The sequence below is a fragment of the Rhodobacter sp. Har01 genome (assembly GCF_020564565.1).
Taxonomy (GTDB): domain Bacteria; phylum Pseudomonadota; class Alphaproteobacteria; order Rhodobacterales; family Rhodobacteraceae; genus Pseudogemmobacter.
In genome coordinates, this window is sequence record NZ_JAJCTD010000010.1 from 1 (window position 1) to 53,140 (window position 53,140).

Here is a 53,140-nt window from a genome sequence, read left to right on the forward strand (position 1 = left end):
TCCAAGACCGCAACACCTACAAGCAGGCCCGCGCCGCCGCTCTCGCCGAGTGGCGCGGCCTTCTCGCCGCTTAAAGGACAGTCATCCTGCCCTTGTAGAGACGAGTTCGCATTTGTCTGACAGCACCACGGTTCCTTAAGCCATGCATAGAAGCCGCTGAAGTGAACCCGCAGCACCCGGCACATTGCCCGGACACCGAACTCGGTCTGATGCGCCCGGATGAACGCGTACTTCATTGGGACTCGCGCGCGAAGTACGCAGTTGCCTTTCTTGGGATATCGCGCTCCTCAGTCACCCGCGCCAGTTCCCGCTTCAGCCGTCGGTTCTCGGACTCGAGGTCCACGCTGGGCACCTTCGGGGCTGGGTCCGCGAAAAGCTTCATCCACTTGTAGAGCGAGTGCGAACTCACCCCCAAACGCCGGGAAACCTCCCGAACCGGATAGCCCCGAACCGTGATCTGCTGCACCGCATCCCGCTTGAACTCATCGCTGTAGTTGCTCGTCCCCATGTCGGCCTCCTAGCCTCAAAGTTGGGGGGCAAAGCGTCTACAAATCTAGGGGCACCTCACTTCTCGCCGCTTAAAGGACAGTCATCCTGCCCTTGTAGAGACGAGTTCGCATTTGTCTGACAGCACCCCTGCCCGCGATCTGCATCGATGCCCGTCATGCCAAGTCGGCACTCGACATGGCGCCGAACAAGACCGACGCAAACGATGCCGACGGTTTGGCACATCTGGCCGAGATAGGTTTCTTCCGAGAAGTGAGGGTGAAAGGCTTTGACAGCATGCTGGCTCGGACCCTGATCGCCGCCAGGAACCGGCTGGTCAGGATCACGGTCGATCTTTCCAATCATATCAGAGGCTTCATGAAAACCTTCGGACTTCTCATTCCTGCCGGGAAGGGAAGTACGTTCGAGGCACATGTACGTCGACTGCTCTCCGATCGGCCGAAGGTGTCAGAAATCCTGCTGCCGATGCTCGACGCTTGGTGCGCAACCCGGCTTCAGGCTGCCCGACTCGCGCGCCAGATTGCCGCAGAAGCCCGACAGAATGATGGCTGCCGGATCCTGATGTCGATCCCCGGAGTGGGCGCGATCACCGCGACTTCGTTTGTCACCGCGATCGAAAGCCCTGACAACTTCCGGAAGTCCCGATCCGTCGGCGCCTGGGTCGGCCTGACGACCCGGCGGTATCAATCCGGTGAAATCGACTACAAGGGCCACATCTCCCGCCGGGGAGATCATCACCTCCGCGGCCTGCTCTACGAGGCAGCATCCGTCATTCTGACCCGCAGTTCGGCTGAAAGTGATCTGAGGACCTGGGGGCTGAAGCTCAGGGAACGCATCGGCTTCAAACGCGCGGCCGTCGCATTGGCAAGGAAGTTGGCGGTCACGATGCATGCGATGCTCCGGGACGGCACCCTGTTCGAGCGGGGTATGAAGGCATCTGCATGATCACACAGGAATAGCGCTTGAGCATTGAGCGCGCCGAAGCGTCCCTGCCGGGACGTAGGTAGGGCCTTTCGTGCAGGGGGATGCACCGCTGGCACCTCAGCTGAGTGCGGATCAGACATAGGAAGGCCCACCCGCGAACACCAATCATGCGGCGACCGACGTGTCGACCGCGAAGACGACCCTGCTCCGGCAAACGTACCTTGGCACGTCTCGACGAACACTTGCGCTGATCACCGATGACTTTCTGCCCCAAACCGAAAGAAAGGGCTTGCAAGATGTGATGCGATTAGACGACCCCGCCTCGGCGATACCCGCGGAAAGTGCGCACCGAGTCATCCTGCCGCAGCCCTTAACGGCTCACTCCACCGCTCCCGGAGCCCGTGCCTCGATGGCCCGGACCCGCCGCCAGTCGAGCCCGGCAAACAGCGCCTCGAACTGGGCGTGGTTCACCAGGATCAGCCCGTCCGTCACTGCGGGCCAGGAGAAGGTATGCTCCTCCAGCCGCTTGTAGGCCATCACCAGCCCGGTTCCGTCCCAGTAGAGCAGCTTGAGTCGATCCGCCTTACGCGCGCGGAAGACGAACACTGTGCCGGTGAACGGGTCCTTGCGCAACTCGTTCTTCACCATCGCGGCCAAGCTGTCGTGGCCCTTGCGGAAGTCGACGGGTTTGGTCGCCACCATGATCCGCACCCGGTTCGACGGGAAGATCATGGCCCCGCCGCCAGGGCGCGAACGATGGAAGCGATCCGTTCCGCCGACGCGCCCGGCTCCAGCCGGACCGTCACCGCACCAACCACGATCTGCGGGCCGGTCGTTTCTGGCGGTGGGAGGCCACTGTCTGATGGTGCCACGACCATCGCCGCAGACTCCACCGCGTCCTGCGGCGCGGGCAAAACCAGCTTGCCCTTCCGAGCCAAGGTCCGCCAAGACGACAGATGATTGGACCTCAGTTCGTGACGCCGCGCGACCTCGTCGACAGTCGCCCCAGGCCGCAATGTCTCCGCAACAATCCGCGCCTTCGCCTCATCCGTCCATCTCCGGCGGCTCCGGCGGTCGCTACCACCAATCGTGAGAATCTCCAAAGGAGCACTCATGGAGAACCTCCCACCCGTCACAGGAGGCTCCAATCCCAGATCAACACGCCGGGCAGAAGGTGGGGGCAGAACACCGCTTACAGCGCTTCGAAAGCCTGCAGCACGCGGCCAGCGCCATCGGCGACCGGATTGCCTTCCACAACCACCGACGCCTGCATCAGGCGCTGGACATGAAGACCCCCGCCGAGGCATTCGACCCAGCGGCTTAACCTGTGCAGAGTCCGCTGGGTCGATACAGAGCTTCACTACGCCGACCCAGGGGCGGGTCTGCTTCGCGGTGACCGGATCGCCGACGATCATCAGCACACGCACAACGGGCGAGGCGGCGGAATCGATCAGGGTCACAATCATAGGATCGATCGGTTCGAAGGTGATGGGAGCGACTCTGGCCGCGCGGACTCGCTATGAGTCTGACCGCGTCAGGACATCGTCGAAAGCGCTGATCAGGTGGTCGGCGTGATCCTGGGAGAAGACGAGCGGTGGACGAACCTTGAGCACGTTGGCGGCCCTGCCGCAGCCCGAGACCAGCACCCTTGCGTCGCGCAGACCGTTGATCAGGCGGGTCGCCATGGCCGCGTCAGGTGCCTTGCAGGCACGTTCCGAGACGATCTCGAGTCCGAGGAACAAGCCCGCTCCTCGGACATCACCGACACAGGGGTGACGCAAGGCCAGGGTTTCGAGGCCAGCCTTCAGGTATGCCCCGACGGCGCGCGCGTTTTCGAGCAGGCCTTCGCCCTCGATCACGTCAAGGACGGCGGAGGCGGCCTCGACTGCCACCGGGTTGCCGCCGAAGGTGTTGAAATAGCGCGCCTTGGCGCCGAATTCGGCCAGCACCTCGGGGCGTGCGGCAACGCCGGCGACGGGAAAGCCGTTGCCCATCGGCTTGCCCAGGGTGACGATGTCGGGGACGACCCCGTGGCGCTGGAAGCCCCATATCGCCTCTCCGGTGCGGCCGAAGCCCGACTGCACCTCGTCGGCGATGTAAAGCCCGCCCGCCTCGCGGATCGCGTCGACGGCGCCTTGCAGGAATCCGGCGGGCCCGTCCAGGACGCCGTCGCTGGAAAAGATGCCGTCGCAGATCAGCAGCGCAGGCTTGATGCCGTGGCGCCTGAGGTCGGCGATGGCTGCCCGTACGCCGGCGGCGAATTCGGCCCCGACATCGCCGGTGGCACTGCGATAGCGGTCGGGTGCCGGTACGGTGCGGACATGGACGCCGAGGTTCACGTTCTCGCCCAGCGAGGGCGAGAATTCGGCCACCGCCCGGGTGATGCCGTGATAGGCGGTTTCGGTGACGATGATGCCCGTGCCGCCGGTGTGGGATTGCGCGATCCGCACCGCGAGGTCGTTCGCGTCCGACCCGGTGCAGGTGTACATCAGATGCCCGATCTCGGCCGGCATCGTGGCCAGCAGCCGTTCGGCATAGCGCAGGATCGCCCCGTGCAGGTAGCGCGTGTTGGTCGCCAGCACGCCGACCTGCCGCTGGATCGCCTTGACCACGGTGGGGTGGCAATGGCCGACCGAGGTCACGTTGTTGTAGGCATCGAGATAGCGCTCGCCCTCGGGGGTATAGAGCCAGACGCCCTCGCCACGGACGAAATGCAGCGGGCGGGCATACATCAGCCGGTAGGCTGGCCCCAGCAGCGCCTTGCGCTGCGCGATCAGGACGGCGGTGTCGGGGTCAAGGTCGGCGGCGCCCTCGACATAGGCGTTGACCATCGCGGTGTCGGCTTTCACGGCGTGCTCTCCATCTGGCAGGCGGCAAGCAGGGCCGCAGTTGTGGTCTCTCGGGGCAGGCTGGCGAAGCGCGCCATTCCGATGCGGGCGGGACCGTTGTTGCGCAGGATGTAGGCGGCATTCTGCGGGTAGCGCGCGGCGCGCCATTCGGTGATGACGATCGAAGTCATCAGCCGCGCCACGATCAGGTCGCGCAGAAGCGCGACTTCGCGCCGTTCCAGCGGCCGGACGCCATGGTAGGCGCCGACGATTTCGCAGGCCGAGGCGAGAGCGTCGTCGCCAAGGTGGGTCTGGTAGGACGCGGCAACCGCCAGGTCGATGACGAGGGGGGTCTTGACCATGTCGCCGAAGTCGAGGACGCCGGTCACCCGGTCGGGATCGTCGGGGTTCAGCAAGACGTTGTGAAGGTTCAGGTCGTTGTGCACGACCTGCTGGCGCAGGCCGGGCAGCAGGGGCGCCACCTCGGCATCGAAATGGTCAAGCTCGGCCAAGAGCTGCGACTTGAGCGCGTCGCGCGGCAGCGAAGCCAAGAGTGGCCGCAGGCGTAAGGCGTGCTTGATGTCCCACAGGATCGCATGGGATGCCCCGGGATGGTCGAAATCGACCAAGGCCGCCCCCAGCCGGGCCAGCGTGCGCCCGAGGTCGCGGCGCAGGGCCGGCGAGACGCCGATGCGGGCCACCGGCACACCGTCAAGCCAGGTCAGCAGCCGGACCATGCTGCTGCGGCCGTCGGGCATTTCCAGCAGGAATTCGCTGCGGCCATCCAGCGCGGGCACGACCTTGGGCACCGGCAGGCCGGGGTCGCGCCGTTCAAGCCACAGCAGGGCCTGGTTCTGGAACTGGATGCTGACGGCAGGCTCGGCCGGGTTCGAGACCTTGAGGATGCAGCCCTTGCCCTGCGCGGGGACCATCTGGAAGTTGGCGTCCCGCTCGCAGGCCAATGGATGTGCCGCGGCCCGGATGCCATAGTGGCGCGAAACGATCCGTGCTGCCGCAGCGGCGTCGATCACGGGGGCGGGGCTGTGCAACATGTCGCCCAGGGCGGCGCGCGCGGATTCTTCGGCCGGGTCCGTGATGGTGATGTCAGACACGGGCGGGCACTCCGGGGTTGGTCACCTGGTCCAGCGCGGCGCGCAGCCGGCCGGCGTCGTCCCGGTCGATGCGGCGGAATTGCAGGATGTCGCCGGGCCGGGTCTGCGCCAGTTTCCAGAAGGCGGCGCTGGCGATGGTGAAGGGATTGATGAACCCTCCGGTGCTGGGCGAGTCGTTGACCAGGATGATCGGCGTCTGACCGGCAAGGTTCACCGCCCCCAGCGGATAGCCGTGGTCGATGATGTTCGACGGGTCCTGGCCATGGTCGCTGTTCTTGTGCAGGGCGCGATGGGCAAAGGAAAACTGCGGGCCGGTCAGGCGCAGGCCGGTGCGGCTGCTCTTGGCCTGCATCGTCCAGTCGGCGGCGAAGAACATCTCGACCGAGGCCGGGTCGAGCCAGTCGTCGTTCGGCCCGACCATGGCCTCGACCTGCCACCGCCGGTCGGTCGGGAACACCGGCCGCAACGGCGGCGGAATGGTCAGAAGGCCGGCTTCGGTGGGTGTGCCCAGCGGCACCACCTGATCGGCCACCAGCGCGTGGCCACCGACGCGGGCCATGTGGAACACCGCGCGCGAGCCAAGGACGGGCGGCGTGTCGATGCCGCCGGACAGGGCGACATAGGCCCGGGTGCCGGTCTGGGCGGCGCCCAGGTCCAGCACTTGGCCGGCCCGCACCGGCAGGCTTTGCCACATCTGCACGGGTTCGCCGTCCAGCCGGGGCCGCATGTCGGCGCCGGTCACCGCAACCATGGCGGGGCAGTCGAAGCGCAAGCTGGGGCCAAGGAACTGGCATTCCAGAGCGGCGGCATCGCGGTCGTTGCCGACCAGAAGGTTGGCCTGCCGGAAGGACCATTTGTCGAAGGGCCCCGAAACCGGGAAGCCCTGTTCGAGATATCCGATCCGGCCCGGCAATTCCTGCACGGTGGTTTCAAGTCCCGGTTTCAGGACGGTCAGGCTGCGCGGGTTCATGGCCGTGTCTCTTGCTGTGCGGCCCATGCCAGATACTGGTCGACCGAGAAGATCTGGTATTCGAGGATGTCGTGCCGATAGGTGCCCGCGGCCACTTCGGCGTCGATCCGGGCGCATTCCTCGGCCGGGACGGGCTGAAAGCGCACGCGGTCGCCTGCCTTGAGCAGGGCAAGGCTGTCGCGAAAGGCGGGCAGGCGCTGGTCGCGGTCGTAGATCGGCGCGGGGCAGCGTCCGATCAGCTGATAGCCCCCCGGCGTGCGGTCTGGGTAGATGCAGGACAGCGCGCCGCCAATACCGACGGCGCCCTTCGGTGTCCAGGTTCGCGGCGGGTTGTATTTCGGCGCGAAGATCCGCGCGCCGGGCCGCAGGGGCAGAAGCGAGCAGAGACCGGGCCAGAACCCCAGCGCGGCCACCCAGTATTCCGTGCCGGAATGCCGCCGGGCCAGCGCGGCGCGGTCCGGCAGGGCGTTCATCTCGGCCACGAGGTCGGGGTCGGGCCGCTTGTCGGGATAGGTCTTGCGATAGTCGTCGATGCAGGCGGTCGTCTCGGCCTCGAAGTAGCAGACCGGCATGGTGATCAGCCGGCTGGACAGCGACCCGGAGATGCCCTGGCCGATCCGGGCGTAGATGGCGGTGATCTCGGCGGTCAGGTCTTCATAGCGGATGCGGTCGGGGTCGTAGGTGATCTGGAACGAGGCAAGCTCGGGGATCAGGTCCTCGATGGCGGCGATCCGGGCTTCGCGCACTGCCGCCACCAGCCGGTGCACGGTGAAGTTCAGCGAGAAATCCATGCCGTCGCCCAGTTCCACCTCGATGGCGCGGTCGCCGCCCGGAAAGAACCTCAACGCGTCATGCAGCATGTCGCACCCCATTTCCCCGCCCGCCGAAACCCAAGCTTCAACGGGGTTTCGGCTGGATATTCTGAAGATTTCATATATGATATTTTATACGGTCGCAGAGGCGATTTCTGATGCAGAACAAGACACAAGGCCTTATTCCCATGCTTGGTGACAGGATTTCCGAGATGACCAAGATCGAGCATCAACCGCTGAGCGACCGCGCCTACCACGAGATCCTGAAGGGCATGACGAACGGCATCTTCGCGCCCATGCAGCCGCTGGTGATCCGCACCCTGGCCGAGACCTACGGGATTTCGGTCACGCCGATCCGCGAGGCCCTGCAGCGGCTGGTGGCCGAGCGCCTGCTGGTGGTGCTGCCGAACCGGTCGATCGTGGTGCCGCTGATGACGCAGGAGCGGTTCAACCAGCTGCTGCCGGTGCGGGTCGCGCTGGAGGGGATGGCGGCGGAGCTGGCCACGCCCAACCTTGGACCGCAGGATTTCGTTCGGCTGCACAAGCTCTTGGACCGCATCGCCGAGACGGCCGCAGGCTACGATTCGCGCACCTACCTGAAGCTGAACCGAGAGTTCCACTTCACGATCTACGAAAAGGCCCGCAATCCCGAGTTGATGCACGTGATCCTTGGGCTTTGGCTGCGGGTCGGGCCGGTGTTCACCGGTCTGTTCGACGACGACCACTATCGCCAGCACGCCAACGACGAGCATCGCCACATCGTCGCGGCGATGGAGCGGGGCGACCCCCGGGCGGCGCGCGACAGCATCGCGCGCGACCTGACGCTGGCAGCCCAGGCGCTGATGCCGCGGCTGCTGCGGACTGCTGCCGACTGAGGCGGGCGGGGGGGGCGTCATGCCGACTTGTCCAGCTTGACGAACAGCAGCCAGAACACGCCGCACAGCAGGGGCAGCGTCAGCAAGAGCATGATCGAGGCCAGCGAGAAGATGATCGGCACCTGGCTTTGCTGCGCTGCAGCCTGGATCCAGCTCCAGATCGGCATCGTCTCGACGGTGCCGCGCAGGAAGATCGAGCGCATCAGCTCGTTGAACGACATCAGGAAGCCGAACAGTGCCGCACCGACGATGCCGGGCATCAGGATCGGGAACTCGATGTCCCAGAACACCCGCCAGTTCGAGGCGCCAAGGTCGCGGCCGGCCTCGACCAGCCGGTGGTCGAAGCGGGTGGTGACGACCAGGATGATGAGCAGGGCAAAGGGGAAGGCCCAGACGAAATGGCCAAGGGCGACCGACCAGTAGCCCAGCTTGAGGTCCAGCATCGCGCGGGTGACGATGAACAGCGCGGCGCCCATCGACATGCCGGGCACGAACAGCGGCACGACGAACATCAGCAGCACCCGGCCGGGGCTGGACAGCGATGGCAGCGCGCGGCCGACAAGGGTTGCGACGACGGCGCAGATCAGCCCGATCACGGTGGCGATCACCAGACTGGCCAGCAGCGGCATGTGCCAGTCCGGATTGGCGAACAGGGCCCGGTAATGCTCGAACGAGAATTCGCCGGGAATGCCACCCAGAGGGTTGCGGCTGATCGACAGCAGGATCAGCCACAGCAGCGGGAAGTAGATCAGCGCGATCATCGCAAGGCCGCCCCATTTGGCCAGCTGCTTCCAGATCGGCGCGTAACTCAGTTCAAGACGGGCCGCGGGCTGCGTCGGGTCATTCGCCATGGTCACCCCCTGAGCACGCGGAACGAGGAAGCCGGGTCGCCAAAGCGGCGGGCGATCAGGTACATCGCGGCAAGAAGCACAAGCAGCAGCAGGATCACGAAGGCCGACAGCGCCGCCACCACCGGATAGCGCAGCGCGGAATAGGCGCTTTCGATCGAGTTCGAGATCAGGTTGACGAAGCCGCCGCCCAGCATCCCCGGTTCCACCCATGCGGCCAGGGCCGGGCCGAGGCAGAACACCACGCCGGCCATCACCCCGGGCAGCGACAGCGGCAGGATCACCCGCCGCAGCGTCTGCCAGGGCGAGGCGCCAAGATCCTTGCTGGCCTCGATCAGGGAGTCGTCGATCAGGTTGATCGCCATGTAGATCGGCAGGACCATGGGCGGGAACAGGCTGACCACCATGCCGAAATGCACCGCGACCTCGGAATAGAGCAGCCATTCCACGGGCGCATCAGTCAGCCCGGTGCCCATCAGGACGGTGTTGACCAGGCCCGACTGCCCAAGGATCGCCCGCCAGACGATGGTGCGCGACGACATGTCCAGGAAGAACGGGATGGTCAGCAAGGCCAGGCACACCGCTCGCCCGCCCTTGCTGACACCGCCCTTGGCCAGCCACAGCGCAAAGGGAAAGGCGCCGACAAGCTCGATCAGGGTCACGGTCACGGCGATGCGCAGGGTGCGCAGGGTCACTTCCCAGCGGCCGGATTCGAACAGGCCGATCCAGGTGTCGAGCGAGGGCTCGTAGACGGTGCGGAACTGGGCCGTCGAGAAGAAGCTGTAGACGAAGAGGATGATGATCGGAACGATGACAATGGCGAACCAGGCCACCAGGATGGCCGGAACCACCAGGTTGGTGGTGGACAGCCATTGGCCGATCCTTGGCAGAAGCCGGTCGTCCGCAGGGGCGCTGGCGCTGGTCTGCATCGTCCTTTTCCGTCGGGTTGAAGGGGGGGGCCGGGCGCGGGAGCAGGGCCGCGCGCCCGGTCGGTCAGCCGGTCAGGCGTTCATGAAGCGCTGCCATTCCTCTTCCATCGCGCCGGCATTGTCGGGCGTGGTGGTCGAGACGTAGGGCTTGGCGAATTTCTTCGCCACCTTGGCTTCGGTCGCCTTCAGGGCCTCGATTTCCTCGGCCGTCCAGCCGCTGGACTGGGCGTATTCGACGCCAAGGTCCATGTTGGGGCCGGCATAGCCGCGGTCGCGGGCCTGCAGGGCGCGATATTCGCCGGACAGGAAGTAGTTCAGCACCTTGTAGATCGCGTCCAGATTGCCGCGGTCCACGGCCTGCGCGGCGATGTAGGCGCCGTGGCCCCACTTGAAGTAGCCTTCCTTGGTATAGGCGTAGCGGGTCGCGTCCGGGCCAAGGACAAGGTTCGCCTCGCGCACGGCGGGTTCCCAGCAGTTGATGACGTCGACTTCCTTGTTGGTCAGCAGCTGGATCTGTTCCTCGAAGGCGCCGTAGAGGGTGCGGAACTGCCCGGCCTTCTTGCGCTCGATCAGGAAGTCGGCAACCAGCTTGGCCTCTTCGGCGGTCAGGTCGGCGATGTTGCCGAACTGGGCCGCGCCCTTGCCCTGCAGGTACAGCGCGGCGGGGCCCATCGAATAGGTATAGGCGTTGCCATAGGCGACGCGGCCGCGGGTTGCCTCGTCCTCGAACATCAGCGACCAGGACAGTTCCTCGGTGCTGTCGGGGGCGATGCCCACCTTTTCGGGGAAATAGCCGAAGCTGTCGGCGTTGCCGATCACCGGCACGCCCCATTGCTTGCCGTCGCGATCCTGCACCACGGCCGAGCGCTTCCAGTCGTCCGAGGTGCGTTCCCACAGCGTCAGTTCGGGATGCGCCTCGTCTAGCGTGGCGTACAGACCCTGCGGACCAAGGATGTCTTCGGTACCGGATTCGAAGATGAAGATGTCGGCGGTGTCGCCCATGTTGGCGCCCATCACGTCGCGCATGAAAACGCCCACATCGTTGCTGGCGCCGCTCAGCTCGCACCGCACGCCGATCGACTTTTCCATCGGCGCCCAATCCTTGAGCGCCGCGGTCGGCACGCCGTAGGCCTTGACGAGCGGCAGGTCCTGCGCCGCGGCGCGGCCGGGAAAGCCGCCCATGGCCGCCGTTCCCGCCAGTGCGCTCATCCCCAGAAGCAGGTTGCGGCGGGTCAGTTCGGCCTGGGAATAGGTGGAAAATCTGTCCTTCATGGCTACTTCTCCTGTTGGCGCTGGTTGTTTTCAGTCAGTCGACGGCGAAGATCACGGCGTCATTCGTGCTCCAACCGATCCTTCGGATTTCGCGGCTTTCGTCCTGCGCGCCATGCCAGCTGCGCATCCGCAGCGGCCCGGCGGGCGTATCCAGGGAAATGTCGGTGTACTTGCCGCGGTAGACGCGGCTGGTGATGCGGGCAGCGATGCCCTCGGGGGCATCCGGCGCCAGGGCCGAGATGCGCTCGGCGCGGATCGCCAGGTGGACCGGTGTGCCGGTGTCCAGGGCCGGGGCGGTGATCAGGCCCTGAAGGCGCAGGCCGCCGGGGAATTCGACCAGACCCAGATCGCCCTCGCGCCCGATCAGGCGGGCCTGCAGGATATTCTCGTAGCCCATGAAGCCGGCAGCGAAGCGGCTGTTCGGACGGTCGAACAGATCCAGCGGGCCGCCGCTTTGCACGATCCGGCCGTGGCTCATCAGCACCACGCGGTCGCTCATGGTCAGGGCCTCTTCCTGGCTGTGGGTGATGTAGATGAAGGTCATCCCCAGCGTGCGCTGCAGTTCCACCAGTTCGATCTGCATGTCCTCGCGCAGACGTTCGTCCAGTGCGCCAAGCGGTTCATCCAGCAGCAGGATCGACGGCTGCGTGACCACCGCGCGGGCCAGTGCGACCCGCTGGCGTTCGCCGCCGGACAGCTGGCTGATGCGGCGATCGGCCTTGGAGTCGAGCTGAACCATGCCCAGGGCGCGGTGCGCCTCGCGCAGCGCATCGGTCGAGTTCATCTTGCGGATGCGCAGGCCGTAGGCGACGTTCTCGATCACGTTCATGTGCGGGAACAGCGCGTAGCTCTGGAACACCGTCGTGCAGTTCCGCTTGGCCGCCGGCAGGTGGGCGACATCCACCCCCCCGATGCGCAACCGCCGCACCGATGTGGGCCGTTCCAGCCCCGAGATCACCCGCAGCATGGTGGTCTTGCCCGAACCGCTGGAGCCGAGGATGGTGAGAAATTCGCCCTTCAGCGCAGACAGCGAGACATGCGAAAGCGCCGTCACCGTGCCATAGCGGTGGACGACATCCTCGACTTCAAGCATCGGCACCGCAGTGCTGTCGGTCATCAGCGGTCTTTCTTTCAGGTCAGTGACGAAGCACCGCGCCGTGCAGCCCGACCAGCTGGCAGGCAAGCGAAAGCGCGACATCAAGAAGGTTGCGCGACAGCGCCGCCGGATCGGCAGTGGCGCAGGCGGTGAGCGGGCCGTCTGCGCCCGCATTGCGTCGCAGGCAGAGGCCGGGCGCGCGCAGGGCTGCGGTCAGCACGGCCAGGGCGGCCGCTTTTGCGGGGTCGCTGGCGGGCGGATGCTCCAGCCGCAGGGCAATCCGGTCGAGTCCCTTTCCGGCGCCTTCGATCACCCCATTGGCGCGTGCCGAGCGCAGCGCGGCGATCGACCGACGCGCGGCGGCGACGGAGGTCGTCGCCGCCGGGCTGCCGGCGATGCGCAGTTCGGCCCAGCGGCCGGCCAGCCGGGCATGCCGCCGCGCCGCATGTTCCCGGTCGAGCGGCAGGTATTTCCTGGCCTCGACCTCGGCGGCGATCCCGGCCAGACGCAGGGCAATCTGCCCGGCATCGCCGCTGGTGCCACCAAGCCGGATCACCTGACCCTCGCGGCGGAAGCTTTGCGCACGTCCCAGCATGGCCGGCTTCAGGGATTCGATCCGCACGCCGGTGTGGTCGGACACCAGCACCGCCCCGGTGGCAACGGCAAGGTCCTCAAGAATCTCGGCTGCCCGCGGCCCGGTGTCTTCCGGCACCAGCGCCGCCACGCGAAGCACGCCCTCGCGGCGGTTCCGCTCGATCAATTGCAATGCCTGGCCCTCGATTGCCCGGGCCACCACGACCAGCCCCTTGCCGCTGCGGGCAAAGCCTTCGACCACCGGGGTCAGGCTGCGGAAATCGTCGAGGCGTTCGTTGGCGACGATCAGGTGGACATCGTCCATCGCGGTCAGGTTTCCGGCGCCAACAGCCTTTGACTGGAAACTGAACCCGTCGTGCAGCGACAGGGCGGGTTCATCCTCGCGCCCTTCGGCCACCTCGACCAGGCCATCGTCACCCACGGCGCGATCGGCCTCAACGATCAGTTGCGCCAGATCGGCCGGCGCCCCGGCCGACAGCGCCACGGCAAACAGGTCTTCGGCCGCGGTCGCCTCGGCTGCAAAGGCCGCATCCAGGGCGGGCCGCAGCGCCAGCAGGGCATCCAGCAGGCGCGCCGGCGCCAGGCCCGAGGCCAGCGCCCGACGGCCTTCGGTCAGGGCGGCCCCGGCCATCACCGCAAGACGTGCCGTGCCGTCACCGAATTCGCGCTCGGCCTCGACCAGCGTCTCCTTGAAGAGGCGCGCGGCGAAATGGTCGGAACAGATCTGCCGGGCGATATCGCTGCCCGAATGCGCCACCTCGACGCGGTTGCCGACGGCAAACATCACATGCCGCCCCTCGGGGCCCAGCGAGGCCGCGATGGCGCGCACCGCCGGGGCAATCGCCTCGGCCATTTCGCGCTGCAAGGCCGCCCCCCCGGTCGCGCGCATGGCTACACCGCGTCCAGACGGCCAAGGCGGCGAAGCTTGTCATGCACGGCGCGCGCAACGGCGACGGCACCGGGTGTGTCGGAATGCACGCAGATCGACTCGGCGACCACCCGGACGTCCTTGCCGCTGACCGCCCGGGTCACGCCTTCGTCCAGCGCGCGTCGCACCTTTTCGGCCACCTGTTCGGGGCTGATCGGAGGGTGCTCGCGCGAAATGATCTGCCGCCCGTCATCGCCATAATCAAGGTCGACGTAGAATTCGCAGCTGAAGGGTATGCCGCGGCGGGCAAAGACTTCGGACATGCAGCAGTCCGAGAAGGCGATCACGGGCACGCCGAAGACCTCGGCCGCATCGGCAATGCCCTCGGCGACCTCGGGTTCGTTCTGGGCCATGCCGAACAGCGACCCATGCGGCTTGATGTGCGACAGTTCCAGCCCCTCGGCCCGAAGGAAACCGGCCAGGGCGCCGGTCTGGTAGACCGTCAGAGCTGCCACTTCCTCCCGGCTCATCCGCATCGGGCGGCGGCCAAAGCCTTCGCGGTCGGGCAAACCGGGATGCGAGCCGACACGGATGCCCGCCGACTTGGCCAGGCGCACCGTGCGGGCCATGACCACGGGATCCGAGGCGTGAAAGCCGCAGGCGACATTGGCATGGGTGACGAAGGGCATGCAGGCCGCGTCATCACCGAAGCGATAAATCCCGAAGGCCTCGCCCATATCGCAGTTGATCGTGACCATCTGTGCAATCCGCTTGGTATATGTTGTATCAGATATGATGTAACCTCGTTGTCAAGGAGGTTCTGGCCAGGAGTCCGCGCCAAGGTCGCCAGACTCTGACCGGTGCCCGGCAAATGCGCATCCCGCTTGTCAGAGCATCGGTCGTTCAGCTCAGGCGCGATCGGCGGTGGTGCTGATCGGGGAACCGTCGAGCCGCACATTCCGAAACTCGAGAAAGGCAACGGCTTGCCGGGCTTTCTCGAGCCATGGCTGATGGTCGCGAAGGCGCTGAAGCCCAGAAGCCAGGCCACGGTGCGATCGCCGAAGGGCGGCTCCGTCTCGATCGGGGTCTTGATCGGCTCGGCAAGACGCGGATCGACCGATCGTGCGGCCCTGGTCGGCTTGTGACAGACCGTCCGCCGCGGCACGCCGAACCACGCGCAGAGCTTGGGTCAGCGGCACCGCGATCCCGGCCGCCAGAAGGCCCTCATGGAGCGTCCGGATCAATTGCCGTCCTCCCGCTCCATGAGGGCCGGCCGCTTCTTTCGGGCGCGCCGCTCCAGCATGGCCTCGCCGCAAGCTTCCTGCAGGTCCTTCAGCTGCGTCTCGGACTGCTCTCGGATCGCCAGCGGGTTGCACAACGACCCGCGGTGCTTGAAGCGCTTCCAAGTCCTGCCCTTTCCCGGCTTCAGGTGCTTTGATCAGACAGGTGCAAGCGATTTGCGACGGTCGCTGACGTCCAGAGCCTTGCCAAAATAGGCGTTGACGGAATCGCATTGCGAAAGCAAAGCTGCGCAACATCACTCAACATTTTGGTGGAAATTTATAACAATCGTGCTCTTTCTCTCGGGCGGGTGTGGTGACTCGGTAAGACCTAGCAGACGACAGGCCGACATGGGGAGGGCGCGATGAGCCATCGGAAGAACGACGGGCTGCTTGGCGAGCCGTGGCGCGTCGGCGTGCTGTTCTCGAGGTCCGGCTTCATGGCGCTGATCGAAGAGACGCAGTACCGAGGCACGATGATCGCGATCGAAGAGATCAACGCGCGCGGCGGGGTGAACGGGCGCGAGATCGTTCCGGTGGTCTATGATCCGGCCTCGGACAACGCGCTGTTCCGCAGCCAGGCCCGCAGGATGCTGACCGAGGAAGGGCTGTCCACGATCTTTGGTTGCTACACGTCGTCCAGCCGCAAGTCGGTGCTGCCGGTGGTCGAGCGGCTGAACGGGCTGCTGTGGTATCCCACCCTGTACGAGGGTTTCGAGTTCTCGCCCAACATCATCTACACCGGGGCGGCGCCGAACCAGAACTCGATGGCGCTGTGCGAGTACCTGGTCGAGAACTACGGCAGCCGGTTCTATTTCGTCGGCTCGGATTACGTCTATCCGCGCGAGTCGAACCGCATCATGCGCGAACTGGTGGCCGAACGTGGCGGGCAGGTTGTGGGCGAACGCTATGTGCCACTGAACGCCCGCCGGCAGGATTTCTTTGCGGTGATGCACGACATCAAGCGTCAGATGCCCGACGTGATCTTCTCGACCGTGGTCGGGTCGGCGACCGTTCTGCTGTACCAGACCTACCACGACTTCGGGCTGAACCCGGCCAACATGCCGATCGCCAGCCTGACCACGACCGAGGCCGAGATCCGCGCCATGGGCTGTGACGTGGGCGAGGGGCACCTGACGGCGGCGCCGTATTTCCAGTCGATCTCGAACTCGCGCAACGACAATTTCGTGCGCCGCTACCGCGCCCGCTATGGCGAGGACGAGGCGACGAACATGTGCGTCGAAGCGGCCTATTTTCAGGTTCACATGTTTGCCCGCGCCCTGGAATGCGCCAACACGCTGGACACCGACGTGTTGCGCCCGATGGTTCTGGGGCAAAGCTTCGAGGCGCCGCAGGGCGAAGTCAGGATCGACCCGAAATGTTCGCACACCAACGTGTGGTCGCGCATCGGCAGGGCGACGCGGTCGGGCCAGTTCGAGATCCTGCGCCAGTCGCTGAGCCCGGTGCTGGCCGACCCCTATCTGATCGCTGCGAGGGCGGCGGTCTAGGGTGGGGCAGGGAATGAGCCGGACGGCAGGGCGCGAGGCCGACACGCGGAAGCGGCGTGTCGATCTGTCAGGCGCGCGCGTGGTGGTCTGCGCCGAGACGGACAGCCATTTCGAGACCTGGATGCGCGAGCTGCGCCGGCAGCGGGCCGAGGTCACGCTGATCTGGCCGCCGCCCCGTCGGTTTCAGGACGGCATGGACCTGCTGATCTGCGAATACTTCCCGAAGGTCGCCGAGGTGTTGCCCTGGGAACCCGGCGAGGCCGGGGCGGCGCTGGTGCTGCTGTTGCCGCAAAGCGGCCTGCACGACCCCGCCGAGATTGCCGCGGCGGCCCCGCATGGGGTTGTCAGCCGCCCGTTCACCGCGCCGGCCGTTGTTGCCGCCGCACAGGTGGCCTGGAGCCAGTTCCGCTATGAGCAGCGCCTGCGCGAGCGCATCGCCCAGCTGGACGAGAACCTTCGCTCGATCCGCTTTGTCGAGCGCGCCAAGCTGATCCTGATGGCCGAAAAGGGCATGACCGAACCCGCCGCCTATCGGCACCTGCGCGAGATGGCGATGCAGCAGCGGGTCAGTGTCGTCGAGGTCGCGGATGCGGTCATCAGGCGGTCGGAACTGACCCTGTAGACCGGTTCGGCGACGCCGAATCTGGCGGCCGGACTGCAAACCTGACTCAACCGAGGAGCGGTCCGGGGGCCTGTCCTTGACGACGGCCCGGCGGGGCGTATGGCGGCAATTTATTGATTTGAAACGAGTATCTCTGAAGCGTGGCCGCTTCTGAACAGTCTTGACTTTCGCCGGGATGGCCTTAACCATTAAGGCAGCTCGGCGAGAACGGGTCGCGGCAACAGCGCCGCAAAAATCTGATGGCATCGAAGCCTCCATTCGGGTCTGCGGACCTGGACGGGGGCTTTTTTCGTTTGCGCTAGGGAGGAGATGGAAATGGTTATGAAGCGTCGGGATTTCATCCGCGGCACGGCCGCACTTGGCGCGGTTTCGACTATCGCCGCGCCCCAACTGTGGTTCAAGAACTCGGGCCTGGCCCGAGCGCAGAACGGCGAGATCAAGGTCGGGGTGCTGTTTTCGCTGACGGGCACCACCGGGATCATCGAGGAATCGTTGAACAAGGCGACGATCCTGGCGATCGAAGAGATCAACGCCGCCGGGGGCATCAACGGCATGCAGATCGTGCCGGTGGTCGAGGACCCGGCCTCTGACCCCGCAACCTTTGCCGAAAAGGCGCGCAAGCTGGTGATGAGCGACGGCTGCGTTTCGGTGTTCGGGTCCTATACCTCGGCCAGCCGCAAGGCGGTGCTGCCGGTGTTCGAAAAGCGCGAAAACCTGTACTGGTATCCGACGCTTTACGAGGGCCGCGAATGCTCGAAGAACGTGATCTACACCGGCGCCGTGCCGAACCAGCAGCAGGACGAGTTCATTCCCTGGCTGGTGCAGAATTTCGGCAAGAAGTTCTTCCTGATCGGGTCGAACTACATCTACCCGCAGGAAGAGAACAACTATTGCAAGAAGCTGCTTGAAGGCCTGGGCGCCGAGGTGGTGAACGAGGAATACGTGCCGCTTGGCCATTCCGAATTCTCGTCGGTGATCAGCAAGATCAAGAGCACCGAGCCGAACGTGATCTTCTCGACCGTGGTCGGGGATTCGGTGGTGGCGCTGCACCGGCAGTATCTTGCGGCGGGCCTTGATCCGGCCAAGATGCCGATGGCCAGCCTGACCACGTCGGAAAACGAGGTGGCGGCGATGGGTGGCGAGGCCGCGGCCGGGCACTTCACCTCGGCGCCCTACTTCATGGTGCACAAGTCGCCGGAAAACGAGAAGTTCGTCTCGGCCTATCAGGCGCGCTGGGGTGCCGACAAGGTGACCCACTTCGTGTCCGAGCCGTCCTACTTCCAGGTCTACCTGTTCAAGCAGGCGGTCGAGAAGCTGGCGGCGTCGGACATCACGCCGCCCACCATCCGCGAGGCGGTGAAGGGTGCCGAGATGATCGCGCCGCAGGGCAAGATCCGGATCGAGAAGGACAACCTGCACACCTGGCTGTGGCCCAAGATCGCCGTGGCCAAGGCCGACGGCCAGTTCGAGGTGCTGGTCGACTCGAAAGAGTGGCTCGCCCCCGATCCCTATGCCGCCTACCCCGACCAGAAATGCGTCGAGGCCGGTCTGACCAACATCTAGACCCGTCCTTGAACGACCCGGGGCGCGACGGCCGGTGCCGTCGCCCCCTTCTGGAACGCCTTACCGCGGGGACGGACATGGATTTCCTGCTTCAGAACGTGCTGACCGGGCTTAGCATCGGCTCGATCCTGCTTCTCATCGCCCTGGGGCTGGCCATCATCTACGGCTCGATGGGGGTCATCAACATGGCCCATGGCGAGTTCGTGATGCTGGGCGCCTATGGCACCTGGGCGCTGAACGCCTTTTTCGGCATGGGCCTGCTGTCAAGCCTGGTGGTGGTGTTCTTCGGCGTGGGCCTGCTGGGGTGGCTGGTCGAACGCGGGGTGATCCAGTTCCTGTACCGAAGGCCGCTGGACACCATCCTGGCCACCTGGGGCATCGGCGTGATGCTGCAGCAGATCGTGCGGCTGACGGTCGGGGGCGAGTTGCGCTATGTCGAGATGCCGCATGCGCTGACCGGGACGATCTCGATCCTGGGCACCGAGATCTCGTCCTACCGGGTTTTCGTCTTTGTCTTCGTGGTCGCGCTGTTCCTGCTGACCTGGTATCTGATGAACCGCACCCGATTTGGCATGCAGTTGCGCGCCGTGGTGCAGAACAGCGAGATGTCGGCCTGCTTCGGCATCGACCCCAAGCGCATCTACGGGCTGACCTTTGCCTATGGCGCCGGGCTGGCCGGGCTGGCCGGGGCGCTGGTGGCGCCGCTGAAGAGTGTGTCGCCCGAAATGGGCACGTCCTATGTGATCGACGCCTTCTTCGTGGTCGTCCTGGGCGGCGTGCAAAGCATCTTCGGCACCGTCGCCAGCGCCTTCCTGCTGGGCGAGGCGACCGGCACGCTGGGCTTTCTGTGGAACGACACCATCGCCAAGGCGCTGGTGCTGGTCGGCATCATCGTGCTGATCCGGTTCCGGCCGCAGGGCCTGTTCGTCTCCAAGGTGCGGGGCTGAGGGGCGGCGATGTTCGACAGTTCCGCACATGCAAACCCGACCCGGAACCGCAACCGGCTGCAGCTTGCCCTTTACCTGGCGTTCTGCGTCGCGATCTTCGCCGTTCCGCTTTTCATCGACGATGACTTCCTGCTGAACCGCTATGCCCGCTATCTGGTGCTGGGCATGGTGGCGATGGCGCTGAGCCTGTCCTGGGGCTATGCGGGCATCCTCAACCTGGGGCAGGCGCTGAGCTTCGGCCTTGGCTCTTATGCCATGGCGATGACTCTGAAGCTGAAGACCGTGCCGATCCACACCGGGCCGGACGGGCTGCCCGACTTCATGGTGTGGAACAACGTCGAGACGCTGCCCTGGTTCTGGGTGCCCTACCAGTCAACCGCCTTTGCCATCTTCGCCGGCGTGGCCGTGCCCTGGGCACTGGCGGCGATCCTGGGATGGTTCATGTTCCGCGGCCGGATCACCGGCGTCTTCGTGGCGATCATCACGCTGGCGATCCTGGTGGTGGCGAACCTGCTTGTCATCGACCAGCAGCGCTATACCGGCGGGTTCAACGGCATCACCGACCTGGCGCAGCTGGAAATCCTTGGCCTCGAGTTCGACGCCTATTCCAAGAGCACCTATTTCCTGGTGGCAAGCTGTCTGTCGGTCTGCCTGCTGGGCGCGCTGGCGATCACCAGAAGCAAGGCCGGGCTGATCTTTCAGGCGATCCGCGACCAGGAAGAGCGGGTGCGGTTCTTCGGCTATGACGTCGCCGCCTACAAGATCATGGCGATGTCGATCTCGGCCGCGATCGCGGGCCTTGCGGGCATGCTTTACACGGTGGTGATGGAGTTCGCCTCGCCGACCTTCATGGACGTGCCGCTGAGCCTGTCGATCGTGATCTGGTGTGCGGTCGGCGGCCGGCAAAGCCTGCTGGGGGCCACCATCGGGGCCATCGTGGTGGCCGGGATGCAGGGCGCGCTGTCGGAATCCGAGACCTTCCTGGACACCTGGATGCTGGTGATGGGCCTGATCTTCGTTCTGGTCGTGCTGTTCCTGCCGAACGGCCTTGCGGGCCTGCTGGACATGGCCGGCAGGCGGCTGATGCGGCGGCCGGGTGCCTTGGCCGGCGGTCCTGCCCCGGCGAAGGGCCTTTCCGGGCAGAAGGCGAAGGACCAGACATGACCGAGCATCTTCACATCGAGGGCCTTGGCGTCGAGTTCAACGGGTTCAAGGCCGTGAACGACCTGAACCTGTCGGTCGCGCAGGGCGAATTGCGCTGCCTGATCGGCCCGAACGGCGCCGGCAAGACCACCACTCTGGACCTGATCTGCGGCAAGACCCGGCCGATGCACGGCTCGATCCGCTACCGCGGCCGCGAGATTGCCCGGCTGCCCGAATTCCAGATCGCCCGCGCCGGGATCGGCCGCAAGTTCCAGGTTCCCAGCGTGTTCCGGCAGTTGACGGTGCGCGAGAACCTGGAAGTCGCCCACTGCAAGCACATCAGCGTCTATACGAACATCCTGCGCTCGGGGCGGTCGGCCGAAAGCGACGGGCTTGAGAAGCTGGCGGCCTTTGTCGACCTTTCGGACTACTTCGAAGCGCCCGCATCGGTGCTGTCGCATGGCCAGACGCAGTGGCTGGAGATCGCGCTGCTGCTGGCACAGGACAGCGAGCTGATCCTGCTGGACGAGCCGGCGGCAGGCATGACCCACCAGGAGACGCAGAAGACCGCCGACATCTGCAACCGCCTGAAGGGCAAGCACACCATCATCGTGGTCGAGCACGACATGGGCTTTGTGCGCCAGATCGCCCAGGTGGTTTCGGTGATGCACCAGGGCACGCTGCTTATGGAGGGCACGGTCGAGGAAATCAGCCGGGACCAGAGGGTGCGCGAAGTCTACCTCGGTTCGACCTTGGGGATCTGACATGCTGAAGCTGCGCAACCTTTGTGGCTACTACGGCTATTCGGCCGCCCTGCAGGACGTGACCCTGTCGGTCGACACCGGCGATTTCGTCGCGGTCCTGGGCCGCAACGGGGTGGGCAAGACCACGTTGATGCGGGCGCTGTTCGGGCTGCTTGACCGGACCTCGGGCGAGATCGTGCTGGATGGCATTGACATTGCGTCATGGCCGACCCACCGGCGGGCCAGGGCGGGCATCGGCTATGTGCCGCAGGGCCGTGGCATCCTGCCCCAGTTCACGGTGCTTGAGAACCTTCGGATGGGCGGCTTTGCCCGCACCTCGGACCGCGGCGAGGAGCTTGAGGCGCTGGTCTTCGAGATGTTCCCCATGCTGAAGGATTTCGTGACCCGCGCCGGCGGCAACCTGTCGGGTGGCCAGCAGCAGCAGCTGTCCATCGCGCGTGCGCTGATGACCGATCCCAAGATCATCGTGCTGGACGAGCCGACCGAGGGCATCCAGCCCAACATCGTGGAACTGATCGAAGAGGCGATCCTGCAGCTGAACCGCAAGCACGGCATCACCGTCGTTCTGGTCGAGCAGGACATCGGCTTTGCCCGGAGGGCAAGCTCGGCCTTCGCGATGATGGAAAAGGGACGGATCGTCGCGTCCGGGCCGATCGCGGCCCTGACCGATGACCTGGTGCACAGGCACATGGCGGTCTGAGGCGCAAGGACCAAGGCAACCGGAACCGGACAACCAGGAAGGGAGAGAGACGATGCTTCACGGAGACATTTCCAGCAGCAACGACACGGTTGGCGTGGCGGTGGTGAACTACAAGATGCCGCGGCTTCACACCAAGGCCGAGGTTCTTGAGAACGCCCGCAAGATCGCCGACATGGTGCAGGGCATGAAGGTCGGCCTGCCCGGCATGGATCTGGTGATCTTCCCGGAGTATTCGACCCACGGGATCATGTACGACCAGAAGGAGATGTACGAGACCGCCTCGGCCTGCCCCGGCGAGGAGACGGCGATCTTTGCCGAGGCCTGTCGCAAGGCCAAGGTCTGGGGCGTGTTCTCGCTGACCGGCGAGCAGCACGAGGAACACCCCAACAAGGCGCCCTACAACACGCTGATCCTGATGAACGACAAGGGCGAGATCGTGCAGAAGTATCGCAAGATCATGCCCTGGGTGCCGATCGAGGGCTGGTATCCGGGCAATTGCACCTATGTCTCGGAAGGGCCGAAGGGGCTGAAGGTCAGCCTGATCATCTGCGACGACGGCAACTATCCCGAAATCTGGCGCGACTGCGCGATGAAGGGGGCCGAGCTGATCGTGCGCTGCCAGGGCTACATGTACCCGGCCAAGGAGCAGCAGGTGATCATGTCCAAGGCCATGGCCTGGGCGAACAACTGCTATGTCGCGGTGGCCAACGCCTCGGGCTTTGACGGGGTCTATTCCTACTTCGGCCACTCGGCCATCGTGGGTTTCGACGGCCGCACCCTGGGCGAATGCGGCGAAGAGGATTACGGCATCCAGTATGCCCAGCTTTCCAAGGCGCTGATCCGCGATGCCCGCAAGAACATGCAGTCGCAGAACCACCTCTACAAGCTGGTTCATCGCGGCTACACCGGCATGATCAACTCGGGCGAAAGCGCGCAGGGCGTGGCGGCCTGTCCTTACGACTTCTACCAGAAGTGGGTCACCGATCCCGAAGGCACCCGCGAGATGGTGGAGGCAATCACGCGCGGCACGCCCGGCACCGAGGAATGCCCGATCGAAGGCATTCCGAACCAGCCCTCGAAACACCGCTGAGACCCTTCGTCGGGCGGGGCGCATCGCGGCCCCGCCCGGCCGCGGCCTGTCCCTTTCAGCGCAGTGAGGCAAGATGGATCTCGACCGCTACCGCATCCGGCGCGAGCCGTATTACCGTGCCGTGGGCAAGGAAATCGAGCTGTTCACCGCGGCCTGGTCCCGGCGCATGCCGATGATGCTGAAGGGCCCCACCGGCTGCGGCAAGACGCGTTTCATCGAGCACATGGCCTGGCGGCTGGGCAAGCCGCTGATCACCGTCGCCTGCCATGAGGACATGACCGCCTCGGACCTGGTGGGCCGCTACCTCTTGGACCCTGCCGGCACCGTCTGGCACGACGGGCCGCTGACGCTGGCCGTGCGGCATGGCGCGATCTGCTATCTGGACGAGATCGTCGAGGCCCGGCAGGACACCACGGTGGTCATTCACCCGCTGACCGACGACCGCCGGGTGCTGCCGCTGGAAAAGAAGAACGAGCTGATCGAGGCGCATCCCGACTTTCATCTCGTGATCTCGTACAACCCCGGCTACCAGAGCGTGCTGAAGGACCTCAAGGAAAGCACCAAGCAGCGTTTTGCGGCCATCCAGTTCGGCTATCCCGAGGCGCCGGTCGAGGCCGAGATCGTGGCGCGCGAGGCCGATCTCGATGCCGAGACGGCGCAGGTTCTGGTGCGGATCGGCCAGCGGTCGCGCAACCTGAAAGGCCACGGTCTGGACGAAGGCGCCTCGACCCGGATGCTGGTGCAGGTCGGGCGGCTGATGGCGGCGGGCGTGGGGCTGGAGCAGGCCTGCGAGGCGACCATCGTGCTGCCCATCACCGACGACCCGGACCTGCGCGATGCGCTGTCCGAGATCGTCGCGGCCTGCAGCTGACAGGCCGGGGGCCGGCGCATGTCTGACCGCGATCAGGTGGTAAGCGACCTGCTGGCCCAGGCCGGGATCGCCAGAGATGTCGGGCTGCCGGTCTGGAGCGATATCCGCAAGGCGCTGTTCGGGGCCCGGCTTGACCGCTGGATCGACACCTTCCGGGCGCTGGCGCAGGCCACGCCCGATCGGCCGCGCACCGCGCTGGACCTGGCCCGGGTGACCCCCCGCATCGCGCGCAGCCTGGGGCCGGACGCAGCGCTTGATCTGGCCCAGGCGGTTGCCGAAGTTGCGCATCGCGCCGGCGGGCCGGCCGCGGCGGGCCTGATCTCGCACGCGCCGCGCGCGGCAACGCTCTTGGGCGACGCCGATGGCTTCCAAGTCTGGCTGGCCTCGCTGGGTGAACTGGCCGGGGCGGCGCCGGACGTGATCCGGTCGGTCATGGTGCGGACCGACACGCTGCTCACGCAGCTTGATGCCCGCGGGTTTCGCAGCTTTGTGGCCGCGGGCCTGGCCCTGAGCGATGCCGCGGCCCGCGCGGCGCATTTCGCGCTGGCCGACCCCGACCTGCTGGCCAGCTATCGGCATCAGGCGGGCGGTGTGCGGCTGCAGACCATGGAACGGCGGCTGAAGGCGCTGGTCGTGGGGCTGTGGGGTGTGGAGCCGGTGCTGCGGTCGGCCGCGGCCACCCGCGCCCTGCACGTTGCGCGGCGGGCCAGCTTCGACGGCACCCTGATCCGCCTGCCCGAGACCTTTGCCGGGTACTCGGACAGCGATGCCGAGGCGCTGTTCAAGGCCGCGGTCGCCCATATCGGGGCCCACCTGGCCTTTACCCGCGAGAAATTCCCCGTGAAAACCCTGAAGCCGCTTCAGGTCGCGCTGGTGTCGCTGGTCGAGGATGCGCGGGTCGAAGCGCTGGCCGCGCGGCAATACCCCGGTCTGTTGCGGCTTTGGCGGCGGTTCCACATCGCAGGCGAAGCCGATGCGCCCGCCGGGCCGAACCTGGCAGAGCCGCTTCTGGCCCGGCTTGCCCGGGCGTTGATCGACCCGGACTTCGCCGACGACAATCCCTGGATCGCCAAGGCCCGGCGGCTGTTCGCCGAGGCTGGCCCTGATTACTCCGACCCCGAACAGATCCGGCGGATCGGGATGCTCTTGGGCAACGACCTGGGCCAGATGCGGGTTCAGTTCAATGCCAAGACCCATGTCGTCCAGCCGCCCTATCGCGACGACAACCTTGGCATCTGGGATTTCGGCCCGCCCCCGCCGGACGCCGATGACACCGTGCAGACGGTGCTCGACTCGGTCCGGATCGAGCGGGCCGAGACCCCCGACCAGCCGCACGACCGCGAGCGCGAAGAGCCCGACCCCGGGGGGGCCGATCGCGTGGGGCGCTTGAAGGCGGTTGCCGCCGAAGACGGCGTGCCGGTAGCGCGCTACCCGGAATGGGACTATCTGGCCGGCGAGGTGCGCCGCGACTGGACCACCGTGGTCGAACACGAGCCACCGCTGGCCCCGGCGGCGATCATCGACCGCATCCTGGCCGAGCATGCCGATGCCGAGCGGCGCATCGCGGCGCTGGTCCGGCAGGCGCGGGTCAGCCGGCCGGCCCGCCAGCGCCGTCAGCCCGACGGTGACCGGCTGGACCTCAACGCCGCGGTCGGCGTGGCCATCGACCTTCGCGCCGGTCTTTCGCCCGACCACCGCGTCTATGAGACAATGGCCCTGATGCATCGCGACATGTCGGTGCTGCTGCTGCTGGACATCTCGGAATCGACCAAGGATACGATCCGCGGCGGCGCGGTTTCGGTGTTTTCCCTTGAGCGGACGGCGACCGCGCTGCTGGCGCAGGCCATGGCCGGCGTCGGCGATCCGTTTGCGATCCACGCCTTCTGCTCGAACGGGCGCAACGACGTTCGCTACTTCCGCATCAAGGATTTCGGCCGCCCCTACGATGCCGGCGCAAGGCGGCGGCTGGCCGGTCTGAGGCCGGGGTTTTCAACCCGTCTGGGCGCCGCCCTGCGCCACGCGGGGGCCGAGATCGCCGGGCAATCGACCTACCGGCGGCTGATCCTTGTGGTGACCGACGGCGAGCCGTCCGACATTGACGTCGAGAACCGCCGGCACCTGGCCGAAGATGCGCGCAAGGCCGTGCACGAGCTTGGCCAGCAGGGGATCGACGTCTTCTGCGTCGCGCTGACGGGCAGCGGCGAGGCGTTCCTGGGGCGGATCTTCGGGCGGCGCAATGCCGTGCAGATCGCGAATGTCGAGACGCTGCCGATGAAGCTGCCGATGCTGTATTTCCGCCTGACCGCATGATGTGCGCCGGGCGCCCGCCATCACCATGACGATGCGGCTGTCCAGGACCGGGTTGGCCGAGGGCGGCAGTGCACCGGGGCTGTGGCTGGCCGAGTTCATCGACAGCACGCTGCGCGGAGTCGGCCAGGTGATGTTGCAGAACAACGCCTATACCGGTCTGGTCTTCGTGCTCGGGGTGTTCTGCAATTCCACCGTCGCCGGCGTTGCCGTTCTGGCCGGCAGCATGGCCAGCACCCTGGCCGCCATGATCCTGGGCGCCGAGCGCGCCCTGGTGCGCGCGGGCCTCTTCGGCTTCAACGGCGCACTTGTCGCCGTCGCGCTGGTGGCCTTCCTGCGGCCGGAACCTCTGAGCTGGCTTTGCATCCTGCTTGCGGCGGCCTTTTCGACGGTGGTCTTCGCGGCCTTGCTTGCGCTGCTGGACACCTGGAAGCTGCCGCCTCTTACCGCACCCTTCGTATTTGTCACCCTGAGCTTTGTTCTGGCATCCAGGCACCTGAGCCAACTGCCACCGGAAGAGCTGCTTGCCGCTGCGGTAGTGCCCGATGTGACGGCACTTTCCGCTTCGATGCTGGCGGAGGGTGTCCTCAATGGCTTCGCCCAGGTATTTCTCCAGGAAAGTCCGGTCACCGGCGCCGTCTTCGCCTTCGGCCTGCTGATCGGGTCGAAGCGCGCCTTTGCCGCCGGGATCGCGGGCTCCCTGATCGGGTTGCTCGTGGCATGGGGGTTGGGGGCGTCGATCCCAGCGTTGCAGTCGGGTCTGTTTGGATACAACGGTGTGCTCGTTGCCATCGGGTTCGGCAGCACCTTGTGCCCTTGGTCCAGGAACCACCTGGCCCACGTCCTCGCCCCAAGCATCGCAACGCCCCTTGTCTACGCGGTGATTGCCACGGCATTGGAGCCAATGGGTCTGCCCGCCCTGACATTGCCCTTCGTGCTGGTCACATGGCTCTTCCTTCTCGCCTGCAAGCCCTTGCCGCGTCTGCGCGCGCGGCAAGAATGACGCCGCAGCGAAAGGTACTCCTTCCGGCCATGATGATGTGACAGCCACAGCGCCGGAATGAATACAGGCAATGACCAGGCACGTCCGGCAACGCTTTCCTCAGTCAGGATGCGCGCCCAGGGCAGCAGGCGCGGCTCCTGGAACATGATGCGAGTGCCGGCAGGGCCATCGGCAGCCGCGTCACGCCAGACCTCACCGCCATCCGGTTGGTCCGACTGGGCGGCCATCGCCTCGTATCTGATCAGCCTTTACCGCAGCCTCGCCGTGCCATCGCCCGACGCGCTGGCGGTTCTGGATGATGTCGAGATCGGAAAGTTCCATGATTGTGCCAACACATACCTGAAGTGACCCCATCCCCGCGGGCGTGCCCGACCCGGTGGCGCTGGCGCAGTTGGCCACGCAGTTCTTCGCGGCCCTGCCGGGCGCGGCCGCCTTGCCTTCGAACCCGCTCCGGCAAGACCCGCTGCCGGGCGGGTTGAACCTGGGGCCCTTTGCCAAGGGGCCTGCGCTGCCGGGGGAGTTGTTGCCGGGCGGCAACCTGGCCCCGACCTCGCCGCATTCCGCTTTGGATGCGGTGGCCTCGGCGCTGGCTCTGTTGCCGAAGTCTGCGGCAGTGAACGGATTGCCCGACCTGGCGTCGCTGGCGGCCCCGGCGCTGAACGGTCGCTTCGGCGGCCACGCGCTGGGCGTTCCGGCGCCCGCGGCGCTGCCCTAGACGTCCGGGCCGCCCTCGTTCCATCTCGATACGGGCCGCGAGGCGGAGTACTCCTTTCTTGTCGCGCGTGTTGCGGTGTCCGCTCCCACGCCGGGTCTGGATGTCAAAGCAATCCGCCGCGACTTTCCGATCCTGCGCGAGCGGGTGAACGGGCGGCCGCTGGCCTGGTTCGACAATGCCGCCACCACGCAAAAGCCGCAGGCGGTGATCGATCGGCTGGTTCGGTTCTACGAACACGAGAACTCGAACATCCACCGCGCCGCGCATGAACTGGCGGCGCGGGCGACCGATGCCTACGAGGCCGCGCGCGAAAAGGTACGAGGCTTCCTGGGCGCCGCCTCGGCCGAGGAGATCCTCTTCGTTCGGGGTGCCACGGAAGGCATCAACCTCGTCGCCAACACCTGGGGCGAGGCGAATATCGGCGAAGGCGACGAGATCATCATCTCGCATCTGGAGCATCACGCCAACAGCGTGCCCTGGCAGATACTGGCCGCCCGCAAGGGGGCAAAGCTGCGGGTGATCCCGGTGGACGAGACCGGGCAGGTGATCCTGTCCGAGTATCGCGCGCTGCTGGGTCCGCGGACCAAACTGGTCGCGGTCACGCAGGTGGCGAACGCGTTGGGCACCGTGGTTCCGGTGCATGAGATCGTCGCTTTCTCCAAGGCGGCGGGGGCGGTGACTCTGGTCGACGGCGCCCAATCGGTCAGCCACCTGCGGGTGAACGTGCAGGCGATCGGCACCGATTTCTTCGTCTTCTCGGGGCACAAGGTGTTCGGCCCCACCGGGATTGGCGCCCTCTACGGCCGCAAGGAGGTGCTGGAGCGGATTCCGCCCTGGCAAGGCGGCGGCAACATGATCCAGAACGTGACCTTCGAACGCTCGCTCTACCAGCCGCCCCCCGCGAAGTTCGAGGCCGGCACCGGCAACATCGCGGACGCGGCGGGGCTGGGGGCGGCGCTGGACTATGTGCAGGCGCTGGGGTTGGAACGCATCGCCGCCTACGAGCACCAGCTTCTGGCCTATGCCATCGACCGTTTGGCGCCGATCAAAGGCGTGCGGATCATCGGAACGGCGCCCGAGAAGGCCAGCGTTCTGTCCTTCGTGCTGGCGGGGCATACCCCCGAAGCGGTGGGCCGGGCGCTGAACGAAGAGGGCATCGTGGTGCGGTCGGGTCACCATTGCGCGCAACCGATCCTGCGGCGGTTTGGGGTGGAAGCCACGGTGCGGGCCTCGCTGGCCTTCTGCAACACCTGCGAGGAGGTCGACCGGTTCATCGAAGTCATCCGCCGGCTTGCCCGGGCGTGCCTGCGGCCCGCTTCCGGCAGGAGCGCGGGCCGTCTTCACGTTCACCTGGGGCCTGTCCTGCGGTCAGTCCGGCAGGATCGGCGAGATCGGGATCACGGCCCGGAACGGCACGTCCCTTGGGGTGGCGATCAGGCTGATGGTCGCCAGCCAGGCGACCAGAAACAGCACCAGGCTGGCGTATTCGGACTTTCCCGGCCGGGACGAGCGGAACAGGCGGTGCATCAGAGAATTCTCCGGAAGACAGGATCGGGCCTGGCAGGGGCGGGGGGGAGGGTGCGCAACATCAGGTCGTCACGCAGGGACTTTCCCAGGGGCCAGGGGCCGAAGCCCGAGGCGACGTTGATGTGCCCGGCCCGGCCGAGGTCGACGAGGCCGGCGCCCCATGCGTGGGCCAGGGCGCGGGTACGGTCCAGGGTCATCCAGGGGTCGTTCCGACTGCCGACCACGAAGGCGGGGACGTCGAGCGTCCGTTCGGGAATGGGGCCGAAGTGGCCGACGCGGTCATTGCCGCGGGTTTCGGCAGGGGCGACCAGCAGGGCTGCGCGCACCTTTGCCTGCGGCCAGCGGACCAGCAGGCGGGCAATCAGCACCGCGCCCAGCGAATGACCGACGAGAACGCTGCCGGGATGAATCAGCACCATCGCGGCCAGTTCCGCCTCCCAGACCACCGGGTTGGGGCGGCCCGGGTCTGACAGGTCCACCGTCAGCGCGCGGGGGTCGGTCGCGGCCAACCAGTGCTGCCAGTGCGGCGCGGGCGAGCCGTCGAGGCCGGGAACGATCAGCGTCTTGGTCATGGCGGTGGCCCTTCCTGTCCGGGGCTGTCCGGGGCGGGCCTGGATGCAGGGAATACTCTATCAGGAACGTCGTGATTGAGGATTCCAAAGACCGGCCCGGAAAGGGAAGGACGTTCTCCTGCGGCTCAGCGGTTGCGGGTGTCGACCGGATAGGCGGTGGTGAACTTCATCCGCTCCATGGCAAAGTGCGAAGTGACGTTCTTGATCGGCACCGCATCGGTGAGCGCCTTGTAGAGCGCGTCGAAGGCCGCCATGTCCAGCACGGCGACGTGCAGCAGATAGTCCATGTCGCCGGCCATGCGGTAGACTTCCATGATGGCGGGCTGGGCGGTCACTGCCTTGGCAAATGCCTCGCGCCAGTCGGCAGTATGGTCGGGGGCCTCGATGCCGACGAAGACGGTCAAGCCGAAGCCAAGCCTTGCCGGGTCGGCCAGGGCGACGCGACCGGTGAGGATGCCCGAGGCTTCCAGCTTCTGGATGCGCTTCCAGCAGGGGGTCTGCGACAGCCCGACCTTGTCGGCGATCTGGGCGACCGGAAGCGTTGCGTCGCGCATCAGTTCGGCCACGATCTTACGGTCGATCAGGTCCATCCCGGACATGGCGTTCTCCGTGTTCTACGCCCGAAGACCCAGGCGCGTGGCAAGCATGACAGAAATGTTCTTTTTGTCTACCGTTCTTATCGTATATTATGTGCGCTCCTGACAACAAAGCACGCAGGGCGGCGGTTTTCCGACAATCCCGACATTGATTCCCGTGGTTCCGATGATTAGGCTCGCTCAATGATCACGCAGAAGATGAAGTACGCTCTCAAGGCGCTTCTGGCCCTTGCCGACGAGGCGGCCAAGGGTCAGCCCGAACCGCTGACAATCGAAGAGATCGCTCGCCGGTCGGGCACGCCGAAGCGGTTCCTCGAACACATCCTGCTCGAAGTGCGCAACGCCGGCGTGATCGCGTCGATCCGGGGGCGGTCCGGAGGGTATGTCCTGATCAAGAAGCCGTCCGAGATCTCGATCTCGGAACTCTTGCGCACCATCGACGGGCCGATCGCACCCTTGCCCTGCCTGTCGCGGCGCGCCTACCAGCGCTGCGAGGACTGCACCGACGAGGCGACCTGCCGCATCCGCAAGGTCTTTGCCGAGGTGTTCTGGTCGTATCTGGTGATCATCGATTCGCTTACTCTGGAAGACATGTTGCGGTCGCATCCCGCGACGGCCCAGATTATCAGCGCATAAGCCACTGAGTTTCCGAAGTTTCGCCAGATTGCGTCCGGGCCAGAGGCCGGGGCGGAACGGAGAATTCAATTCTATAATCACGACTGATTTTAGCGATAATATTCCATTGCAATAATCGACCAAGTCTGTCGATATTATGGTGAAGCACTGCCAACCCAGGCTGATCGAAGCCATCAGAACGCAGAGGATCACGATCATGGCGCAGCTCTCCCTCATCCCTGGCCGCGAGTTTCCGGCCGCAACGGCCAACCCCCTTTCCATGGATCCGGACTGGTCGCTGCCTTCGGGAACTGCCTGCTGCGCGGTCGTCGTTCTGTCGGGTCTCGGCTGGGCAGCGGTTCTGCTGACGGTGGCGCTATGAATGCCGCCCCGCTGTCGCAGACCTTTGCCGTGCGCCTGGTCGATCGCCGCACCGGCAAGACCCACCGCATCAACGGCAGCCCGTTGACGCTGTTCACCCGCGCCCCGGAGGAGGCCGCCCGCGAGTTGCTGCAGAACCGCGATGCCGCGGTCTGGGAGGCCCGGGTCGAACCGCTTGGCTCGGGGGGCCGCGCATGACCCCCCGCTTCGATACCCCGCTCACCATCCTGGGCGTGATGCCCTTCCTGCGCCGCGCCGCAAGCGCCGGGCGCCCCATTTCCAAGGAGATTGACGTGCTGACCACCATCCAAGTTGCGGGCGACGTCACCGCCCAGGGCCTTCGGGTCGCCGAACTGACCGATGGCCGGGTGACCATCGAGACCGGCCGCGAACGGCTGACCGGCTGGCCGGTGCCGCGGACCCTGCGTGCCGCCCTTGCCGGCGCCGCGCTGGCGCTGATGGGGTTTGTCGGCGCCCCCGCCCCGGTGCAGGCCGAAAGCCTGCTGAACGTCAGCTATGACCCCACGCGCGAACTGTACCGCGAGCTCAACGAAGTGTTCAGCGCCTGGTGGGTGGCCCAAGGCAATGAAGCCCCCACGATCGAGGTCAGTCATGGCGGGTCCGGAAGCCAGGCGCGGGCGGTGATCGACGGGTTGGAGGCGCAGGTGGTGACCCTTGCCCTTGCCTCGGACATCGACAAGATCGCCGAGGCCGGCAAGTTGCCCCCGGACTGGCAGTCCAGGCTGCCGCACAACTCCTCGCCCTATACCTCGACCATCGTCTTCCTGGTGCGCGAGGGCAACCCCAAGGGCCTGAAGGACTGGGGCGACCTCGTCGCGGACGGGGTGGAAGTGATCACCCCGAATCCCAAGACCAGTGGCGGTGCGCGGTGGAATTACCTGGCCGCCTGGGCCTGGGCCGAGAAGAACGGCCAAGACCCGAAGGAGTTCGTGGGCAAGCTGTTCAGGAACGTACCGGTGCTGGATTCGGGCGCCCGCGGCTCGACCACCACCTTCGCGCAACGTGGCATCGGCGATGTGCTGCTGGCCTGGGAGAACGAGGCCTATCTGGCGCTGAAGGAACTGGGCGAGGATCAGTTCGACATCGTGGTGCCGTCGGTCAGCGTGCTGGCCGAGCCGCCGGTGGCGCTGGTCGAAGGCAACATCAAGACCGACGACAGCCGCAAGCTGGCCGAGGCCTACCTGAACTTTCTCTACTCGCCCGAAGGCCAGGCCCTGGCCTACAAGCACTTCTACCGCGCCTGGGATCCTTCGGCTGCCAACCCCGAGGACGTGGCGCGCTTCCCGCAGCTTGACCTGGTCGGCATCGACGCCTTCGGCGGCTGGGCCAAGGTGCAGCCCGAACACTTTGGCGATGGCGGTATCTTCGATCAGATCTACGTGCCGAAATAAGGCCGGCTGAAGAGAGGCAGAGCATGGGCAAGCCGCTGATCCACCGATCCCCCATCCCGGGCCTTGGCCTCAGCATGGGGATCACCCTGACGATGCTGTCCCTGATCGTCCTTCTGCCGATCGGCGCCCTTCTCCTGAAGGGCGCCTCTTACGGCATCGAGGGCATCTGGCAGACGGTGAACCGCGAACGCGTCTGGGCGGCGCTGTTCCTGTCGTTCCGGCTATCGCTGTTCGCGGCGCTGTTCAATCTGGTCTTCGGCCTTCTGCTGGCCTGGGTGCTGGTGCGCTACCGCTTTCCCGGTCGCCGCATCCTGGATGCCGCCGTGGACCTGCCATTCGCCCTGCCGACCGCGGTGGCCGGCATCGCGCTGACCGCGCTGTATGCGCCGAACGGTGTCTTCGGGGCGCTGGCAAGGGATCTGGGTTGGAAGATCGCCTATACCCAATGGGGCATCTTCATCGCCCTGGTCTTCGTCGGCCTGCCCTTCGTCACCCGCACCGTGCAGCCGGTCATCGAAGAGATCGAGCGCGAGGTCGAGGAGGCCTCGGCCACCCTGGGCGCCAGCCGCGCCTACACGCTGCGCCACGTCATCCTGCCGATGTTGACGCCCGCCGCACTGACCGGCTTCGCGCTGGCACTGGCGCGGGCCGTGGGTGAATACGGCAGCGTCATCTTCATCGCCGGGAACATCCCGCTGGTGACCGAGATCGCCCCCCTGCTGATCGTCATCCAGCTGGAGGAGTTCAACTACGATGCCGCCGCCGCCATCGGCATCGCCATGCTGCTGATCAGTTTCGCGATGCTCCTGGCGATCAACCTGATCCAGGTCTGGAGCCGGAGGAGGATCGGCCATGTCTGACATCCCCGCCCCCCGCTTCCGCGCCGCGACCGAGGAAGCCCCTGCTGTCCGCTGGACGCTGATCTGCCTCGCCGTCCTTGGCCTTGCGGTCCTGGTCTTCGCCCCGCTGATCGCCGTCTTCGCCGAGGCGCTGGCGCGCGGCTCGGCCGCCGCCGTGGCCAGTCTGGCCAACCGCGACGCCCAGGCCGCGATCCGGCTGACGCTGACCATCGCGGCGATCTCGGTGCCGCTGAACGCCGCCTTCGGCATCGCCGCAGCCTGGTTCATCACCAAGTTCGACTTCCGCGGCAAGGCCTTCCTGATCACCCTGATCGACCTGCCGTTCTCGGTCTCGCCGGTGGTGGCGGGGCTGTGCATCGTGCTGATGTTCGGCGCCAATTCGCTGATCGGCGGCTGGCTGGTGGCGCAGGGCTGGCCCATCGTCTTTGCCCTGCCCGGCATCGTGCTGGCCACCATGTTCGTCACCTTTCCCTTCGTCGCGCGCGAACTGATCCCGGTGATGATCGAACAGGGCAGGGCCGAGGAAGAGGCCGCCCTGACCCTGGGCGCCAGCGGCTGGCGCGTCTTCCGCACCGTGACGCTGCCCAACATCCGCTGGGCACTGCTTTACGGCGTCCTGCTGTGCAACGCCCGCGCCATGGGCGAGTTCGGCGCCGTCGCGGTGGTGTCCGGCAAGATCCGCGGCCAGACCGCCACCATGCCGATCACCATCGAGATGCTCTACAACGAATACCTTTCCGTCGCGGCCTTCAGCCTGGCCGCCCTTCTTGCCCTTCTTGCCCTTGTCACCCTTGCGCTGAAGACCGCGCTGGAGATCCGCAATGCCGATGCCCTGGCCGCAAGCCACCGTCCCTAGGAGACTGCCCATGCTGATCGAGATCGACGAGATATCGAAGGCCTTCGGCACCACCGCGGCGCTGAACCCGGTGTCGCTGACCATCCCCTCGGGGGCGCTGGTGGCGCTGCTGGGGCCCTCGGGCTCGGGCAAGACCACGCTTCTGCGCATCCTCGGCGGCCTGGAATACCCCACTTCGGGCCGCGTGCTGTTCGACGGCGCCGACGCCACCGGCCTGACCGTGCAGGAGCGCCGCGCCGGCTTCGTGTTCCAGTCCTACGCGCTGTTCCGGCACATGACGGTCTTCGAGAACATCGCCTATGGCCTGCGCGCCCGACCCCGCGCGGTACGCCCGCCACGGGCCGAGATCGCCCGCCGGGTCTCCAGGCTGCTGGAGCTGATCCAGTTGCCCGGCATTGGCGCCCGCTATCCCAGCCAGCTTTCCGGCGGCCAGCGACAGCGCGTCGCCCTGGCCCGCGCCCTGGCGATCGAGCCGCGCATGCTGCTGCTGGACGAACCCTTCGGCGCGCTGGACGCCAAAGTCCGCAAGGAGCTTCGCCAGGGCTTGCGCGACATCCACGACAGCACCGGCCTGACCACCGTCTTCGTCACCCATGATCAGGACGAAGCCATGGAACTGGCCGACCTTGTCGTCGTCATGTCCATGGGCCGCATCGAGCAGATCGGCAAACCCCACGACATCCGCGCCCGCCCCGCGTCCGACTTCGTCCGCACCTTCATCACCGCCTGAAAGACCGCCGTGCCGGCTGCAAGGCCCGCACTCCGACCACTGCGGCCCACAACCCCGCTTGTGCCGCCCCGACTGGTCGGCCGCCATACCGCAGGCGGGGTCCGGGTTGGAGAACGACCTACTCTTGGCGGGCACAAATGGGAAAGCCCGTTCCATTGGCCCTGCAGAGCATTTTCGGTAACCAGTAGACATGGACCAAGCGGTGGCCAGATCTGTCGACCCAGCATCGGGGGCCCTTGCGCCCGAACCCGCACCTTTGGGCCTGGATGGCGTGGCCGAGCGGCTGCGGCTGATCCGCATCGTCTCGCAGCAGCGCCGCTATCATGGCCGACCCACGCCGCGGCTGCCGTCGAAGGCCGAGATCATCGGGCTTCTGAACGATGTCGAGGGGCTGCTCTACCCACGCCATTTCGGCCCGCCGGGCCTGACCCCGGACGAGACCGAGGCTCATGTGCTGTAGATGCTGGGGTCGGTCCGCCAGCGGCTGACGCAGCAGATCGAGCTGGAGTGGCGGCTGGACGACCGCAAGATTTCGGAAACGGGCCCGAGTTCGGCGCGTCAGGCTGCCGAAGCCTTCATTGAAAGCCTGGTCCGCGTGCGCGACCTGCACGATACCGACATCGCCGCAGCTTATGCCGGCGACCCTTCGGCGAAGAGCCTGGACGAGATCGTGTTCTGCTTCCCCGGCGTCGCAGCGATCCTGCGCCATCGCATTGCGCACGAGTTGTATCGGCTGGGTGCCGTGATCATTGCCCGGGTGATGGCCGAATACGCGCACGAGCGGACGGCCATCGACATCCACCCTGGCGCCCGCATCGGCCCCTCGTTCTTCATCGACCACGGCACCGGCGTGGTGATCGGTGAAACCGCGGTCGTCGGCCGCAACGTGCGGCTGTATCAGCAGGTCCTGCTCGGCGCCAAACGCTTCGAGGCCGATGAGACCGGTGCCCTGGTCAAGGGCCAGCCGCGCCACCCGGTGGTCGAGGACGACGTGGTGATCTACGCCGGCGCCGCGATCCTGGGCCGCATCACCATTGGCCAAGGGTCGGTCATCGGCGGCGGCGTCTGGCTGACCGAGGGCACCGCGCCGGGCACCATCGTCACCCAGGCCAAGCCACATCTCTCGGTTGTTGCGCCTGCGCGGCCGTAATCGGCGCGGCGAACGGCGGAAGTTTCTTCTCTTTGTGCCGGTGGCGAAGCCCATGATCTGCTCTGTGGGTCCCCGGCTTTGGAATGGTGTCCGGAAATCCGGGACCGCAGAGTGTCCATCAACGACCAACTGAGTCGTGTAAAATCGGGCCACGGCCCGCAAGATGTTGATGGAGAAAAGAATGTCCCGCCTCGCCGGTTTCGCCACCGCCTTTGTCGCGCTGGCTGCCACGCCCCTTCTGGCCCAGCCGGAAGAGATTACCGTTGCCTATTTCCTGGAATGGCCGCTGCCCTTCGAGGCTGCCAAGGTGGACGGCTCCTTCGAGCGGGACCTGGGCGTCAAGGTGAACTGGCGCGCCTTCGATACCGGCGTTGCCATGTCGGCCGCGGCCGCCTCGGGCGATGTGCAGGTCCTGATCAGCCAGGGCGTGCCACCCTTCGTCACTGCCACCTCGGCCGGGCAGGACCTCAAGGCGATCGACATCGCCGTGAGCTATTCCGAGAACGACAACTGCGTCGTTCGTAAGGACCTGGAAATCACCAAGGACAACGTGGCCGAACTGGAGGGCAAGAAGGTGGGCGTGCCGCTGGGCACCGCGGCGCACTACGGGTTCCTCAAGCAGCTTGAATACTTCAAGATCGACGTGTCGAAGCTGCAGGTGGTGGACCTGACCCCGCCGGATGCCGCTGCCGCCATCGCCCAGGGCAATATCGATGTGTTCTGCGGCTGGGGCGGATCGCTGGCCCGGGCGAAGGACTACGGCAATGTGTTGCTGACCGGGGCCGAGAAGGAAGCCGCCGGCATCTTCGTCTTCGACGTGATCTCGGCACCGGGCGCCTTCGCCGCGGAGAACCCTGATCTGGTGGCGAAATTCCTCAAGGTGATCAACGATCAGAACAACGCCTACGCCGCGGCGCCTGACGGCTTTGTCCCGATCCTGGCCAAGGATTCCGGCCTGGACGAGGATGGCACCAAGGCGCAGCTTGCCGGCTTCGCCCTGCCGACGATCGAGGAAAAGCTGTCGGACAAATGGCTGGGCGGCGGGCTGCAGGCCTATCTCAAGGGTGTGGCCGACTTCTTCGTCTCGACCGGCAATATTCCCTCGGCGCTCGACAGCTATGACGGGGTCGTGGACTCCTCCTACCTCGAGGCCGTCTCGAAGCTGTGACCGTCGTTGCCGGCGAACGGGGCGGCGCGGGTTCTCCTCCCCGCGCCGCCCTTCCCAATTGAAGGAACCGCGCCATGACGCCCCTCACCCTCGACGCCGTGTCGATGGAATTCGCCAATCCCAAGGAGAGCGCCACGCAGGCGCTGTCCGACATCTCGCTGTCGATCCCCGAGGGCGAGCTGGTCTCGATCCTGGGCCCCTCGGGCTGTGGCAAGACCACGCTTCTGAACATCCTGGCCGGGTTCCTGCGGCCGACCGGCGGGGCGGTTACCCTGGGCGGACAGCCGATCCGCGGGCCGGGGCCTGACCGGGGCATGGTGTTCCAGCAAGGGGCGCTGTTCGAATGGATGAGCGTGCGCAAGAACGTGGATTTCGGGCCGCGGATGCGCGCCATCGGCCGCTCCGATCGCAACCGGGTGACCGACCGGCTGCTGGAGCAGACCGGGTTGCAGGGCTTTGCCGAGAAGCCGGTCTATGCGCTGTCGGGCGGGATGCAGCAGCGGGTGGCGCTGGCGCGCTGCCTGGCGGGCGACCCGCAGGTCGTGCTGATGGACGAACCGCTGGGTGCGCTGGACGCGCTGACCCGCGAAAAGATGCAGGGCCTGGTGCTGAAGCTGTGGAAGGAAACCGGCAAGACGGTGATCCTGATCACCCATTCGGTCGAGGAGGCGCTGCTGCTGGGCGAGCGCCTGATCGTCATGGCGCCGCGCCCCGGCCGGCTGTACCGCGAATACCGGCTGCCCTTTGCCGAGGCCGGTGTCGACGCCGACCTGCGCGCGATCAAGGCCCGCCCCGACTTTGCCGCTCACCGCGATGAGATCCTGTCGCTGATCTGGGGCATGGAGGAGGAAATCATGGGCCGCTCCGGGGTGGCCGCATGACCGTGCTTTTGGCCTACGTGGCGCTGTTCTTCCTGGCCTGGAGTCTGACCTTGCTGGCCGGGCGCAAGACCCCGCGCCTTACCTTCGGCGACGCATCGTCGGTGCGGCCGTCGCGCCTGGCCTCGGTCTTGTCGGTCGGGATGCTGTTCCTGATCTGGGGCGCCTTCACCGGATCGACGCTGGTGCCTTTGCATGTGCCGGGCCCCTTCGTGGGCGACACGTCCTTCTCCTACACGGCCGAGGATGGCCGCGGTGGAACCGGGCAGGCAACGGTGACGGTCCGCGTCCACCGCCCCGGCGAACGCCCCGACAAGCCCGATGCCACCGGCGGCAGCGGTATCGCCCGCGACGACTCCGAGGTGACGCCCGCCTGGCGCAGCGCGCTGGTCAAGCCCGCCACGAACGATGCACCGGGCGCGTTCGTGACCGCCATCGACGGCCATCCGGTGCGTCCCGGCCAGGCGGTGCAGGTGGCGGACGGCGACGCCGTGCTGACGCCCAAGGGCTCGATCAGCTTCACGCCGGATGCTGGCTGGCAGATGGAGCCGATCTGGCTGCCGTCGCCCGAGGCCGTGGCCGCGCGGCTGGTCGAGATCGCCCGCGACGGCTACCAGAACCATTCCCTTTGGGAACACCTGGGCTATTCGCTGTGGCGGGTGCTGGCGGGGCTGGTGCTGGGCACGCTGGTGGGCGTGCCCCTGGGTTATGCCATGGGCCTGTCCGGCTGGATCCGGGGCTGGTTCGACCCGATCGTCGAGTTCATGCGGCCGGTGCCGCCGCTGGCGCTGATCCCGCTGGTGATCATCTGGTTCGGCATCTGGGAAAGCGGCAAGATCGTGCTGCTGTTCCTCGCGGCGCTGTGGATCATGGTGATCGCCGCGCGCAACGGGATCACCGGGGTGCGGCTGTCCAAGGTCCACGCGGCCTATTCGCTGGGCGCCTCGCGCGGGCAGGTGTTGCGGCACGTCATCATCCCCAACTCGCTGCCCGAAATCTTCACCGGGCTGCGCGTGGCGCTTGGGGTCTGCTGGGGCACCGTGGTGGCGGCCGAACTGGTGGCGGCCGAGAAGGGGGCCGGGATGATGATCCTGGTCGCCTCCAAGTTCCAGCTGACCGACATCGTGGTCATGGGCATCCTGCTGATCGGCTTCATCGGCTACGGCATCGACATCCTGATGCGGCTGGCCGAGCGCCGGCTGGTGCCCTGGCGTGGCAAGGGCTGAACCCGTCACGCCCGGCCCAGCGGCCGACCGTAGTAAAGGGCGGCCACATGGGTCGCCTTGGCGAAGAAAAGCCAGCGCGAAGGATCGCTCCGGCCAGGTGGAAACCATGCTCATGGACCTGGAGACCGACGCCTCGCCCGCAGCGTTGGATTCGGTCTTCCGGGCGCTGCATACACTGAAGGGCGGGGGGGCGATGTCCGGCTTCCCGGCGCTTTCGGCCTTTGCCCACCATTTCGAGGATGCCTTCGACCTGGTGCGCGAAGGCAGGATCGGCGTCTCCCGCGCTTCTGGACGCGGCGCTGATCGGGCGCGACCATATGATTGCCCTGCGGGATGCGGGCGGGGATGAGACCGCGAAGGCCGCACTTCAGGCCTGGCCCGAGGTGGATGTGATCCTCGCCGACTTGCGCGCTGCGGTCGACCAGGCCCCAGCCGCGCCGCCCGTGGCAGAGGCGACCCGGGAGGTGCGGTTCCGTCCCTCGGCCACCACTTGCGCCACGGTGGACTGGGCTTGCCCGGAAGATGTGGAGAGCACCAACTGAGGAATCGGGAGGTGTTCGATGGGACACGGGAACAGACCGACGCCGGAGTTTCGGCGTGAAGCGGATCGGCTGGCGCTGGCCAGCGGCAGGACGCGGCGGGAGATCGCGGAGGATCTGGACATCGGGTTGTCAACGCTCACGCGGTGGCTCGGGCAGGAACGGGATGCCAGTGCGCCGAGTGAGGTCCCGGTCGATCTGCATGCCGAACTGAAGCGTCTGCGGCGTGAGAATGCGGTGCTGAAGCAGGAGCGCGACATCCCAAGAAAAGCCGCCGCCTTCTTCGCGAAAGAGCGACGTCGATGACCTTCGGCTTCATCGACGCGGAGAAGGCTTGCTTTCCGATCACCCGGATGTGCCGTGTTCTGGGCGTCAGCCAGAGCGGCTTCTTCTTCGCCTGGCAGGACCGCCCGGCCAGTCGCCGCCAACAGCAGGACATGGTCTATCTGGCGCATATCCGCACCGCCTTCGCGCTGTCGAACGGGACCTATCGCAGTCCCCGGATGCACCGCGATCTCGTCGACGAGGGCCATGAGATCGGGCGGCATCGCACGGCGCGGCTGATGCGAGAGAACCAGCTGATCGCGCGGCAAGAGCGGCGCTTCAAGCGCACGACGGACAGCGCACATGCCTGGCCCGTCGCCCCCAACCTCGTGGCACAGGACTTCACGGCGGAAGGCCCGGACAGGAAACGGGGAGCGGACATCTCCTATGTCTGGACGGCGGAAGGCTGGCTCTACCTCGCCGTCGTTCTGGACCTCTTCTCCCGGCCCTCGCCATGGGCCTCGGACCGATGGCGGCAGCATGGCTCGACGTCGGCTGGGCCACGAGTGACCGATTGAAGCGCGACCTGGCGGTCAAAGCCCTGCGCTGTGCTCTGATAGCTCGCAACCCCGCGCCGTGATTGGTTCATCATTCCGACCGTGGGTCGCAATACTGCTCTGTCGACGATCAGGCGCTGCTGCGCAAACGGGACATCCTGATCTCGATGAGCGGGCGAGGGAACTGCAATGATAACTCGATGCTGGAAACGTTCTTCAAAACCATCAAGTCGGAGCTGATCTGGCCGGACGCCCGGCAATCCCGCCAGCAGGCCGAAAACGCCGTCGCCAGATACATCGACGGGTTCTGCAACCCGGTCAGGCGGCATTCATCGCCCGGCTTCCAGAGCCCCATCGCCTTCGAGCGAAAGGCCCGGGAAGTGAGCTAAACGCTCTCTGCAAGAGTCGGGCAAATCCAGCTTGCAGTTGGTCGAGCCGATGGTCGAGCGGCTGGACGGTGCGCCGGTCGGCGTGCGTCGCCGCTGGTCGGATGCATTCAAGGAGCGGGCGGTCCGCGGAGTGCTGGAACCCGGTGTCGGCGGTTCGGCTTTGGCCCGCCGCCCGGGGATTCCTCCGCCGCAGCCGATCGGCTGGCGCCAGGCCTTTCTCGACAAGCAGGGCGAGGATGCTCCCGTGGTGGCGGAACCGAACCCGGCATCGGAACGTTGAGACGCAAGGGCAAGGACGGTTTCTCGGGCACTGCCATGACTCGAAAGGAATTCAGATGGATTGGGATCAGATCGAGGTCCGGTGGTATGCGATGGCGCGCCGCGTGCGCACCGATTTGCGCGCTGAGATGCCGCCGGGCAAGGCCGCGCAAAGGCAGCCGGGGTTTCTGCAGGTGCCACACGCCGCAAGGTCCGAGGTGATCGGTGCGGAACAGCAAGGGACTGCGCGGGTTGAGCTGCGCGGCGCGACGCCGGACAAGTGACGCCCGAAACATCCAGGCCGCGCAACGCTGGGATCTGGCCCCGGGCATGGGCAGGACGTGCAAGGTCCTCTGCCCTCTGGCAGGACCTGAGGCCAATTCGCGCCGACCTTTTCGGTCCCGAGCGGCTGCAACATCACGCCCAGTCGCTGGCCGCCGCGCAGACCGTCCTGAGGGGCGTGCGGCCGCGGGTGATCCGGCTGAGCGAGCGGACCCGTGAGAATGCCGATGTCCTGCTGCATGCCTACCGGATCTGCGCGCAGGCCCTGCAGCAGGGGCAAGGCCTTTCTCCGGCAGCGGATTGGCTGCTGGACAATTTCCACCTGGTCGAACAGCAGTTGCGCCAGATCCACGACGATCTGCCGCCGGGCTACTACCGCCAGTTGCCGAAACTGGCCGAGGGGCCGTTTGCCGGCTATCCGCGCGTGTTCGGCCTGGCCTGGGCCTATGTCGCGCATACCGACAGCCTGATTTCCGGCCCGGTCCTGGCGGGCTATGTCGCCGCCTATCAGCTGGTGCAGCCGCTGATGATCGGCGAGATCTGGGCCGTTGCCATCACCCTGCGGATCGTGCTGGTCGAGAACATGCGCCGGCTGGCCGAGCAGATCGTCGAGGGCCACGCGCTGCGCCTGCAGGCCGACGCGATCGTCGATGCGGTGCTGGCCGAAGGCCCGCTTGGCGGCCAGGCGCAGCGGCTGGCCCTGCAAACCGCCGTGGCGGCGCATGAGTCCGGGCCGCTGCCCGAGATCCTGGCGGCGCAGATCGCCAAGCGGCTGCGCGGGTTCGATCCGGCGCAGACACCGCTGTTCGACTGGCTGGAAGACCGGTTGCAGCACGAGGGGACTTCGGTCGAGGCGGTGATCGCCAGTGCCCAGCAGCGGCTGGGGGCGTCGAACGTCACCATGCGCAACATCGTCACCTCGATGCGGCTGGTCTCCGAGATGGACTGGGCCGACTTCTTCGAAGAGGTCAGCCTGATCGACGCGCAGCTGCGCGATGATCCGACCTATGCCGCGATGGATTTCGCCACCCGCAACCGATACCGGACAGAGATCGAGATTCTGGCGCGCCGGTCCGACCTGACGGAAACCGCCGTCACCGAAGTCTGCCTCGGGCTGGCCCGGCAAGGCGGCGATGCGCCAGCCCGCGATCCGGGGCACTGGCTGATCGGCGAGGGGCGGGCGGACCTGGAGGCTCGGATCGGCTTTCGCCCGACGCTGCGCCTGCGCCAGCAACGCGGGGTGGGGCGGCTTGGCCTGTCGGGCTATCTGGCCACCATCCTTGTGGTCTCGGGCGCGCTGCTGGTGTTGTGCCTGGTCCTGGCGGCCGAGGCCGGGGCAGGGGCCCTGGCCCTGGCGGTTCTGGCGATCACAGGGGCGGCGCTGGCCGCCGAAGCCGGCAGCGCCATCGTGAACACCACCGTCACCCGCTCGGTCCCGCCCAAGCCGCTGCCGGGGCTGGACCTGGCGCAGGGTATCCCGGCGCAAATGCGCACGCTGGTGGCAGTTCCGGTGCTGCTGCACGACACGGCGGAACTGCTGGCCCAGATCGAACAGCTTGAGGTGCATCACCTGTCCAGCACCGGCGGCGCGGTACATTATGCGCTGCTGTCCGACGCCGTGGATGCGTCCACCGAGACCACCCCGCAGGACGCCGGCCTGATCGCCACTGCGCTGCAGGCGGTGGCGCGGCTGAACGCGCTTTACCCGTCAGAAGACGGCGCGCGATTCTTCTTCCTGCACCGGCGCCGGCTGTGGAACCCTTCGGAAGGCGTCTGGATGGGGTGGGAGCGCAAGCGCGGCAAACTGACCGAGTTGAACCGGCTCTTGCGCGGCGCCACCGACACCAGCTTTGACACCATCAGCGGGCCACTGCCGCAGGACATCCGCTATGTCATCACGCTGGATGCCGACACGCGGCTGTTGCGCGGCACCGTGCGGCAGATGGTCGGCAAGATGGCGCATCCGCTGAACCGGCCGCGGTTCGATGCGGCCCTGGGCCGGGTGACCGGCGGCTACGGCGTGCTGCAACCGCGCGTCACCGCCGCCCTGCCGACCACCGGCGAAGGCTCGGTCTACCAGCGCATCTTTTCCAGCCAGGGCGGGATCGAGCCCTATGCGGCCGCCAGTTCCGACGTCTATCAGGACCTGTTCGGCGAGGGCACCTTCACCGGCAAGGGCATCTACGACCTCGATGCCTTCGAGGCGGCGCTGGCGGGCCGCGTGCCCGAGAATGCGCTGCTCAGCCACGACCTGTTCGAAGGCACCTTTGCCCGCGCCGCGCTGGCCTCGGACATCGAGGTGGTCGAGGATTTCCCCGCCCGGCATGACGTGGACCTGCGCCGCCAGCACCGCTGGGCGCGGGGCGACTGGCAGTTGCTGCCCTGGCTGTCGGGTGCGCGGCAGGCCGGGCGCGACGGCATCCCGGCCATCGGCCGCTGGAAGATGCTCGACAACCTGCGCCGGTCGCTCTTGGCGCCGCTGGCGATGCTGACGCTGTTTGCCGGCTGGCTGATGCCGCCGGCCGTGGCCACGCTGTGGACCGCGGTGATGCTGGTCCTGCTGGCGCTGCCGCGGCTGTTGCCGCTGCCCTTCGGCATCGTGCCCGCCCGCGCCGGGGTGACCCTGCGCAGCCACTTTGCCGCCCTGGGGGCCGAGACGCGCACCGCACTGGGCCAGATCGGCCTGTCGCTGATCCTGCTGGCCGATACCGCCGCCACCATGCTGGATGCCGTCTTGCGCACCGCCTGGCGGCTGCGGATCTCGCACAGCCGGTTGCTGGAATGGGTCACCGCGGCACGCTCGGGCGGCGGGGCGCTGCCCTCGCTGCCGGTCCAGTATCGCCGGAGGATGCCAGGGGTCGCCCTGGGCCTGGGTCTTGTCGGGCTGGCCTGGGCGATGAACCCGGCCAACGCGGGCCTGCTGTTGCCTTTCGGCCTGATCTGGCTCTTGGCGCCCGCCGTGGCCCTGGCGATCAGTCGGCCAAGGGCGGCACGCCTGACCGAGGCCCTGACGCCCGATCAGGCGCGCGACCTGCGCCGGATCGGGCGCCGCACCTGGCGGTATTTCGAGACCTTCGTCACCGCGGACGAAAACTTCCTGCCGCCCGACAACTTTCAGGAAACCCCAAGGCCCGCCGTCGCCGCCCGCACTTCACCCACCAACATCGGGCTTTACCTGCTGTCCACGGTGGCGGCCCGCGACATGGGCTGGATCGGCCAGACCGCCGCGCTGACCCGGCTGAAGGACACGCTGCAGACCGTCCAGCGGATGCCGCGCCATCGCGGGCACCTCTACAACTGGCACGACACCCGCGACCTGCGGGTGCTGGACCCGGCCTATGTCTCGTCGGTGGACAGCGGCAATCTGGCGGGCTGCCTGATCGCCGTGGCCCAGGCCTGCCGCGACTGGGGCCGGACGCCGGTGCCCGAGGCGACCCGCCGTCAGGCCCTGAGCGATGCCATCGACCTGGCCCGTGCCGCCGGGGCCGGCGACGTCGCGCCGGACAACCTGGCCGAGGCCCAGGCCGCCGCAGCCGACCCTGACGCCGCCTATTGGATCGAGGCGATCCGCACCTGTCTTGAGGGCCTGCCCGAGGCAGAGGTCGAAGCCGCCGATCACGCCATGCTGGCCGAGGTCGAGACCCTGGCGCGGGGCCTGGCGACCGAGATGGACTTTGCCTTCCTGCTGGAGCCGGACAAGAAGCTCTTGTCGATCGGCTTTTCGCTGGCCACCAACCGGCTGGACGACAACTGCTATGACCTGCTGGCGTCCGAGGCGCGTCTGGCCAGCCTGTTCGCCATCGCCAAGGGCGACGTGCCGACCCGGCACTGGTTCCGGCTGGGCCGCGCGGCCACGCCCATCGGCGCGGGCTCGGCGCTGATCTCGTGGTCGGGCAGCATGTTCGAATACCTGATGCCGCTTCTGGTGCTGCAGGCGCCGACGGGTTCGATGCTGGAACAGACCAACCGGCTGATCGTCGCCCGCCAGCAGGCCCATGGCGCCGCCTTGGGCCTGCCCTGGGGCATTTCGGAAAGCGCCTACAACGCCCGCGACCTGGAGATGACCTACCAGTATTCCAATTTCGGCGTGCCGGGGCTGGGGCTGAAGCGGGGCCTCAGCGCGAACCGGGTGATCGCACCCTATGCTACCGGCCTTGCCGCGATGGTCGATCCGGTGGCGGCGGTGCGCAACTATGCCCGGCTGGCCGAACTGGGGGCCGAGGGGCGCTATGGCTTCTACGAGGCGGTGGATTTCACCCCCGCGCGGCTGCAGGACAAGGACGGTTTCGCCATCGTCCGCAGCTACATGGCGCATCACCAGGGCATGACCATCACGGCCATCGCCAACGTCCTGCAGGACGGCCGGTTGCGCGACCGCTTCCATGCCGAGCCGATGATCCAGGGCGTCGAGTTGCTGCTGCAGGAACGGGTGCCGCGGGACGTCGCCACCGCCCCGCCGCGGGCGCGCGAAGTGCTGGTCGCCCCGACGGAATCCGCCGCTCTGCCGGCGGTCCGCAGCTTCGAGGCGCCGGCCGAAGCGGCGCCAACGGCGCACCTGCTGTCGAACGGCAGCTACGGCGTGATGCTGACGCCCACCGGCGAGGGTTTCAGCCGCTGGCGCGACCTGGCCATCACCCGCTGGCGGGCCGAGCCGACCGCAGCCGCCCCCGGCGCCTTCATCTTCCTGCGCGACACCCAGTCTGGCCGGCTCTGGTCCTGCGGGCTGCAGCCGACCGGGGCCGATGCCGGCCGCCACCGCGCCGTGTTCTGCGAACACCATGCGGCCTTCGGCCACCACGGAAACCGGCTGGACACCCTCACCGAAATTGTCGTTTCGGCCGAGGACGATGCCGAGGCGCGGCGGGTGACGCTGACCAACACCGGCCGCCGGGCGCGCGAGGTCGAGCTGACGTCCTACGCCGAGCTGGTGCTGGCCCCGCAGGCGGCCGATCTGGCGCATCCGGCGTTTTCCAAGATGTTCGTCGTCACCGCCTATCTGCCCGAGCTGGGGGTGGTCATCGCCACCCGTCGCCGCCGGTCACCCGGCGACCCCGAGGTCTGGGCCGCGCATATCGCGGTGGTCGAGGGCGCCGAGACCGCCCCGATCCAGATCGAGACCGACCGCGCCCGCTTCATCGGCCGCGGCCGCAGCATCGCCGCGCCGGCAATGGCCGAGGCGCCGCTGTCGGGCACCACCGGCACCGTGCTGGACCCGATCTTTTCGATCCGCCGCCGGGTCAGCATCCCGGCCGGCGGGGTGGCGCGGGTGACGTTCTGGACCATGGCGGCGGATTCGCCCCAGGCGCTTTTGGACCTGGTCGACCGCCACCGCGACACGTCGGCCTTCGACCGGGCCGAGACCCTGGCCTGGACCCAGGCGCAGGTGCAGTTGCGCCACCTGGGCATCAGCCCGACCGACGCAGCGGATTTCCAGGCTTTGGGCGGGATGGTTCTGCGGTCTGACCGGCGGCTGCGCACCTCGGACGGCCAGATCGTCGGCGGGGCCGCGCCGCAATCGGCGCTTTGGGCGCTGGGGATTTCCGGCGATCTGCCCATCGTCCTGGTGCTGATCGACGACGATGCCGACATCGCGGTGCTGCACCAGGCCTTAAGCGCACAGGAATACTGGGGGATGCGGCAGCTTGCAGTCGATCTGGTCATTCTGAACGACCGTTCGTCTTCCTACGTGCAAGACCTGCAGACTGCCATCGAGACCGCGGTTCGCACCGCCCGGACGCGCCCGCGGGCTGACGACCAGCACCAGGCCGCGGAAGGCAAGGCTCACATCCTGCGCGCCGATCTGTTGAATTCGGGCGCCCGGGCGCAGCTGCTGTCGGTCGCACGCGTGGTGCTGGTGGCCAGCCGGGGCAGCATCGGCCAGCAACTGGAAATCCCCGCGCCGCCGCTTGCCGGCCCGGCGGACCCGGCCCGGTTTCCGTCGGTCCCGGCCCCCGCGCCCGCCCTTCCGGACCTTGAGTTCTTCAACGGCACCGGAGGCTTTGCCGACAACGGGCGCGAATACGTTACCGTCCTGCGCGATGGCCGCAGCACTCCGGCGCCCTGGATCAACGTGATCGCCAACCCCGGCTTCGGCTTTCAGGTCTCGGCCGAGGGCAGCGGGCACGTCTGGGCCGAGAACAGCCGCGAGAACCAGTTGACGCCCTGGTCGAACGATCCGGTGACCGATCCGCCGGGCGAGGCGATCTACCTGCATGACTTGGAGACCGACCGCATCTGGACCCCGACCGCGCTGCCGATCCGCGGGCAGGGGGTCTATGTCGCCCGCCACGGCTTTGGCTATTCGGTGTTCGAGCATGCGGCCAACGACATCGCCGCCCGGATGGAGCAGTTCGTGCCGATGGACGCCCCGGTCAAGATCACCCGGCTGACGCTGCGCAACACCGGCACCACCACCCGCCGGCTGTCGGTCACCGGCTATGCCGAATGGGTGCTGGGCACCTCGCGCGCGGCCACGGCGCCCTTTGTCGTCACCGCGCTGGATGCCGCCACCGGGGCGATCCTGGCGCGCAACACTTACAGCACCGCCTTTCCGGGACGGGTGGCCTTTGCCGACATGGGGGCCGCGACCGCCAGCCTGACCGCCGACCGGGCCCAGGTCATCGGGCCGGGCGGCACGCTTGCGGCCCCGGCGGGCATTCGCCGCGCGCCGCTGTCAGGCCGCGTCGGACCGGCGCTGGACCCCTGCGCCGCCCTGCAGCGCCGGCTGACCCTGCGGCCCGGCGAGACGGCCGAAGTGGTCTTCCTGCTGGGCCAGGCCGACAGCGAGGCCGCAGCCAGCGCGCTGGTGCAGCGGTTCCGCGACGCCGACCTGGACGCCACCCTGGCCGAGGTCCGGCAGTTCTGGGCCGGGCAGCTTGGTGCGGTGCAGGTCACCTCGCCCGACCGGGCGATGGACATCCTGCTGAACGGCTGGCTTCTGTATCAGACGCTGGCCTGCCGCATCTGGGCGCGGGCGGGGTTCTATCAGGCCAGCGGCGCCTATGGCTTTCGCGACCAGTTGCAGGACGGGATGGCGCTGACCTTCGGCACGCCCGAGATGACGCGCGCCCACCTGCTGCGGGCCGCCGCGCGGCAGTTCCCCGAAGGCGACGTGCAGCACTGGTGGCTGCCGCATTCGGGCCAGGGCGTGCGCACAAGGATCTCGGATGACCATGTCTGGCTGGGCTTCGGCGTGGCGCAGTATGTGGCGGTGTCGGGCGATGCGGGCATCCTGGATGAGCCTTTGCCGTTCCTGCAAGGCCCGGCGCTGGCGCCCGGCGCGCATGACGATTTCTTTCAGCCCGCGGTCTCGGACAGCTCGGCCAGCCTGTTCGAGCATTGCGCCCGCGGCCTGGACCGCGCCATCGAACTGACCGGCGAGAACGGCCTGCCGCTGATCGGCACCGGCGACTGGAACGACGGCATGAACCGGGTGGGCGAGGCCGGCCGCGGCACCAGCACCTGGCTGGGCTGGCTGCTGATCGCCACGCTGGACCGCATGGCGCCGCTGGCCGACAGTCGCGACCCGGCCCGCGCGGCGCTCTGGCGGGCGCATGCGCAGGCGCTGCGCGCGGCGATCGAGGCAGAGGCCTGGGACGGCGCCTGGTATCGCCGCGGCACCTTCGACGACGGCACCTGGCTGGGCGCGGCCGCGTCGCAGGAATGCCGGATCGACAGCATCGCGCAATCCTGGGCGGTGCTGTCGGGCGCCGCCGACCCGGCGCGGGCGCGGCGTGCCATGGCGTCGATGACCGAACACCTGGTCCGCCCCGACCCCGGCCTTGCGCTGCTGTTCACCCCGCCCTTCGACGAAACCCCGCTGGACCCCGGCTATATCAAGGGCTACCCGCCCGGCCTGCGCGAGAACGGCGGGCAGTACAGCCATGCTGCGATGTGGGCGGTGCTGGCGCAGGCCCGGCTGGGCAATGGCGATGCGGCGGGCGCCTTGTTCGCGCTGCTGAACCCGATCAACCACGCGCTGACCTCGCGGGACGCCGAACGCTACAAGGTGGAACCCTATGTCATCGCCGCCGACGTCTATTCGGTGGCGCCGCATGAAGGCCGCGGCGGCTGGACCTGGTATACCGGCTCGGCCGGGTGGATGTATCGCGCCGGGATCGAGGGCCTCTTGGGCCTGACCCGCGCCGGGACCGAGCTGAAGCTGAACCCCTGTTTCCCCAGGGCCTGGCCAAGGCTGGACGCGACGGTGACGCTTGGCCAGAGCCGGCTGTCGATCAGCATCCTCAATCCGAATGGCAGCGGCCAGGGCATCGCAGCGGGGCATCTGAACGGCGAAGAACTGGCAACGGGAAGCTGGGGCGTGACCATACCGTTGCAGGACGGACCCCAGACGGTGACCATCGAACTGGGATAAGGCCAAGAATGGCGGCGTGCCGTTGCGGACAACCCGGCACGCCGCTGCCGGCTTTTCAGGTCGCACCCAGACAACACCCTCGCGCGGCTGGCAAGCAGCTGTGCCGCGCAGGCCTGGACGGCGCGCCCGGACCGGGCGCGGTCCTTGCCCCTGGCGCGGCACGCGCGACGCGGGGCGCGCGCGCGCGGGGGGGGGCGAGGGGGCGCGGTGTCCCGAAGCCAGCGTTCGGCGGCCGTTGCATCGGGTTCCGGTCAAAGAAGCCGGGCCGTGACTTTCGCAGGTTAGTGCAGCGCCACGGCGGACAGGCCACAATGGGCCGCAGGCGATAGCGGGGGCTGCGCCCTTGGCTTGGCCTGACCTGTTCAGAGAAAGGCTTGCGCGATGCTGACCAACATTCTGATCATTATCCTTGTCCTCATGCTGATCGGCGCCTTGCCGCGCTGGCCGCACAGTGCCTCTTGGGGCTACCTGCCCAGCGGCGCCGTCGGGATGGTGCTGCTGATCCTGCTGGTCATGCTGCTGACTGGTCGGCTGTAGCCGCCGGTCTGGGGGGCGGGTCACCGGGTCGTCCGAGGTCCGGGTTCCCCAGCCAGACACCTGCCCCGACGCTGCCCCCCGAAGCTGCCCCGCTGCCGGCACGACCGCCGGCAGCGTTGGCTTTCGCCCCATGCTGAACCCCATGCTGAAGTGGCACAGGCGAGCCCCTTGCTGACGCGGGCAAGGGCCTGCGCCAGACCGGTGGCGATGCCGTCGCTGGTCTTCAGGCGAAGGCCTCGACGCCGCGGAAACACTTGTCCGGGTCGGGCATCGGGCTCTCGCCCTTCGACAAGCCCAGCCGGCCCAGCAGGTCAGACCGCGCCCGGCTGACCCGGCTTTTCACGGTGCCGACGGCCAGTGCGGTGGACTGCGCGGCCTCATGGTAGGAATAGCCATGGGCGCCGACCAGGGTCAGCACCTGCCGGTGTTCGGCGGACAGCCGGGCGAAGGCGGCGTGAAACTCGCGCATCGCCAGCACGCCATCGTGGGCGGGCATCACCATCAGCCGGGCCGCGAGCAGGCCATCGGGGTCGGGGACCTCGCGCCGGGTCTTGCGCAGGTCCGAATAATGGGCGTTGCGCAAGATGGTGAACAGCCAGCCGCGCAGGTTGGTGCCGGGCTGGAAGCTGTCGATATGGGTCCAGGCCTTGATCACCGCATCCTGCACCAGATCGGCGGCGCGGTCGGGGTTTCGGGTCAGGCTCAGGGCGAAGGCGCGGAGCGCGGGCAGGTGGTCGGTGATCTGGTCGCGGGGCGGGCTAAGCGTCTGGTCCATCCTTGCTGTCCTTTTCGACGGGATGCACTTGGCGCAACCTGCAAACGGCCCGGGACTGCGGTCCCGAAGGCTGCGCGAAAGCTGCAACAGGGTCTGTGTCAGTGTCTTCAGGCAGATTCCGTCCGCTCTCGCAGGGGGGGGAGGAACTCGAGAGCGGACGGCCTAAGAACCGGAACGTTTGAAATCCCGGTCCGGTTCCGGCATCACAAGAACATCCTGCCATCGCGAACCGAGTCGCATGCTGATCTGTGATAGGGTCGGCGGATTTCTTCGCATCGGGCCGCGACTGACGGTAGGCGAACGGCTGTTCGGCAAGCGATCCGGGCAGCGACCTTGCCCGGAACACGCCGGCGAAAGCCGACGGCTTCCGGGCAGCGCGGCCCCTTGCGACGGTTGCTCCTGCGGTGACAGCCCTAGCGGCGGCGGACCGAGTTTCCGCCGTCGATGATCTTGTTGATCACCTCGGCCACCGCCTGGTGCGTCGCGTCCGAATGGCCCGAGGGGGCGTTGGTGTGGGTGGCGGCGGCATCTTTCAGGATGCCCACGATCTCGCGCTCGGGCAGGACGTTGCGGTCGTTCAGGGCCAGCAAGAGCGACTCGCAGATGGTAAGCGCGGCAATTCCGGCGATATCTGGCAGCGCGGTCATCGGATTTCGACTTTCCAGGGAAATTCTGTCATGATGGGCGCGCGCAGGCTGCAACCTGCGACTTCTGTCCCATCTTTGCAGGAAATCGCGACGGCGGGCTGATCTGGATCAGCATCGGCGCGCTTCGTCTTGCAGAAGGTGGGAAAAGGGTGGGCGGCAGGTTGCGGGCCCGCTCCCGAAGGGGTGTGCGATGCCAGAGCAAGATGACGTGCTGTCGATCCTGGACAGTCCGTTCGCGCGCAAGCTGTCGGCCTTCGTTCGGCTGTCGCCCGGCGACCTGGCGGTGATGTCGGACGTCTATCGCCGCCGCCGCAGCTTTGCGGTGGGTGTCGACATGATCCACCAGGGCCAGACCGACCAAAGCGCCTATGTGCTGGCCTCGGGCTGGGCCTGTTCCTA

Annotated in this window: 49 protein-coding genes and 5 pseudogenes; 37 read left to right on the top strand and 17 right to left on the bottom strand. The window is 67.0% G+C overall.

The window, feature by feature from the left end:
* Positions 1–128 precede the first annotated feature (128 nt).
* A pseudogene (locus LHP98_RS17565) lies at positions 129–508 on the bottom strand (transposase); the annotation flags it as partial.
* 128 nt (positions 509–636) lie between these two features.
* Between LHP98_RS17565 and LHP98_RS17570 the strand changes: the two are divergent.
* Positions 637–1,452, top strand: a pseudogene (locus LHP98_RS17570) (IS110 family transposase); the annotation flags it as partial.
* A gap of 357 nt (positions 1,453–1,809) precedes the next feature.
* Here the strand turns inward: LHP98_RS17570 and tnpB are convergent.
* Genes tnpB through LHP98_RS17600 form a run of 6 tightly spaced genes read right to left on the bottom strand, consistent with a single transcriptional unit; the run spans position 1,810 to position 7,201 of the window.
* Positions 1,810–2,163 (bottom strand): IS66 family insertion sequence element accessory protein TnpB, encoded by a 354-nt coding sequence (tnpB, locus tag LHP98_RS17575; protein ID WP_227253867.1) that lies wholly within the window; start codon positions 2,161–2,163, stop codon positions 1,810–1,812.
* Entirely contained in the window at positions 2,160–2,897 is a 738-nt protein-coding gene (locus LHP98_RS19640) for a transposase (protein WP_319638963.1), read from the bottom strand. Before LHP98_RS19640 ends, tnpB begins: the two co-directional genes overlap by 4 nt.
* Before the next feature lie 51 nt (positions 2,898–2,948).
* Positions 2,949–4,262 (bottom strand): aspartate aminotransferase family protein, encoded by a 1,314-nt coding sequence (locus tag LHP98_RS17585; RefSeq protein WP_264473845.1) that lies wholly within the window; start codon positions 4,260–4,262, stop codon positions 2,949–2,951.
* Positions 4,263–4,276: 14 nt separating this feature from the next.
* Positions 4,277–5,371 carry a phosphotransferase gene (locus LHP98_RS17590; RefSeq protein ID WP_227253870.1) on the bottom strand — a complete coding sequence of 365 codons (1,095 nt, stop codon included), beginning with the start codon at positions 5,369–5,371 and terminating at the stop codon, positions 4,277–4,279.
* Positions 5,364–6,341, bottom strand: a complete 978-nt coding sequence (locus LHP98_RS17595) for a biotin-dependent carboxyltransferase family protein (protein ID WP_227253871.1) — start codon at positions 6,339–6,341, stop codon at positions 5,364–5,366. Before LHP98_RS17595 ends, LHP98_RS17590 begins: the two co-directional genes overlap by 8 nt.
* The gene (locus tag LHP98_RS17600; RefSeq protein WP_227253872.1) at positions 6,338–7,201 is read right to left on the bottom strand and encodes a 5-oxoprolinase subunit B family protein; all 864 of its coding nucleotides are present in this window, start codon (positions 7,199–7,201) and stop codon (positions 6,338–6,340) included. Before LHP98_RS17600 ends, LHP98_RS17595 begins: the two co-directional genes overlap by 4 nt.
* Positions 7,202–7,365: 164 nt before the next feature.
* Here LHP98_RS17600 and LHP98_RS17605 point away from each other — a divergent pair, with 164 nt between their 5' ends.
* Positions 7,366–8,028, top strand: a complete 663-nt coding sequence (locus LHP98_RS17605) for a GntR family transcriptional regulator (protein ID WP_227253873.1) — start codon at positions 7,366–7,368, stop codon at positions 8,026–8,028.
* Between the two features lie 17 nt (positions 8,029–8,045).
* On the opposite strand, the gene LHP98_RS17610 is transcribed toward LHP98_RS17605, so the two are convergent.
* The 6 genes from LHP98_RS17610 to pxpA all read right to left on the bottom strand — a co-directional run bounded on the left by LHP98_RS17610 (position 8,046) and on the right by pxpA (position 14,393).
* A complete protein-coding gene (locus tag LHP98_RS17610) occupies positions 8,046–8,879 on the bottom strand; it encodes an ABC transporter permease (RefSeq protein WP_227253874.1) in 834 nt (277 codons plus the stop codon).
* A 2-nt stretch (positions 8,880–8,881) separates the two neighbouring features.
* Positions 8,882–9,805 (bottom strand): ABC transporter permease, encoded by a 924-nt coding sequence (locus tag LHP98_RS17615; RefSeq protein WP_227253875.1) that lies wholly within the window; start codon positions 9,803–9,805, stop codon positions 8,882–8,884.
* A 72-nt stretch (positions 9,806–9,877) separates the two neighbouring features.
* A complete protein-coding gene (locus LHP98_RS17620) occupies positions 9,878–11,077 on the bottom strand; it encodes an ABC transporter substrate-binding protein (RefSeq protein ID WP_227253876.1) in 1,200 nt (399 codons plus the stop codon).
* 34 nt (positions 11,078–11,111) lie between these two features.
* Positions 11,112–12,194, bottom strand: a complete 1,083-nt coding sequence (locus tag LHP98_RS17625) for an ABC transporter ATP-binding protein (RefSeq protein ID WP_227253877.1) — start codon at positions 12,192–12,194, stop codon at positions 11,112–11,114.
* A gap of 19 nt (positions 12,195–12,213) precedes the next feature.
* Positions 12,214–13,656 (bottom strand): TCP-1/cpn60 chaperonin family protein, encoded by a 1,443-nt coding sequence (locus tag LHP98_RS17630; protein WP_227253878.1) that lies wholly within the window; start codon positions 13,654–13,656, stop codon positions 12,214–12,216.
* A gap of 2 nt (positions 13,657–13,658) precedes the next feature.
* Positions 13,659–14,393, bottom strand: a complete 735-nt coding sequence (gene pxpA / locus LHP98_RS17635) for a 5-oxoprolinase subunit PxpA (protein ID WP_227253879.1) — start codon at positions 14,391–14,393, stop codon at positions 13,659–13,661.
* Positions 14,394–14,519: 126 nt separating this feature from the next.
* Here pxpA and LHP98_RS17640 point away from each other — a divergent pair, with 126 nt between their 5' ends.
* The 15 genes and pseudogenes from LHP98_RS17640 to LHP98_RS17710 form a co-directional block, all read left to right on the top strand.
* Positions 14,520–14,780 (top strand): hypothetical protein, encoded by a 261-nt coding sequence (locus tag LHP98_RS17640; RefSeq protein ID WP_227253880.1) that lies wholly within the window; start codon positions 14,520–14,522, stop codon positions 14,778–14,780.
* 500 nt (positions 14,781–15,280) lie between these two features.
* Positions 15,281–16,423 carry a transporter substrate-binding domain-containing protein gene (locus tag LHP98_RS17645; protein ID WP_227253881.1) on the top strand — a complete coding sequence of 381 codons (1,143 nt, stop codon included), beginning with the start codon at positions 15,281–15,283 and terminating at the stop codon, positions 16,421–16,423.
* Between the two features lie 13 nt (positions 16,424–16,436).
* Positions 16,437–17,045 (top strand): ANTAR domain-containing response regulator, encoded by a 609-nt coding sequence (locus LHP98_RS17650; RefSeq protein WP_227253882.1) that lies wholly within the window; start codon positions 16,437–16,439, stop codon positions 17,043–17,045.
* 315 nt (positions 17,046–17,360) lie between these two features.
* On the top strand, positions 17,361–18,608 hold the full coding sequence (locus LHP98_RS17655; RefSeq protein ID WP_227253883.1) for a transporter substrate-binding protein: 1,248 nt from the start codon (positions 17,361–17,363) through the stop codon (positions 18,606–18,608).
* A gap of 77 nt (positions 18,609–18,685) precedes the next feature.
* Complete coding sequence (urtB, locus tag LHP98_RS17660) at positions 18,686–19,555, top strand: urea ABC transporter permease subunit UrtB (protein ID WP_227253884.1); 870 nt, start codon at positions 18,686–18,688, stop codon at positions 19,553–19,555.
* Positions 19,556–19,564: 9 nt separating this feature from the next.
* Positions 19,565–20,719, top strand: coding sequence for an urea ABC transporter permease subunit UrtC (gene urtC, locus LHP98_RS17665; RefSeq protein WP_227253885.1), 1,155 nt, complete (start codon positions 19,565–19,567; stop codon positions 20,717–20,719).
* Positions 20,716–21,462 carry an urea ABC transporter ATP-binding protein UrtD gene (gene urtD / locus LHP98_RS17670; RefSeq protein ID WP_227253886.1) on the top strand — a complete coding sequence of 249 codons (747 nt, stop codon included), beginning with the start codon at positions 20,716–20,718 and terminating at the stop codon, positions 21,460–21,462. Before urtC ends, urtD begins: the two co-directional genes overlap by 4 nt.
* A gap of 1 nt (position 21,463) precedes the next feature.
* Complete coding sequence (urtE, locus tag LHP98_RS17675) at positions 21,464–22,162, top strand: urea ABC transporter ATP-binding subunit UrtE (RefSeq protein ID WP_227253887.1); 699 nt, start codon at positions 21,464–21,466, stop codon at positions 22,160–22,162.
* A 52-nt stretch (positions 22,163–22,214) separates the two neighbouring features.
* Positions 22,215–23,252 (top strand): aliphatic amidase, encoded by a 1,038-nt coding sequence (locus tag LHP98_RS17680; protein WP_227253888.1) that lies wholly within the window; start codon positions 22,215–22,217, stop codon positions 23,250–23,252.
* 73 nt (positions 23,253–23,325) lie between these two features.
* A complete protein-coding gene (locus LHP98_RS17685) occupies positions 23,326–24,123 on the top strand; it encodes a CbbQ/NirQ/NorQ/GpvN family protein (RefSeq protein ID WP_227253889.1) in 798 nt (265 codons plus the stop codon).
* An 18-nt stretch (positions 24,124–24,141) separates the two neighbouring features.
* Positions 24,142–26,433: a VWA domain-containing protein gene (locus LHP98_RS17690; protein WP_227253890.1), complete on the top strand. Its 2,292-nt coding sequence runs from the start codon at positions 24,142–24,144 to the stop codon at positions 26,431–26,433.
* 25 nt (positions 26,434–26,458) lie between these two features.
* A complete protein-coding gene (locus LHP98_RS17695) occupies positions 26,459–27,433 on the top strand; it encodes an urea transporter (protein WP_227253891.1) in 975 nt (324 codons plus the stop codon).
* A 144-nt stretch (positions 27,434–27,577) separates the two neighbouring features.
* On the top strand, positions 27,578–27,781 hold the full coding sequence (locus LHP98_RS19645; RefSeq protein ID WP_227253892.1) for a hypothetical protein: 204 nt from the start codon (positions 27,578–27,580) through the stop codon (positions 27,779–27,781).
* A 16-nt stretch (positions 27,782–27,797) separates the two neighbouring features.
* Entirely contained in the window at positions 27,798–28,148 is a 351-nt protein-coding gene (locus tag LHP98_RS17705; RefSeq protein ID WP_227253893.1) for a hypothetical protein, read from the top strand.
* Positions 28,149–28,223: 75 nt separating this feature from the next.
* Positions 28,224–29,432, top strand: a pseudogene (locus LHP98_RS17710) (family 2A encapsulin nanocompartment cargo protein cysteine desulfurase); the annotation flags it as partial.
* 242 nt (positions 29,433–29,674) lie between these two features.
* Here the strand turns inward: LHP98_RS17710 and LHP98_RS17715 are convergent.
* Both LHP98_RS17715 and LHP98_RS17720 read right to left on the bottom strand, forming a co-directional pair.
* Complete coding sequence (locus tag LHP98_RS17715) at positions 29,675–30,247, bottom strand: RBBP9/YdeN family alpha/beta hydrolase (protein WP_227253894.1); 573 nt, start codon at positions 30,245–30,247, stop codon at positions 29,675–29,677.
* Between the two features lie 125 nt (positions 30,248–30,372).
* Entirely contained in the window at positions 30,373–30,846 is a 474-nt protein-coding gene (locus tag LHP98_RS17720) for an Lrp/AsnC family transcriptional regulator (protein ID WP_227253895.1), read from the bottom strand.
* A gap of 180 nt (positions 30,847–31,026) precedes the next feature.
* On the opposite strand from LHP98_RS17720, the gene LHP98_RS17725 reads away from it, so the two are divergent.
* From LHP98_RS17725 to LHP98_RS17815, 19 genes and pseudogenes are all read left to right on the top strand, one after another.
* Entirely contained in the window at positions 31,027–31,479 is a 453-nt protein-coding gene (locus LHP98_RS17725; protein WP_227253896.1) for an Rrf2 family transcriptional regulator, read from the top strand.
* Positions 31,480–31,675: 196 nt separating this feature from the next.
* Entirely contained in the window at positions 31,676–31,840 is a 165-nt protein-coding gene (locus LHP98_RS17730; RefSeq protein ID WP_227253897.1) for a hypothetical protein, read from the top strand.
* The gene (locus LHP98_RS17735; RefSeq protein ID WP_227253898.1) at positions 31,837–32,037 is read left to right on the top strand and encodes a hypothetical protein; all 201 of its coding nucleotides are present in this window, start codon (positions 31,837–31,839) and stop codon (positions 32,035–32,037) included. The genes LHP98_RS17730 and LHP98_RS17735 overlap by 4 nt, the downstream gene beginning before the upstream one ends.
* Before the next feature lie 260 nt (positions 32,038–32,297).
* Positions 32,298–33,251 (top strand): sulfate ABC transporter substrate-binding protein, encoded by a 954-nt coding sequence (locus tag LHP98_RS17740; protein WP_227253913.1) that lies wholly within the window; start codon positions 32,298–32,300, stop codon positions 33,249–33,251.
* 23 nt (positions 33,252–33,274) lie between these two features.
* On the top strand, positions 33,275–34,111 hold the full coding sequence (gene cysT / locus LHP98_RS17745; protein WP_227253899.1) for a sulfate ABC transporter permease subunit CysT: 837 nt from the start codon (positions 33,275–33,277) through the stop codon (positions 34,109–34,111).
* Positions 34,104–34,967 (top strand): sulfate ABC transporter permease subunit CysW, encoded by an 864-nt coding sequence (cysW, locus tag LHP98_RS17750; protein WP_227253900.1) that lies wholly within the window; start codon positions 34,104–34,106, stop codon positions 34,965–34,967. The genes cysT and cysW overlap by 8 nt, the downstream gene beginning before the upstream one ends.
* A gap of 10 nt (positions 34,968–34,977) precedes the next feature.
* Complete coding sequence (locus LHP98_RS17755; protein WP_227253901.1) at positions 34,978–35,697, top strand: sulfate/molybdate ABC transporter ATP-binding protein; 720 nt, start codon at positions 34,978–34,980, stop codon at positions 35,695–35,697.
* Positions 35,698–35,899: 202 nt separating this feature from the next.
* Complete coding sequence (locus LHP98_RS17760) at positions 35,900–36,157, top strand: hypothetical protein (protein ID WP_227253902.1); 258 nt, start codon at positions 35,900–35,902, stop codon at positions 36,155–36,157.
* The gene (locus LHP98_RS17765; RefSeq protein WP_227253903.1) at positions 36,158–36,847 is read left to right on the top strand and encodes a serine O-acetyltransferase; all 690 of its coding nucleotides are present in this window, start codon (positions 36,158–36,160) and stop codon (positions 36,845–36,847) included.
* Between the two features lie 181 nt (positions 36,848–37,028).
* A complete protein-coding gene (locus LHP98_RS17770) occupies positions 37,029–38,015 on the top strand; it encodes an ABC transporter substrate-binding protein (RefSeq protein WP_227253904.1) in 987 nt (328 codons plus the stop codon).
* A 74-nt stretch (positions 38,016–38,089) separates the two neighbouring features.
* On the top strand, positions 38,090–38,896 hold the full coding sequence (locus tag LHP98_RS17775) for an ABC transporter ATP-binding protein (RefSeq protein ID WP_227253905.1): 807 nt from the start codon (positions 38,090–38,092) through the stop codon (positions 38,894–38,896).
* Positions 38,893–40,119, top strand: a complete 1,227-nt coding sequence (locus LHP98_RS17780) for an ABC transporter permease subunit (protein WP_227253906.1) — start codon at positions 38,893–38,895, stop codon at positions 40,117–40,119. Before LHP98_RS17775 ends, LHP98_RS17780 begins: the two co-directional genes overlap by 4 nt.
* Positions 40,120–40,231: 112 nt before the next feature.
* Positions 40,232–40,468, top strand: coding sequence for an Hpt domain-containing protein (locus LHP98_RS19720; protein WP_227253914.1), 237 nt, complete (start codon positions 40,232–40,234; stop codon positions 40,466–40,468).
* Complete coding sequence (locus LHP98_RS17790; RefSeq protein WP_227253915.1) at positions 40,359–40,661, top strand: hypothetical protein; 303 nt, start codon at positions 40,359–40,361, stop codon at positions 40,659–40,661. The genes LHP98_RS19720 and LHP98_RS17790 overlap by 110 nt, the downstream gene beginning before the upstream one ends.
* Positions 40,662–40,679: 18 nt before the next feature.
* Positions 40,680–41,868 (top strand): annotated as a pseudogene (locus LHP98_RS17795) (IS3 family transposase).
* A gap of 49 nt (positions 41,869–41,917) precedes the next feature.
* Positions 41,918–42,148, top strand: coding sequence for a transposase (locus LHP98_RS17800; RefSeq protein ID WP_227253907.1), 231 nt, complete (start codon positions 41,918–41,920; stop codon positions 42,146–42,148).
* 55 nt (positions 42,149–42,203) lie between these two features.
* Entirely contained in the window at positions 42,204–42,410 is a 207-nt protein-coding gene (locus LHP98_RS17805) for a hypothetical protein (protein ID WP_227253908.1), read from the top strand.
* A 176-nt stretch (positions 42,411–42,586) separates the two neighbouring features.
* Positions 42,587–50,782, top strand: a complete 8,196-nt coding sequence (locus tag LHP98_RS17810; protein WP_227253909.1) for a GH36-type glycosyl hydrolase domain-containing protein — start codon at positions 42,587–42,589, stop codon at positions 50,780–50,782.
* Between the two features lie 384 nt (positions 50,783–51,166).
* Complete coding sequence (locus LHP98_RS17815; RefSeq protein WP_413687725.1) at positions 51,167–51,319, top strand: DUF3309 family protein; 153 nt, start codon at positions 51,167–51,169, stop codon at positions 51,317–51,319.
* A 223-nt stretch (positions 51,320–51,542) separates the two neighbouring features.
* Here the strand turns inward: LHP98_RS17815 and LHP98_RS17820 are convergent, their stop codons facing one another.
* Complete coding sequence (locus LHP98_RS17820; RefSeq protein ID WP_227253911.1) at positions 51,543–52,094, bottom strand: sigma-70 family RNA polymerase sigma factor; 552 nt, start codon at positions 52,092–52,094, stop codon at positions 51,543–51,545.
* A 413-nt stretch (positions 52,095–52,507) separates the two neighbouring features.
* Positions 52,508–52,741 (bottom strand): hypothetical protein, encoded by a 234-nt coding sequence (locus LHP98_RS17825; RefSeq protein WP_227253912.1) that lies wholly within the window; start codon positions 52,739–52,741, stop codon positions 52,508–52,510.
* Positions 52,742–52,931: 190 nt separating this feature from the next.
* Here LHP98_RS17825 and LHP98_RS17830 point away from each other — a divergent pair.
* Positions 52,932–53,140: pseudogene (locus LHP98_RS17830) on the top strand (Crp/Fnr family transcriptional regulator); the annotation flags it as partial.

Coding starts and splice junctions, on each gene's coding strand:
- LHP98_RS19645 (WP_227253892.1), top strand. CDS start 27,578: ATGATGCGAGTGCCGGCAGGGCCATCGGCAGCCGCGTCACGCCAGACC.
- LHP98_RS17740 (WP_227253913.1), top strand. CDS start 32,298: ATGGGGTTTGTCGGCGCCCCCGCCCCGGTGCAGGCCGAAAGCCTGCTG.
- LHP98_RS17800 (WP_227253907.1), top strand. CDS start 41,918: ATGGTCGAGCGGCTGGACGGTGCGCCGGTCGGCGTGCGTCGCCGCTGG.
- LHP98_RS19640 (WP_319638963.1), bottom strand. CDS start 2,897: ATGATTGTGACCCTGATCGATTCCGCCGCCTCGCCCGTTGTGCGTGTG.
- LHP98_RS17650 (WP_227253882.1), top strand. CDS start 16,437: ATGAGCCGGACGGCAGGGCGCGAGGCCGACACGCGGAAGCGGCGTGTC.
- LHP98_RS17755 (WP_227253901.1), top strand. CDS start 34,978: ATGCTGATCGAGATCGACGAGATATCGAAGGCCTTCGGCACCACCGCG.
- LHP98_RS17645 (WP_227253881.1), top strand. CDS start 15,281: ATGAGCCATCGGAAGAACGACGGGCTGCTTGGCGAGCCGTGGCGCGTC.
- urtE (WP_227253887.1), top strand. CDS start 21,464: ATGCTGAAGCTGCGCAACCTTTGTGGCTACTACGGCTATTCGGCCGCC.
- LHP98_RS17780 (WP_227253906.1), top strand. CDS start 38,893: ATGACCGTGCTTTTGGCCTACGTGGCGCTGTTCTTCCTGGCCTGGAGT.
- LHP98_RS17605 (WP_227253873.1), top strand. CDS start 7,366: ATGACCAAGATCGAGCATCAACCGCTGAGCGACCGCGCCTACCACGAG.
- LHP98_RS17685 (WP_227253889.1), top strand. CDS start 23,326: ATGGATCTCGACCGCTACCGCATCCGGCGCGAGCCGTATTACCGTGCC.
- LHP98_RS17765 (WP_227253903.1), top strand. CDS start 36,158: ATGCTGGGGTCGGTCCGCCAGCGGCTGACGCAGCAGATCGAGCTGGAG.
- urtD (WP_227253886.1), top strand. CDS start 20,716: ATGACCGAGCATCTTCACATCGAGGGCCTTGGCGTCGAGTTCAACGGG.
- LHP98_RS17620 (WP_227253876.1), bottom strand. CDS start 11,077: ATGAAGGACAGATTTTCCACCTATTCCCAGGCCGAACTGACCCGCCGC.
- LHP98_RS17600 (WP_227253872.1), bottom strand. CDS start 7,201: ATGCTGCATGACGCGTTGAGGTTCTTTCCGGGCGGCGACCGCGCCATC.
- LHP98_RS17595 (WP_227253871.1), bottom strand. CDS start 6,341: ATGAACCCGCGCAGCCTGACCGTCCTGAAACCGGGACTTGAAACCACC.
- LHP98_RS17825 (WP_227253912.1), bottom strand. CDS start 52,741: ATGACCGCGCTGCCAGATATCGCCGGAATTGCCGCGCTTACCATCTGC.
- LHP98_RS17585 (WP_264473845.1), bottom strand. CDS start 4,262: ATGGTCAACGCCTATGTCGAGGGCGCCGCCGACCTTGACCCCGACACC.
- LHP98_RS17715 (WP_227253894.1), bottom strand. CDS start 30,247: ATGACCAAGACGCTGATCGTTCCCGGCCTCGACGGCTCGCCCGCGCCG.
- LHP98_RS17655 (WP_227253883.1), top strand. CDS start 17,361: ATGGTTATGAAGCGTCGGGATTTCATCCGCGGCACGGCCGCACTTGGC.
- pxpA (WP_227253879.1), bottom strand. CDS start 14,393: ATGGTCACGATCAACTGCGATATGGGCGAGGCCTTCGGGATTTATCGC.
- LHP98_RS17770 (WP_227253904.1), top strand. CDS start 37,029: ATGTCCCGCCTCGCCGGTTTCGCCACCGCCTTTGTCGCGCTGGCTGCC.
- LHP98_RS17695 (WP_227253891.1), top strand. CDS start 26,459: ATGACGATGCGGCTGTCCAGGACCGGGTTGGCCGAGGGCGGCAGTGCA.
- cysT (WP_227253899.1), top strand. CDS start 33,275: ATGGGCAAGCCGCTGATCCACCGATCCCCCATCCCGGGCCTTGGCCTC.
- LHP98_RS17820 (WP_227253911.1), bottom strand. CDS start 52,094: ATGGACCAGACGCTTAGCCCGCCCCGCGACCAGATCACCGACCACCTG.
- LHP98_RS17610 (WP_227253874.1), bottom strand. CDS start 8,879: ATGGCGAATGACCCGACGCAGCCCGCGGCCCGTCTTGAACTGAGTTAC.
- LHP98_RS17805 (WP_227253908.1), top strand. CDS start 42,204: ATGGATTGGGATCAGATCGAGGTCCGGTGGTATGCGATGGCGCGCCGC.
- LHP98_RS17680 (WP_227253888.1), top strand. CDS start 22,215: ATGCTTCACGGAGACATTTCCAGCAGCAACGACACGGTTGGCGTGGCG.
- LHP98_RS17690 (WP_227253890.1), top strand. CDS start 24,142: ATGTCTGACCGCGATCAGGTGGTAAGCGACCTGCTGGCCCAGGCCGGG.
- LHP98_RS17735 (WP_227253898.1), top strand. CDS start 31,837: ATGAATGCCGCCCCGCTGTCGCAGACCTTTGCCGTGCGCCTGGTCGAT.
- LHP98_RS17615 (WP_227253875.1), bottom strand. CDS start 9,805: ATGCAGACCAGCGCCAGCGCCCCTGCGGACGACCGGCTTCTGCCAAGG.
- LHP98_RS17625 (WP_227253877.1), bottom strand. CDS start 12,194: ATGACCGACAGCACTGCGGTGCCGATGCTTGAAGTCGAGGATGTCGTC.
- LHP98_RS17790 (WP_227253915.1), top strand. CDS start 40,359: ATGCCTTCGACCTGGTGCGCGAAGGCAGGATCGGCGTCTCCCGCGCTT.
- cysW (WP_227253900.1), top strand. CDS start 34,104: ATGTCTGACATCCCCGCCCCCCGCTTCCGCGCCGCGACCGAGGAAGCC.
- LHP98_RS17775 (WP_227253905.1), top strand. CDS start 38,090: ATGACGCCCCTCACCCTCGACGCCGTGTCGATGGAATTCGCCAATCCC.
- LHP98_RS17630 (WP_227253878.1), bottom strand. CDS start 13,656: ATGCGCGCGACCGGGGGGGCGGCCTTGCAGCGCGAAATGGCCGAGGCG.
- LHP98_RS19720 (WP_227253914.1), top strand. CDS start 40,232: ATGGACCTGGAGACCGACGCCTCGCCCGCAGCGTTGGATTCGGTCTTC.
- tnpB (WP_227253867.1), bottom strand. CDS start 2,163: ATGATCTTCCCGTCGAACCGGGTGCGGATCATGGTGGCGACCAAACCC.
- urtC (WP_227253885.1), top strand. CDS start 19,565: ATGTTCGACAGTTCCGCACATGCAAACCCGACCCGGAACCGCAACCGG.
- LHP98_RS17720 (WP_227253895.1), bottom strand. CDS start 30,846: ATGTCCGGGATGGACCTGATCGACCGTAAGATCGTGGCCGAACTGATG.
- LHP98_RS17730 (WP_227253897.1), top strand. CDS start 31,676: ATGGCGCAGCTCTCCCTCATCCCTGGCCGCGAGTTTCCGGCCGCAACG.
- urtB (WP_227253884.1), top strand. CDS start 18,686: ATGGATTTCCTGCTTCAGAACGTGCTGACCGGGCTTAGCATCGGCTCG.
- LHP98_RS17725 (WP_227253896.1), top strand. CDS start 31,027: ATGATCACGCAGAAGATGAAGTACGCTCTCAAGGCGCTTCTGGCCCTT.